Source organism: Paenirhizobium daejeonense (genome assembly GCF_014280875.1).
Classification (GTDB): Bacteria; Pseudomonadota; Alphaproteobacteria; order Rhizobiales; family Rhizobiaceae; genus Allorhizobium; species Allorhizobium daejeonense.
Map to the genome: position 1 here is coordinate 227,235 of NZ_JACLAL010000003.1, position 55,403 is coordinate 282,637.

A 55,403-nucleotide genomic window follows, 5' to 3' on the forward strand; every position below is an offset into this window, starting at 1 on the left:
TGCGCAGGATGAACTCGCCGCCCATCTTCTTTGCGAAGAGGTAGTTGAAGAGAGCGATGTAGACGGTGCCTACATGCGGCTCGCCGGTCGGGGAAGGTGCGATACGGACGCGAACGCCGGAAGTGCTCATGGTATCTTGCTCGTGGTGACGTGCGGGATAATCGAGCGCAATGCGCAGGATCAGCGAATAAGGGAAAATTTCGGGCGGAATCCGTTAAAAGGCGTCGCCGAGCGCACCAATTGCCGTATTTTCCGCAGGCAGGCTTAGGCCATATTCAGCCGCAGGCGTCAAGGGAAACTGCGTGCGCGGCGGATCATGGCAGCCCTGCCGGCAGGGCAGGGCGATGCCGCTTCACATTTTTTTCGGTTCTTTCGGAACCAGGGGTGTTTTGTCTCGTTTCATATCGCGAACGCGGGTTGTGCCAACCGGACGCGACGGTGATGGGGAACATGGAGATTTTTCCGGTTTCTCTCTGTGGCCAACGAATTGGCAGACGAGCCCCTTAATCGTCCGACCCGTGTTCTCCCCGATCCCCTACCTGCGAGGCCTGCACCCATGGTGCGGGCCTCTTTTTTGATCTGTTTTGCCAAGAGTATTGCCGGCGAAAACGGCGGCTCTTTCAATGCTCCATCTCTTGGTCTTCTCGCAATCCGCGACGCAAAACCGGTGCACGCCTTGGCTGGAGTTGCTCTAAGTCACAGGCCAAACGAGAAGCAGAACGGGGATGCTGACCACGACGATGAGAATGGAGAGCGGCAGGCCGAGACGAGCATAGTCGCCGAACCGGTAACCGCCGGGACCCATGACGAGTGTGTTGCATTGATGGCCGATGGGCGTGAGGAAATCGCAGCCGGCGCCGATGGCGACCGCCATCAAAAAGGCGTCCGGCCTATAGCCGAGGCCGGTCGCGAAGCTGGCGGCGATCGGTGCCATGACCAGAACGGTGGCTGCATTGTTGAGAAAAGGCGTCACGGCCATCGCCGTCACCAGAATGAGGGTCAGCGCGCCATAGGCGGGCATACCTTCCGCCGTGCGCTCGAGCCAGCCAGCGATCACGTCGCTCGCTCCCGTCGTCTTCAGCGTCTCCGAAACCGGGATCAGGGCGCCGAGCATGACGAGGATCGGTCCATCGATGGCACGGTAAATCTCGCTCAGAGGAATGACCTTCAGGATCACCATGGCAACTGCTGCGGCGAAGAAGGCGACTGCGACAGGAGCGATACCGAGTGCCGTCGCGGCCATGGCAACCGCAAGGATCGCAAGTGGCAGAATTGCGTTGCGCGGGGTGCCGAGCAGGATCTCGCGCTCGGCAAGCGGCAGGCAGCCGAGTTCGAGCAAAAGTCCCGGAAGCGCCTGTCTCTGGCCCTGGAGAAGGACGACGTCGCCGGAGCGCAACGTGAGCTGGCCCAGCCGCTCGCGGATGCGCTTGCCCTGCCGGCTGACCGCCAGCAGGTTGACGCCATAGGTATTGAACAGTGAGAGGTCGCGAGCAGAAAGGCCGATGAGCGCGGAGTCACGACTGATGACTGCCTCTATCGAAGTGATTTCGCCGCCTTTGTCGCCGCTGTCGATCGGTCCGCCAGAGAGGGAAAGGTTTGCCCGCGATACGATGCCGTCGAGCGCCTCGGACGGGCCTTCCAGCAGCAGCGCGTCGTTTTCCTTGAGCCTCACGTCGGGAAAGGGAGAGATGCGGGTGTGTCCGCGCAGGATCGCGGCGACGATCACCTCTCCCGCGCCGAGGGAAAGAAGTTCGTTCAGGGTTTTGCCGACGAAAGGCGACTGTTTGCCGAGCGTGGCCTCTGTCGAGAAAGTTGAACTTTCGAGTGCCTCCTGCAGCGAGGGTGTCTGGTTCTCCCGTCTGGGCACAAGCCAATAGAAGAAGATCAGGAAGACGATGCCGGCCAGGGCCAGAGTGGCGCCGACCGGGGTGAAGTCGAACATGGTAAAGGGAGCGCCAGAGATTTCGGCGCGCAGCCGCGAGACGACGATGTTCGGCGAGGTGCCGATCTGGGTCATCAGGCCGCCGAGCAATGCGCCGAACGCCATCGGCATCAGGAAGATCGAAGCCTGTATGCCGGAACGGCGGGCGAACTGGAAGGCGACCGGCATCATGATCGCCAGCGCGCCGATGTTCTTGATGAAGGCGGAAAGTACCGTCACGGTCACGAGCAGGAGCAGCATCTGCGCGCGGACCGAGGTCAGTGTTGGGAAGAAACGCTTGATGGCGGCGTCGACGATGCCGGAACGGGCCACCCCGGCGCTTACAACCAGAGCGCTGCCGACGATGACGACGATATCGTCGGAAAAACCGGAAAATGCATCCGCTGCCGGCACCAGCCCCAGGGCGACGGCGATCAGCAAGGTCGCGCAGGCAACAATGTCATATCGGAAGTGACCCCAGAGAAAAGTCGCCATCATGATGGCGATGACGGCGAATGCGAGGATCTGTTCGGTTGTCATCGGGCTCCGGAGAGGTTGCAGCGAGCAGCAGGTGGGCGTCGGGGAGGAAATGTCGCGCCCGGCCCGTTTGTTCCCAAGTCCGATCCCGGGCGGGTCGGAAAAGAAAATGGCCCGCGACGAGGCGGGCCATTCAACGAGGGACTTGCAAGGCTCAATGCAGCTTCTTTGCCGCTTTCGCCGCCTGTCGCTTGCGTCGGGCGAGCATGTTGAGCCCTTCGACCAATCCGGAGAAGGCCATGGCGGCGTAGATGTAGCCCTTGGGTACATGAAAGCCCATACCGTCGGCAATCAGGGTTGTGCCGATCATCAGCAGGAAGCCGAGCGCCAGCATGACGATGGTCGGGTTCTTCTCGATGAAGTTGGCAAGCGGCGTGGCGGCGACCAGCATGACGGTGACGGCGATGATGACGGCAGCCACCATGATCGGCAGATGCGGGGTCATGCCGACGGCGGTGATGATGCTGTCGACCGAGAAGACGAGGTCGAGAAGCAGGATCTGGCCGATGGCGGCGGCGAAAGTGCCGTTCCGGGACGATGCAATGAAGTCCTCCCCCTCTTCCTGGGGATCGACATTGTGATGGATTTCCTTGGTTGCCTTCCAGACAAGGAACAGGCCGCCACCGATCAGGATGATGTCCTTCCACGAAAAGCCGTGTCCGAACGCCTCGAAGACGGGCGCGGTCAGCTTGACAATCCAGGCGACCGTTCCAAGCAGGGCGAGACGCATGACGAGCGCCAGGCCGATACCGATACGGCGGGCCTTTTCACGTTGCTCCGGTGGAAGCTTGTTGGTCAGAATTGAAATGAAAACGAGGTTGTCGATACCAAGGACCACCTCCATGATGACGAGGGTGATCAGGGCGATCCAGGCGGCGGGATCCTGAAGCAGAGCAGTGATTTCCTGCATGAGCTCTTTCCGGTTAGCAGTTTCGGGCCGAGGTCAACAAATGGAGCACTGCCCCACAGAGAACAAGGGCGCCAAGGGCTTGTGCGGAAAAAACTTGCTGTGATGTGGCGTCAGGACTTCCGGTCGGGGCCGTAAGCCGACATGAAAACGTAAATCGCGCTGTCCACGACGCGTTCGATTTCCGCCTGATCGGGGACAGTTTGCAGCTCGTTGAACAGCTTTAGCTTGAAATAGGTTCCCGTCGACAGGTCGATGTACTGCCGTGCTGCAAGTTCCGTGTCGACGGACTGGATTGCACCCTCCGCCATCTTCCGGCGCAGGAACTCCTCGAGAACCGTGCGGGCGTTCGCAGGGGCTCCCGACAGGAAGCGATGGCATACGCCGGGCATCCGGTCCACCACGCCGAGAACGGTACGCATGGCCGGGATCATGTCGCCGGTCAGGATCTGGCGGGCAAAGGCGAGGCCGAAGCGGCGAAGGCCGTCCTCCGCGTCCCTGCTGTCGGCGAGCATGTCGCGCAGCGTTTCGGTAAAGCGGCCCTTCTCGCGCTCGATCAGTGCAGCGAACAGGTCTTCCTTGCTGTCGAAGTAGACGTAGATGGTGCCCTTGGAAACGCCGGCCTCGCGGGTGACGTCGTTCATGCTGGCGGCATCGAAGCCCAGCTTCATGAAGACCCGCTTGGCGCCGTCCAGGATCTGGCCGCGCTTTACCGGGTCTTCTCCCGCAGCAAAGCGGCTGGAAGAGGGGGCGACGGAAGCTGTGTCCGTTACGGCTAGATCTGAGACCTTTTTGGGTTGGCGAGCCATGGGTGTCCGAAAATTAACGAAATTGAACCAGAGGCGGCGCATCGGGCTCTGTTGCCACTTGATATGTGCTAAAAAAGCCTCTATGTCAATCGAACCGAACGGTTCAGTTCGATTAAGTTTATGCGAGCGAGCAATATCCATGACAGGGTCTCAGAGGGCTGGCGCGGTTCGCGCCGTCGAAAGCGTTGAAGAGCAGGCTACGGTTGCCGAAGCGCCGAGGGAGGTGACGGCGGCTGCGGCCGAAGCCCCGACTGTGGCGGCGCCGGTGAAGGAAAAGAAGCGTCGCAGTCCGGTCTTGCCGGTGGTTCTGCTCGCGCTTCTGGGCGGTGCCGGGTGGTACGGCTACCACTGGTGGACCGATGGCCGCTTTATGGTTTCGACCGAAGACGCCTATATCGAGGGCGACATCGCGATCATCGCGCCGAAGGTTTCCGGCTATATCGCTTCCGTTCCCGTCAAGGACAACCAGATCGTCAAGGCCGGCGATCCGCTCGTCGTGCTCGATGATGGTGACTATCGCATTGCTGTTAATCAGGCGGAGGCAGCGCTGAAAAGCCAGCATCTGACGCTTGACCGTATCGACGCCCAGATCAAGGGTGGAGAGGCCGCCCTTGAGCAGGCGAAGGCGCAGAAGCAATCATCGGTGGCAAGCCTCGATCTGGCGCAACTCTCTTTCAAGCGGGTCAGCGGACTGCAGGCTCAGAGCGTCGTTTCCGCTGCCGATCTCGATAGCGCCAAGACATCGCTGGAACAGGCGCAGGCCAATGTCACGGCCTCCGATGCGAACATTGCATCGGCGGATGCTCAGATCGCTGTGCTCAAGGCGCAACGTGCCGAAGCAGAAGCTGGCATCCGCTCGGCCGAGTTGACGCTGGAAAAGGCCCAACGCGACCTCGATTTCACGGTGCTCAAGGCGCCTTATGATGGTGTCGTCGGCAATCTGGCCGTTCAGGTCGGCGATCTCGTTTCGACCGGCAAGCGTCTGGCGGCTCTGGTGCCGGTTCAGGACCTTTATATCGAGGCGAATTTCAAGGAGACCCAGATCGCCCATCTGGTTCCGGGGTCGAAGGTGAGCATTCACGTCGATGCCTATGGCGATAAGCCGCTCGAAGGTACCGTCAGTTCCATCGCGCCGGCGTCCGGTTCGGTCTTCTCGATGCTTCCGGCGGAAAATGCCACGGGCAACTTCACCAAGGTCGTCCAGCGCGTCCCCGTCCGCATCGCGCTTCCGGAAGAGGCGTTGAAGGAAGGGCACCTGCGTGCCGGCCTGAGCGTGATCGTCGACGTCGATACGCGCACGGCCCCGGCCGGGGCGGCTGTAGCGTCAAACTGACGGCAGAGAAGGAAGCCCGGTCATGGCGACTGCAGGCACGGTGACGGCGGGCGGCGGAATTGCCGCGCCCGCCGCTGAGCGCATGGACCCGAAGCGTATCGTCGCGTTCTTCGCGATGGTGTTCGGCATGTTCATGTCGATCCTCGACATTCAGATCGTTTCGGCCTCGCTTGCCGAGATCCAGGCCGGCCTTGGCGCCGGCTCGGACGAGGTCGCCTGGGTGCAGACTTCCTATCTGATCGCGGAAGTCATCATGATTCCTCTGTCGGGTGCACTTGCGCGCATTCTCTCCACGCGTGTTCTGTTTGCCTTTTCCGCGGCCGGCTTCACCATGGCGAGCGCGCTGGCCGCGACCGCCACCAATATCGAGCAGATGATCGTCTATCGTGCGATCCAGGGTTTCATCGGCGGCGGTATGATCCCGTCGGTCTTTGCTGCTGCCTTCACGATCTTTCCGCCGTCGAAGCGGGCCATCGTGTCGCCGATCATCGGCCTCGTCGCGACGCTTGCGCCGACCATCGGACCGACCATCGGCGGCTATATCAGCCATGCCATGTCGTGGCACTGGTTGTTCCTCATCAACGTGGTGCCCGGCATCATCGTGACCGCTCTTACCTGGAGCCTTATCGATTTCGACAAGCCCGACCACAGTCTGCTGAAGAAATTCGACTGGTGGGGGCTGCTGACCATGGCCGTGTTCCTCGGCTCCATGGAATATGTTCTCGAAGAGGGCAACAACAAGGACTGGTTCGGCGACGAGCATATCGTCATGGGAACTGTTGCCATGGTGATCGGCGGATTGATCTTCTTCTACCGCGTCTTCAAGGTGGATTTTCCGGTCGTCGATCTCAGGGCGTTCAGCAATCGCAACTTCGCCTTCGGCTCGCTCTTTTCGTTCATCATGGGCGTCGGTCTTTACGGGCTCACCTATCTCTATCCGCTCTATCTCGGGCGCATTCGTGGCTACGATTCGTTGATGATCGGCGAGACGATGTTTGTTTCAGGCGCCGCGATGTTCTTCACCGCTCCCGTCGCTGGTGCGCTTTCGACGAAGCTCGACCCGCGTGTGATGATGATGATCGGTTTCGCGGGTTTCGCTACGGGCACCTATCTGATGACCGGCGTCACGGCTGACTGGGATTTTTATGAACTGCTGATACCGCAGATCCTGCGCGGTTGCTCGCTCATGCTGTGCATGGTCCCGATCAACAATATCGCGCTCGGAACGCTGCCGCCGGACCGCATGAAGAACGCTTCGGGCCTGTTCAACCTGACCCGTAACCTCGGCGGCGCCGTCGGTCTGGCGATCATCAACACAATGCTGACGCAGCGGTCCGACGAGCACTACGCCCGGCTTTCCGAGCACATTACTTGGAGCAATCCGGAAGCGCTCGACTGGCTGTCCAGCGTCGGCGCGAACTACGACAGCTACGGCCTCGACGGTTCGGTGACGGCGATCAAGAAGCTTTCCGGTCTGGTGACGCAGCAGTCGTGGCTCCTGTCCTTCATGGATGTGTTCATGGGACTGACGCTTCTGTTTTCGGCCCTGATCTTCCTGACGCTGCTCATCAAGAAGCCGAGTAGCGCAGGCCCCGCGGGTGGCGGTCACTAACAACATTCTCCACGTTTCCAGCAAATCCACCGCCGCCGGGACCGTCGCCTTCGGGCGGCGGTCCTCGTGTTTCTGGATGGAATCTGAGGTACGTACATCATATTTTGATTTACGTACCTCAGATGATCGGCTAGAAGACGCGTCCGGAGGACATGATGAAGCCGACAGTTTACGACATCGCGACTACTGCGGGCGTTAGCCTCGCCACCGTCGATCGGGTGTTGAACCGTCGGCCGGGGGTCAGTGCGCGCACCCGCGAGAAGGTCGATGCGGCGATTGCCTCGCTCGGTTTCGTGCGCGACATGGCTGCCGCCAATCTGGCGAAGGGGCGGATCTATCCGCTTGTCTTCATCTTGCCGTCCAACGACAATTCCTTCATGCGCCTGATCGAGACAGAGGTGCGTAGCGCCATGCAGCGCTCGGCGCTCGAACGTACCGATATCCGCATCCTGGATGTGCCTGCCTTCGACACTGCTGCCCTCGTAGAGGCACTCGACGGGGTGGTCTTGGAGAGGCCGGCAGGTGTTGCCCTCGTCGCCGTGGATGCGCCCGAGGTCGTTGCCGCCGTTGATCGGCTGACGGACGCGGGTACCCCGGTGGTGACACTGGTTTCCGATCTGCCGGCATCCCGGCGGGTTCACTATGCCGGCATCGACAACATTGCCGCGGGGCGAACGGCGGCGAGCTTGCTCGGGCGTTTTGCCGGTGAGAAGGATGGACCGATTGCGGTTCTCGCCGGTTCGATGCTGGTGCGCGACCACCGGGAGCGTCTGGAAGGGTTCCGACAGGTGATGACCGAGAGCTATCCGCATCTCAGGCTTCTCGATGTCATCGAAGGACGCGACGATCCGGCGACCGTCGAACGTCTGCTGTTGGAGCTGTTTCAAGAGCATGGAGATGTGCGCGGCATCTATAGCCTTGGCGCTGGCAATCGCGGTCTCATCAAGGCGTTGCGGCAGACGATGTTCGGCCGCCGGCCGTCCGTTATCGCCCATGAATTGACGGAGACGACGCGGCTAGGGCTGGCCGAGGGACTGGTCGATGCCGTTCTCAATCAGGACGCCGGCCATGAAGTGCGCAGCGCCATCCGAGTGCTGAAGGCGGAGGCCGACGGTTCCCATGTGCTGGCGGCGCAGGAGCGAATCCGCATCGACATTTTCTTGAAGGACAACCTGCCGTAACGGCAGGAGATAAGGGAGGATCGCAATGTATCTGGGACTGGATCTAGGCACGTCTGGCGTCAAGGCGTTGTTGATCGACGCGGATCAGAAGGTCATCGGCTCCGCCAACGGGGCGCTCGACGTTTCGCGGCCGCATTCCGGCTGGTCGGAGCAGGAGCCTGCCGACTGGATACGGGCGACGGAGGAGGCCATTGCCGGCCTCAAGGCCCAGCATCCGAAGGAATTGGCGGCGGTGAAGGGCCTCGGCCTTTCCGGCCAGATGCATGGCGCGACGCTGATCGACGCTTCCGACAAGGTGCTCCGTCCCTGCATTCTGTGGAACGACACCCGTTCCTTCGAGGAGGCCGCCGCGCTCGACGCCGATCCGCGCTTTCGCAAGATCACCGGCAACATCGTATTCCCCGGTTTTACCGCGCCAAAACTCGTCTGGGTGGCGAAGCATGAACCGGAAATCTTTTCCAAGGTGGCGAAGGTGTTGCTGCCCAAGGACTATCTGCGGCTCTGGCTGACGGGCGAATACATTTCGGAAATGTCGGATTCTGCCGGAACCTCGTGGCTCGATACGGGGGCTCGCAAATGGTCTTCGGAGTTGCTAGAGGCGACGGGCCTCAGCGAAAGCCAGATGCCGTCTCTGGTGGAAGGAACCGAGGCTGGCGGAACCTTGCGCGCCGGGCTTGCATCCGATTGGGGCATGGGGTCGGGCGTGGTGGTGGCCGGCGGGGCAGGGGACAACGCCGCCTCCGCCTGCGGCATGGGTACGGTTTCCGAGGGGCAGGCCTTCGTCTCGCTCGGCACGTCGGGAGTACTCTTTGCCGCCAATGGTTCCTACCTGCCGAAGCCGGAAAGCGCGGTGCATGCCTTCTGCCACGCGCTGCCGGGAACCTGGCACCAAATGGGCGTCATTCTCTCGGCCACCGATGCGCTGAACTGGCACGCCGGGGTGACGGGCAAGGGCGCGGGCGAGCTGACTGCCGAACTCGGCGACACGCTGAAGGCGCCGTCGGGCGTTACGTTCCTTCCCTACCTCTCCGGCGAGCGCACGCCGCATAACGATGCGAGAATTCGCGGCGCCTTCATCGGCCTGGGCCATGAGAGCGGTCGGGCTGTGCTGACTCAGGCGGTGCTCGAAGGTGTCTCCTTCGCCATCCGCGACAATCTGGAGGCTCTGAAGTCGGCAGGCACCCGGATCGGCCGGGTGACGGCGATCGGCGGCGGTTCTCGCTCGCGCTACTGGCTGGCCTCGATTGCGACTGCGCTTGGTGTTCCTGTCGATATTCCGGCGGACGGCGATTTCGGGGCTGCTTTCGGCGCCGCCCGTCTGGGCCTCATCGCTGCGACCGGAGCGAACCCGCTTTCCGTCTGCACCGCGCCGGAGACAGCCGAGACCATCGAGCCGGTTTCAGCGCTGGGCGGAGCTTACGAGGAGGCCTACGGGCGCTACCGGGCGCTTTATCCGGCGATCAGGCCATTGGCTCAATAATTGTCTCATCGGGAGGGAAGAAACCCCTCCCCAACACTTCCCCAGAAGGGGGAGGGACTCTGTTGCCTTCTACGCCGCCGTTGCGGATGACGATGACGGTTCCGCCCGTTTTCTCCCCCCTTGTGGGGGAGATGCCGGCAGAAGGAGGGGGACTTGGCTTTTACATTCAACAGGAGGAAATACTCATGAGCACAGGCTTTTTCGGCGATATCCAGAAAGTGAAATACGAGGGACCGGACAGCACCAATCCGCTGGCCTATCGCTATTACAATCCTGACGAGGTGGTTCTCGGCAAGCGGATGGAGGACCATTTGCGCTTCGCCATCGCCTATTGGCACACCTTCACATGGCCGGGCGGCGATCCGTTCGGCGGACAGACTTTTCAGCGTCCGTGGTTCTCCGACACCATGGAAGCGGCGAAGCTCAAGGCTGACGTCGCCTTCGAATTCTTCCAGCTGCTTGGCGCGCCGTTCTACTGCTTCCACGATGCCGACGTGCGTCCGGAAGGCCGGAATTTTGCCGAGAACACCAAGAACCTCAACGAAATCGTCGACTACTTCGCCAGGAAGCAGGCCGAAACCGGCGTGAGGCTGCTCTGGGGCACGGCGAACCTGTTCTCCAATCGTCGCTTCATGAGCGGTGCGGCGACCAATCCAGACCCGGATGTTTTCGCCTTCTCGGCGGCAACCGTGAAGACCTGCCTCGACGCCACCATGCGCCTCGACGGTGACAACTACGTTCTGTGGGGCGGCCGCGAGGGCTATGAAACGCTGCTCAATACCGACCTGAAGCGCGAACTGGACCAGCTTGGCCGCTTCCTCAACCTCGTAGTCGAGTACAAGCACAAGATCGGCTTCAAGGGTACGATCCTGATCGAGCCGAAGCCGCAGGAACCGACCAAGCACCAGTACGACTACGACGTCGCAACCGTCTATGCCTTCCTGCAGAAGAACGGGCTCGAAAAGGAAGTGAAGGTCAACATCGAGCAGGGCCATGCCATCCTCGCCGGCCATTCCTTCGAGCATGAACTTGCCATGGCGAACGCCTTTGGCATTTTCGGTTCGATCGACATGAACCGCAACGACTACCAGTCGGGCTGGGATACAGACCAGTTCCCCAATAATGTGCCGGAAATGGCGCTGGCCTATTACCACGTCCTCGCGGGCGGCGGTTTCACGACCGGCGGCACCAATTTCGACTCCAAGCTCCGTCGCCAGTCGCTCGATCCGGCCGACCTGCTCTATGGCCACATCGGCGGCATGGATTGCTGCGCCCGCGGCCTGAAGGCGGCGGCGAAGATGATCGAGGATCGTGCGCTGTCGAAGCCGCTCGAGGAGCGTTATGCCGGCTGGGAAAGCCCCGAGGCACAGAAGATGTTGCGCGGTGAATATTCGCTCGATGAGATTGCTGCGAATGTCGAAAAGGCGGACATCAATCCTGAACCGCGCTCCGGCCGTCAGGAATACCTGGAAAACGTGGTCAACCGCTACGTCTGATCGGCGTTTCTGATTTAATGCCAGGGTCGGGGTGCGAAAGTGTCCCGGCCCCTTCCGTCGATAGGGCTTGCTGCATCAGCCGGGGCGATGAGTCTTGATATAGTCCACGAATGCGCGCAGCGGTGTCGGCATCAGGCGGCGTTCCGGATAGTAAAGGAAGGGGCCGGAGAAGCTTAGCCACCACGGCTCGAGCACCGGCAACAATTCGCCGCTGTCGAAATGCGGTTTCAACCAGTCTTCGAACAGAGGAAAGATGCCCGCGCCAGATATGGCGGCGCGGATGCCGAGTTCGCTTGCGTCTCCTGCCTGCACGACCAGTTGCCCATTGGGCTCGACGACAAGCGTCTCGTCATCCTTCTCGAATTCCCAAGGCATGACGGGGCGTCCGGCGAAGCGGCTGCGGATGCAGTTGTGCGCGAGCAGGTCGTGGGGATGCTGTGGATGACCGTGGGCTTCCAGATAGGCAGGAGAGGCACTGAGGGCGTAGCGCTGCAGGCGTGGGCCGATCGGGACGGCGATCATATCCCGCGCCAGGCGTTCGTCATAACGAATGCCGGCATCGTAACCGGCTGCTATCACATCAATCAGGCTTTCCTCGGTATCGATTTCCAGCCGGATGTCGGGATAGGCTGCCAGGAAGCCGGGAACGATCGCTGGCAGCACCAATCTGGCGGCACTGGCAGGCACATTCAGCCTTAGCGTACCGGCGGCCCGGCCATCGAAACTCCTGACATGTTCCAATGCCGCTCCGATTTCACCGAAGGCAGGGGCGATGCGCTCCATCAGCCCGCGACCGGCATCGGTGGGCACGACCGCGCGTGTGGTGCGGTTGAGCAGGCGTATGCCGAGCTGGGCTTCCAAACGGCGCACCGCGTCGCTCAATGCCGAGGCGCTGGTGCTGCCCAGACGCGCGGCCTCGCGAAATCCGCCGGCGCGGGCGACCGCGAGAAAAGCGCTGACATCGCTCATTTCGGGTGCGTTGACCATCGTGTCTCCTGATCACTGTCCTGTTTTTCGGACGGCCCGTCCGGATTGCCTCCTATTATCCTTAAAGTGTGGGTGCCGTACATATGTGACCATCACACAACGGGAGAAATCGACATGGCCACTCTGACAAAAGCCGGCAGCTTCGAACTGGGCAACCTCACCGTCAAGCGTCTCGGTTACGGGGCCATGCAATTGGCTGGCCCCGGCGTCTTCGGTCCTCCTAAGGATCGGGCAGAGGCCATTGCCGTCCTGCGCGAGGCCGTCGAGGGCGGGGTCGACCACATCGACACCAGCGATTTCTACGGCCCGCATGTCACCAACCAGATCATTCGCGAGGCTTTGCACCCTTATGCTGACGATCTTGTCATCGTCACCAAGGTCGGTGCGGTGCGCGGTGACGATGGCTCATGGAAACCGGCTTTTTCGAAGGAGGCTCTCACCCGGGCCGTGCACGACAATTTGAAGAACCTGGGACTCGACGCACTCGACGTCGTGAACCTGCGGGCGATGTTCGACGTGCATGGCCCGGCCGAGGGTGATCTTGAAGAACCCTTGACCGCACTTGCCGAGTTGCAGCAGCAGGGGCTGGTCAAGCATATCGGCCTTTCCAATGTCACGGCCAAGCAGGTGGCGGACGGCCGCAAGATCACCGCGATCGTCTGCGTGCAGAACCAGTACAATCTCGCCAATCGCGGCGACGACGCCCTGATCGAGCAGCTGTCGGACGAGGGGACGGCCTATGTGCCGTTCTTCCCGCTGGGCGGCTTCTCGCCGTTGCAGTCCTCGACCTTGTCCGACGTGGCAGGAAGGCTGGAACTCACGCCGATGCAGGTGGCGCTCGCCTGGCTGCTGAAGCGGTCGCCGAACATCCTGTTGATCCCAGGCACCTCGTCCCGCATCCATCTGCGGCAGAATCTCGCCATCGCAGATGTCGATCTGCCTGCGGACGTGATGGCGGAACTGGACGGGATCGGTTCGGCGGGGTGAGGTCCGCTGAGGAGGGCGGCGACGGTCCTTTCTCGCACAGGTCGAGGTCAAACTACCGCCAGGACCGACATCTCGCGACCACCGACAGTTGGCCTGACCGTTGCCGTTTACCTGAACCGGACAGCCGTGGCCTTTCCCGAGGAGTCCGGAAGTGAGGGCATCCTCGGGACTGCGGCCGTCACCCGATCGCGGTGATCTCAAGCTCCTGGCCGTTCATGCTGACGACATCGCCGACGGCCTTGCCGATCAAGAGCTTGGCCACTGGGGAGACATAGGAGATGGAGCCGGCCTTGGGGTCGGCTTCGTCCTCTCCAACGATACGATAGGTCTGCACCCGGCCATCGTCGCGCTCGAAGGTGACCGTGCCGCCGAAGGCGACGATATCAGTGGAGGCAGGCGGCGGCACAAGCTGTGCGGAACGAACACGCTCCGCCAGATAGCGCAGGTCGCGCAAGGGGCCGGCGGTCTGCCGGCGCTTCTCGTTGACGTCCTCGATGCCGTTTGCCGCCTCAAAGGCTTCTCTGGCCTGCCGGAGTTGAAGTTCCAGAGCCTTCAAACCCGCTTCCGTCACGAGGTTCGGATGAGGCGAGATCGGCCGATCCGGCAAAAGGGTTTCTGCGGCCGTTTCGGCACTCTCTTCCTTGACGAAGGCTACACTCAATCTCGAACTCCGTTCCGCCGCGCGGTGTCTTTTCGTGTACAGGCTTTCAGCCCAATATCTGTGGGCGCACACTATATGGCAAACGTGGTCCGGCTGACAAATCGACCGCAGTCGGGTGGCTGTCGGCGATCAGGTTTTCGACAGCAGCAAACGGATACCGGCAAAGCCGAAGACCATGGCGAGCGTACTTTCCACCCATCGGCGGGATTTCCTGTAGGCGCGTCCCATGACCGCCGTCGAGAACATCAGGGCATAGCCGATGAAGACCGAAAATCCGATCACCGCGCAGCCGCCGACGATGGCGGCGAGGGTGTAGGCAGGAGCATCGGGACGCAGGCCGAGGGACATGATGGCGATCCATCCGAGAATGGATTTCGGGTTGGTGAGGTGCAGCAGGAGGCCCTTGCGATAAAGCGCTGACAATGTGACGGTGGCGTCAGTTCTCATCGGCGCCCCCCCGGGCAATAGGGCGGATTTTGCCGATTTGTAGGCAAGATAGAGAAGGTAGAGGCCGCCCGCGATCTTGATCACGAAGAGTGCTTCGGCATAGCGCGTCAAAATGGTGGAAATACCGGTGGCAGCCAGCGCCGCCCAGAACATGCTGCCGGTGAGGATACCAAGCGCCAGGGCGACGGCTGACGCCCGACCCCGATTCATGGCAACGCCCATGATGGCCATGTTGCTCGGGCCGGGACTGGCGACTGCGATCAGATATGTGATGTAGACGAGCAGGAGGTGATGAAGGTGCTCAAGATACAAGACGCTCGCTCCGATTCAGTCGCCGGCACCGTGCCTGGCGTTTTCGAAACTATAGCGGCTGGCATCGGTCCGTAAACAAGCCCGATCTGCACCTTTCAGATAAAAGCGCGGGTAAAACCCATGAACACGGGGCGTCGATCATCTCACCTCTTGCCCGGTGCGGTCACCGATCCGCGGACGATCAGGTCCGGCAGGATGAGGATCTCGCGTTTTTCGGTGAGCGGTTTGGCCAGTGTTTCGAGCAGCAGTTCCATCGCCTGCTTGCCGATCGCCGTGCGGGGCTGACGAATGGTGGTGAGAGGCGGATTGAGAAAGGTCGCCTGCGGCACGTCGTCGAAGCCGATCACCGAGAAATCGCGGGGCAGGTCGTAGCCGCGGGCGGAGAGCCCGTTGATGACGCCGACGGCGGTCGCGTCATTCACGCACATGAAGGCCGTGGGCAGGGTGTCGCGCATGAAAAGCTGCTCGACGGCGAGCCTGCCGCTTTCGATGGAGCCTTCGCCATCAAGCACCATGCGCTGGGCCTGCGGAATGCGGGCGGCATCAAGCGCGAGGTCGTAACCCTTTCGCCTGCGCACATGGCCGAGCCTGGTTTTGGAATCGCCAACGAAGGCGATGGAGCGGTGGCCCGAGGCCAGCAGATATTCGGCAGCCTTGCGGGCGCCGGCCGTATCATCGACGCCGACATAGGGAATAGAGCTGCCGAAGACAGGTTCGAAGACGGCGACGGAGGGCGGCAGACGGGTGGTCAGCACCTGATGGCCGAAGGGCTGGTGGCCGGTGAACAGCAGCAGGCCGGCCGCCTGTCCGGAATTCAGGAACTTCAGATATTCGAGCCCGCGTTCCGGGTCGTTCTGGGTGTGGCCGATCAGTACGCCATAGCCATGGGCGCGCGCCTCGTTCTCCAATCCGATCAGGATACTGGAAAAGTTCGGATCGCCGATATCGGGCGCCAGAACGAGGATCATGTTGGAGCGACCCATGCGCAGGCTGCGGGCCATGGCATTGGTCGTATAGCCGGTGATCGCAATCGCCTGGTTGACGCGCTGGCGGGTGGATTTCGCCACCTTTTCCGGCGTGTGGATGGCCCGGCTGACCGTCGCGATGGAGACTTCCGCCAGACGGGCGACATCCTCGATCGTTGCGGGCTGGGAATTCGACACGGCCATGGTCCCGTTTGCGTGGGTTTTGAATGGCTTGCGACCTTCGGGGACATCTTGCAACCGCGAAAGCGGAAGGCAATGAAACAATCCCCAATTGAGGTATGATGTAAACCTTTACATGATCGATGTAAAGGTTTACACAAATCATCATAAGCGGTTGAGGAGCCGCCGGGAGGATTGCATGACACTGGTTGGGGAGGAGCCGCGCACGCCTGTGCTTGCGGCCGAGCGTATCTCTAAGTCTTTCGGTGAAGTTCAGGTGCTTTTCAGCGTCGATTTCGACGTGCTGCCGGGCGAGGTTCATGCGCTGGTCGGCGAAAACGGCGCGGGCAAGTCGACGCTCATCAAGATCCTCTCCGGTTTCGAAAGCCCCACGTCGGGCCGTATCCTGCTCGACGGTCGGCCGGTGTCGCTGCCGGCCAACGGCGCGGCGGAAGCGCTGGGTATCGTGCTGATTCACCAGGAATTCAATTTGGCAGACCATCTGACCGTTATCGAGAGCCTGTTTCTCGGGAGGGAAGTGACCCGTTTCGGTGTGCTCGACCGCAAGTTCATGCGTCGGGAGACGCGCCGGGTGTTGGATCTGCTCGGCTCCCATGTCGATGAAAACGCGTTGATCAGCTCGCTTGCCGTCGCCGACAAGCAGATGGTGGAAATCGCCAAGGCAATCAGCCGCGAGGCGCGGGTGGTTTTCATGGATGAGCCGACCGCGGTGCTGTCGCGGGAGGAGACAGATATTCTGTTCAGTCAGGTGCGCAAGCTGCGCGACAAGGGTACCAGCTTCGTCTTCGTCTCACACAAGCTCGACGAGGTGATGGAACTCACGGATCGCGTGACGGTGCTGCGCGACGGGCAATGGATCAAGACCGCTCCGACGGCGCTGCTCGACGGCGAGTCTATCGCGCAGCTCATGGTGGGGCGTGAGCTGTCGAGCCTCTATCCCTCGAAGGAAGAGCCGGATGTGGACGAGGAGATCGTTCTATCCGTGCGAGGGCTGACAACGGGTTACGTCAAGGATGCCGGTTTCGAGTTGCGCAAAGGCGAGGTGCTTGGCTTTTCCGGTCTGATCGGTTCCGGCCGTTCGGAGCTGATGGAGGCGATTGCCGGTCTGCGCCCGCGGCTTTCCGGCGAGGTTGTGCTGAAGGGCGCGACATTGCCGCCGCATGATTTCGAGGAGGCGACCCGTCGGGGCCTCGCCTACATGACCAAGGACCGCAAGGGCAAGGGGTTGCTGCTCGGGGAGGGCATGACGCCGAACCTGACTCTGCAATCGATCGACCGGCATGTGACGCATGGCTATCTCGATCCAGCCAGCGAGGCGAAGGCGATGGCGCGGGCGAAGCGCCGCTTCGACATTCGCGTTCGCGACGACCGGGTGAAGGTCGGGCGGATGTCGGGCGGCAACCAGCAGAAGCTCTTGCTCGCCAAGATCATGGAAACGGAGCCCGACGTCATCATCATCGACGAGCCGACCCGCGGCATCGATGTCGGCACCAAGCAGCAGATCTATCATTTCATTGCAGCGCTTGCCCGGGAGGGGCGCTCGATCATCGTCGTCTCCTCCGAGATGCCGGAGGTGATCGGGCTTTGCACACGGGTTGCCGTGATGCGCGAGGGGCGGCTGGTCGGCATGCTGGAGGGCGAAGAAATCTCCGAGCAGATGATTATGCGCTACGCCGCGGGGTTGAGGAAACAGCAGGCCGTCGGCTGAGCCTGGGTTTGAGCCGGCGGGCGGGGAAGGAAACAGGGCAGGACCGTATCGGCCGGCCGGGAGGTTGAATTGGACATGAGCATGAATACCGAAACCGATCCGCGTGCGCCCCGAGGCCGGGGCTGGCGTGATGTCGACCTCCGGGCAATCGCGCCGTTTGCGGCGCTCGCCCTGCTGCTGGTGATCGGGGCGCTGGTCAATCCGAACTTCATCGGCCTCACTAATCTCGCCAATGTCGCCACCCGTAGCGCGTTCATCGCCATCATCGCGGTCGGCGCGACCTTCGTCATCTCGTCCGGCGACCTCGATCTCTCGGTCGGCTCCATGGTCGCATTCGTCGCGAGCCTGATGATCCTGTTCATGAATTCCGGGGCCATCGCCGATCCTGCGCTGATGCTGGCGGCAGCCGTTGCGCTCGCCGTCGTGATCGGTGGTCTCTGCGGCCTTGCCAATGGCCTCATCACCACTGTTGGGCGGATCGAGCCTTTCATCGCCACGCTCGGCACCATGGGCATCTATCGGGGGCTTACAACATGGCTGTCGCAGGGCGGGGCGATCACGCTGAGTTCGCCGCAGCAGCAGGCGCTTTACCGCCCCGTCTATTTCGGCTCGATCCTCGGCATCCCCGTGCCGATCCTGGTGATCCTGCTGGTGACCGCAATCGCCGCCTTCATCCTCTATCGCACGCGCTACGGCCGGCATGTGGTGGCCGTTGGCTCCAACCGCGACGTTGCCCGCTATTCCGGCATCGGCGTCGACCGGGTGCGCACCATCGCCTTCGTCATCCAGGGGCTCTGTGTCGCCATCGCCGTACTACTCTATGTGCCGCGCCTCGGCTCGACATCCGCGACGACGGGCATCCTCTGGGAACTGCAGGCGATCACCGCCGTCGTCGTTGGCGGTACTGCGCTCAAGGGCGGGGCGGGGCGTGTCTGGGGCACGATCTGCGGGGCCTTCATTCTCGAACTGGTCGGCAACATCATGCTGCTGTCCAACTTCATCAGCGAATATCTGATCGGCGCCATCCAGGGCTCGATCATCATCATCGCGATGCTCGTCCAGCGCTCGCTGACGCGCAAATCGTGAGGCCGCCGGGCTTTTAGGGGTCGCCCGGCGCACGTCTCAAGACCCTGAACTTCGGGAGGAGAAAACATGTACAAGAAACTGATGGGTGTCGCCCTTGCCATGACGGCGATGGTCAGCCTTGCCCAGGCGCAGGAAACCAAGACGATCGGCGTTTCCATTCCGGCCGCTGACCATGGCTGGACCGCGGGTGTCGTCTACCACGCCAACCGCGTCGCCGAACTCCTGATGAAGGAGCATCCGGGTCTCAAGGTGGTGGTCAAGACCTCGCCTGATCCGGCAACGCAGGCCAACGCCCTGCAGGATCTCGAGGTTCAGGGTATCGATGCGCTGGTCATCCTGCCGACCGATCCGGATCCGCTGGTCAACGCCATCAAGGAAGTGAAGAGCAAGGGTACCTTCGTTTCGATCGTCGACCGCGCGCCTTCGGTCAACGATAATTCCGTGCGCGACCTCTATGTCGCCGGCAACAACCCGGCACTCGGCGAAGTCGCCGGCCAGTACATCAAGGACAACACGCCGGATGCGGAAGTCGTGGTGATCCGCGGCCTGCCGATCCCGATCGACCAGCAGCGTCAGGACGGCTTCGACAAGGCTATTGCCGGTTCGAACGTCAAGGTTCTCGACCGCCAGTTCGGCAACTGGAACCGCGATGACGCTTTCAAGGTCATGCAGGACTACCTGACGAAGTACCCCAAGATCGACGTGGTCTGGTGCCAGGATGACGACATGGCCGTCGGCGTGCTGCAGGCGATCGAGCAGGCCAAGCGCACCGACATCAAGTATGTCGTCGGCGGGGCCGGTTCGAAGGACATGATCAAGAAGGTCATGGACGGCGACAAGATGATCCCGGTCGATGTTCTCTATCCGCCGTCAATGGTGGGCACCGCCATGGAACTGACGGCTGCAGCGATCTACGATCAGGTTCCGGTTCATGGCACCTATACGCTCGATGCGACGCTGGTAACGGCGGACAACGCGAAGAACTACTATTTCCCCGATTCTCCGTTCTGAGCCTTTCGGCGCCATCTGACACACTCTGCCCGAAGATTTTCGGGCAGAGTTCACCACCGCCGTTGACAGGCGCGTCAGGTCCGATACTCGTTACAGTAACGTTGCAGTAGGCATTTGAGGGAGGATAATGATGAAAACGATTAAGGGTCCGGGCATTTTTCTTGGTCAGTTTGCCGGCGATGCCGCGCCGTTCAATTCCTGGGATGCGATCACCAAATGGGCTGCCGACAAGGGCTATCTCGGCGTGCAGGTGCCGACATGGGCGAGCCAGCTGATCGATCTGAGGAAGGCAGCGGAATCGAAGGATTATTGCGACGAACTGGCCGGCATCGCCCGGCAGAACGGCGTCGAGATCACAGAGCTTTCAACCCATCTTCAGGGCCAGCTCGTTGCCGTGCATCCGGCCTATGACGAGGCCTTCGACGGATTTGCCGTGCCGGAGGTGCGTGGCAATCCCAAGGCGCGTCAGGCCTGGGCTGTGGAGCAGGTGAAATTTGCCCTCAAGGCATCGCACCATCTCGGGATCAAGGCGCATGCGACGTTTTCAGGCGCGTTAGCCTGGCCCTATTTCTATCCCTGGCCGCAGCGGCCGGCGGGTCTGGTGGAAACAGCCTTCGACGAACTGGCGAAGCGCTGGACGCCGATCCTCGATTATGCCGACGAGCAGGGGGTCGATGTCGCCTATGAAATCCATCCGGGTGAAGACCTGCATGACGGCGTGACCTTCGAGATGTTCCTCGATCGGGTGAAGAACCATCCCCGCGCCAACATGCTCTACGATCCGTCGCACTACGTGCTGCAATGCCTCGATTATCTCGACAACATCGACATCTACAAGGACCGGATCAAGATGTTCCACGTCAAGGACGCGGAATTCAACCCGACCGGCCGGCAGGGCGTCTATGGCGGCTATCAGGGCTGGGTGAACCGGGCCGGGCGCTTCCGCTCGCCGGGCGACGGTCAGGTCGATTTCGGTGCGATCTTCTCCAAGATGGCGGCGAATGATTTCGAGGGCTGGGCCGTGGTCGAATGGGAATGCGCGCTGAAGCATCCGGAAGACGGCGCCCGCGAAGGGGCCGAATTCGTCAAGCATCATATCATCCGGGTAACGGAAAAGGCGTTTGATGACTTTGCCGCCGGCGGCACGGACGATGCCGCGAACCGCCGGATGCTGGGCTTGTGATACGGTCAGGCGGCCGCCCGGAGGGCCGCGATATCGCAGCCTTCGAGGGCGGCGAGGTTGCGCTCGATCCGGTCCGCCGGCCAGTTCCACCAGGCGATGTCGAGAAGGTCGGCAATCGTCTCTTCATCGAAGCGCATTCGGATCACCGAGGCTGGATTGCCGCCGACGATAGCAAAGGGCGGGACGTCCCTCGTGATGACGGATGCCGCGGCGATGATGGCGCCGTGGCCGATGGTGACTCCGGGCATGATCGTGGCGTTGTGGCCGATCCAGACGTCATGGCCGACCACCGTGTCCTTGACCGGCAGGTCTTCGTATCCGTTGATCGTCTCCTGTCGGAAGATGCGGAACGGATATGTCGTGAAGCCGGCCATGGGGTGATTGGCCGAGGATGTGATGAAGAACGCGCCGCGGGCGATCTGGACGTACCTGCCAATGACGAGCTTCTCCTTGCTGACCGGATAAAGATAAGGGGCAAGCAGGCCGGCCGTTTCTTCCGCCGGGGCGGAGTGACTGAAATAGCTGAAGTCGCCGACGTCGATCCGCGGGTGATCGATGACGTTCTTAAGGTACATGGTCTGCCGGTAAGGCGTTCCGTCGGCAAGCGTGATGGGATAGGCGAGATCGGGATTGAGAAGGGGCATGGTGTGAAGACCTGTTCGAGCATTGTCACAAGCCGCAGGCCCCTGTCGAGGCAGGCGGCGATGATACTTTCGCCTCTGATGAGGCGGGTCTTCAAAAGGTCACTGTCAGGGCATCCTTCTCTTGCGCAACAATAATTTAGCGTCGGGAATACCGCAAAGCCAGCCCGTCGCCCGTAAGAATGGAAACAAAACCAAGGGAGAAACTTCATGACGATCGAAGCAGGCAAATCGGCCCCGGCGGGCGGGAAGCGCATCCGGCTCGGCATGGTGGGCGGCGGACAGGGCGCATTCATCGGCGGGGTACACCGCATGGCGGCGCGGCTGGACGATCACTTCGAACTCGTTGCGGGTGCGCTTTCCTCGACGGCGGAAAAGTCGATCGTTTCGGGGCGTGATCTCGGGCTCGATCCGGAGCGCTGCTACGGTTCGTTCGAGGAGATGGCGGAGAAGGAAGCGAAGCGGCCAGACGGGATCGAGGCCGTTTCCATCGTCACCCCGAACCACATGCATTATCCGGCGGCGAAGGCCTTTCTGGAACGCGGCATCCACGTCATCTGCGACAAGCCGCTGACATCGAACCTCGATGACGCAAAGAAACTGAAGGCGGCGGCCGAGGCATCGAAGGCGCTGTTCATCCTGACCCACAATTACACCGGTTATCCGATGGTGCGGCAGGCGCGCGAGATGATCGCTTCCGGCGCGCTGGGCGATCTTCGTGTCGTGCAGGTCGAATATGCGCAGGACTGGCTGACGGAAGCGGTGGAACAGACCGGCGCCAAGCAGGCGGTGTGGCGCACCGATCCCAAGCAGTCGGGCGTTGGCGGTGCGACCGGTGACATCGGCACGCATGCCTTCAATCTCGCCTCCTTCGTCACCGGCCTCACGCTGAAGAGCCTTGCCGCCGATCTCGACAGTTTCGTCGAGGGACGCCGGGTCGATGACAACGGCCATGTGCTCCTGCGTTTCGAAGGTGGCGCCAAGGGCATGCTGTGGTGCAGCCAGGTCGCTCCCGGCAACGAGAATGCGCTGAAACTTCGCGTCTACGGCACGAAGGGCGGGTTCGAATGGCAGCAGGAAAATCCGAACTATCTGTGGTTCACGCCATTCGGCGAACAGAAGCGCCTGGTGACCCGTAACGGTGCGGGAGCCGGTGCGGCGGCGACCCGCGTCAGCCGCATTCCGGGCGGTCATCCCGAGGGTTATCTCGAAGCCTTCGCCACCATCTATTCGGAAGCAGCTCTTGCGATTGCCGCCTTCAAGGCAGGCAAACCGGTCGATCCGGCCGTGGTCTATCCGACCATCGACGACGGCGTGAAGGGTGTCGCTTTCGTCGAGGCCTGCGTGGCTTCATCGAAGAAGGACGGCGCCTGGGTTTCTCTCTGACGAGCAAAGCGGCGGTGGATAGCGTCTGCCGCCGCTTTTTTGGGGTTTTTATCGATCGTAAATTCTGAAACGTTGCAGAAAACGAGCCTTGCGACTTGTACCCCGAGGCTACTTTGGTCTAAACCGCCCGCGGCCAAATTTAACGTTCCGGCGGAAATCCCGTCCATACCGTCCGGCGCATCAAAAAAACGAGTGACCAGATGATCGATCCGAAAAGCCTTGCCGATCGCTTTCCCGGCGATTTCGTATTCGGCGTCGCCACCGCTTCCTTCCAGATCGAAGGCGCCTCTAAGGAGGATGGCCGCAAGCCGTCCATCTGGGATGCCTTCTGCAACATGCCGGGCCGCGTTTACGGCCGTCACAACGGGGATGTCGCCTGCGACCACTATCACCTGTGGGAACAGGATCTCGACATGATGAAGGAGATGGGCGTTTCGGCCTATCGCTTCTCGATTGCATGGCCGCGGATCATTCCCGAGGGGACGGGCCGCATCAACGAGGCCGGTCTCGATTTCTACGACAAGCTGGTCGATGGCCTGAAGGCGCGCGGCATCAAGGCATTCGCGACGCTTTACCACTGGGACCTGCCGCTTGCCCTAATGGGCGAGGGCGGCTGGACGGCGCGCAGCACGGCTTATGCTTTCCAGCGCTACGCCAAGATCGTCATGGCGCGGCTCGGGGACCGGCTGGATTCGGTTGCGACCTTCAACGAGCCGTGGTGTTCGGTCTGGCTTTCGCATCTCTACGGCATTCATGCTCCCGGCGAGAAGAACATGGATGCGGCACTTCATGCGCTGCATTACACCAATCTCGCCCACGGCCTCGGCATCGACGCCATCCGGCAGGTGGCACCGCAGGTGCCGGCCGGTATCGTGCTCAACGCCCATGAGATTATTCCGGCCTCCGACAGCGCGGCGGACAAGGCTGCGGCGGAACGGGCCTTCCAGTTCAATAACGGCGTGTTCTTCGATCCGATCATCAACGGCCAGTATCCGGCAGAATTCATGTCGGCGCTCGGCGACCGCATGCCGCCGATCGAAGACGGGGACATGGCAATCATCAACCAGAAGCTCGACTGGTGGGGCCTGAACTACTACACGCCGATGCGGGTCGCTGACGATCCGACGCCGGGTGCCGAATTCCCGGCGACCACGGGCGCGCCGCCGGTTTCCAAGGTCAAAACGGATATCGGCTGGGAAGTCTATGCGCCGGCGTTGAAGTCGCTGGTTTCCGGCCTCTACAATCGCTACGAACTGCCGGTCTGCTACATCACCGAGAATGGCGCCTGCTACAACATGGAAGTCGAAAACGGCGAGGTCGATGACCAGCCGCGCCTCGACTACTATGTCGAACACATCGGCATTATCGCCGATCTCATCAAGGACGGCTTCCCGATGTCGGGTTATTTTGCCTGGAGCCTGATGGATAATTTCGAATGGGCGGAAGGCTATCGCATGCGCTTCGGCATCGTGCATGTCGACTACGACACGCAGGTGCGCACCATCAAGAAGAGCGGCAAGTGGTATAGCGAACTGGCCGCGCAGTTCCCCAAGGGCAATCATCAGGCAGGGTGAATCTGCTCTTCGTGAGAAACAGATGCGCTGTGGTCTGAAGCGCGAGGTTGTCGGCGCAGCCCCATGACCTCCTTGTCGGCATCGGGAGTGGCTGGCTGGCAGTCGAAACATTGTCGACAATCCGATATGCCATTCCTGCAGCCTTTGCTAAGGCTGCGCCATGGCAGCCGGATTGTGCGCGAGGAAAGATGAATATCAGTGACGCCGACGCCCAGAGAGATACAGCAGTCCTAAAGCTGCGGCCAATACCACACCGAGAAATCCGGAACCGGATATTTCGATTAGGCCGAATAGTTTAAGAGATAGAGTTGGATCTTGCATGACGGTCCTTTCAGCAAAAAAATGCTCAAAGGGGATGATTGATGAGACCGATCGGGAACGGGCTTGTCAACAGCGCCTAATCGCAACTCCGCTCTCGGCCGCGCTCAGCGGTAGAAATGCGGACTTATCCCTCTTGTCCACAGGCCTGGCTAATTCTGACTCGAAAACTGAAATTGTTTTATTGGGCAATTGAGACCGACACGCGAATCACTCGACGGCGAGCCCGTCGATGACAAACGGATCTCCAACAACTGTGCCCCAATCCAAAAAAGATCAGCCTATTCGCCTAGACCTTCCAAACAACCGCTCAGCCATATCTGTCCTCTTCCTGGGCCATGCCGAAAGTTTGATTTGCGTAAATCACTCTTGGCGATGACAGTCCAGTCTTCGGAAGACCTACCGCCTTCGAAGGTATCAACGCCACGCCGATGGAAGGTTGCTGTCCCGACAAGATCGACGAAATACTTGGTCTTCGCGAGTGCAGCCTCTGATCGGTGACGATCATTCGGATTGGTTATCGGCAAGAAAACAGCGACTGGCTGGTGAAACTCAAGAAGGTATGCCGCCCGATGACGGGTTTCTAGCATGGAAGAACAATCGTCAGCTTATTGGAGAAGGTTTTTTCCGGTTGGACAAATTTTCCGGAAATACGGGGTAGTTTGGGCAAAATATCTCTCGGCACGCCGGAGCTGCGGAGTCATAAGCAAATCCGCTTTCCACGGCGCATGGCAGATTTGCTGCCGATTTGCCGTGGGCGGGTTTGAAAAGGTGAAGTCAAAGATGCTAGATCGGCGCAATATCGTCCGAATGTGTATGTCGCGATAGAACTATCCGGCCTGCGATCATCTTTGCCGTTGAGTGACGGCGTTCACCGAAGAGACTTTCATGAAGAACCGAACCATTTCGCGCAATGCCTCAAGAGGAGGCGGCCGATGAGTGCGTCCGCCGAAGCCGTTGTAGCAATCGGACGTCCGATGGTGGCATTCGAGGGTGTGACCAAGCATTTTGGTGGCGCCAACGGACAGCCGGCTTTCACCGCGCTTGGCGGCATCGACTATGCGGTGCCGAAGGGTGCAATCACCGGTATCATTGGCCGTTCCGGCGCCGGCAAGTCGACGCTGATCCGGCTGGTCAACGGTCTGGAACTGCCTACCTCCGGCAAGGTTCTGGTCGATGGCGTCGATGTCGGTGCGCTCGATGAGGCAGGCCTCCGCACCCTTCGCCGTTCGGTGGGCATGATCTTCCAGCACTTCAATCTGCTGTCGTCGCGGACTGTCTACGACAATGTGGCCTTGCCGCTGGAGATTGCCGGTATAGACCGCAAGACGATCGATGCGCGGGTCAGGCCGCTGATCGATCTCGTCGGCCTTTCCGACAAGGCAGGACGTTATCCTGCCGAGCTTTCCGGCGGCCAGAAGCAGCGCGTCGGCATCGCCCGCGCGCTTGCCACCGAACCGAAGCTGCTGCTTTCGGACGAAGCGACCTCGGCGCTCGATCCCGAGACCACGCAGTCGATCCTCGAACTCCTGAAGACCATCAACCGCGATCTCGACCTGACGGTGCTGCTCATCACCCACGAGATGGAAGTGGTGAAGACCATCGCCTCTGAAGTGGCGGTGATCGACAAGGGGCTGATCGTCGAAAGCGGTCGTACCTTCGACGTCTTCACAAGACCGCGTCATGAGACTACCCAGGCGCTGCTTTCCGCTTCGATCGGGGCCAAGTTGCCTGAGTGGATCCGCTCGGACCTTAAGGCAGAACCCGCTGCGGGCGACCGCGCACTCGTGCGGCTGATCTTCTTCGGTGAGACGGCGTTCCAGCCATTGACCGCGCGTCTCGTCGCGGAGATCGGTCCCGACGTCAACATTCTTGCGGGCGCGATCGACGAGATCGCCGGTGAACCCTTCGGCTCGCTGGTTGTTTCCTATCCGGCCGATCCGGTGACGCTGGAGCGGGCCAACCGTTTCTACCAGCAGACCGGTCTTGCCACGGAGGTGCTCGGCTATGGCGCCTGAGATGCTCGTAAACCTGCTCCTGAAAGCCCTCTGGCAGACCCTGCAGATGGTGAGCGCCGCCGGCTTGATCGGTACCGTGATCGGCCTGCCGATGGGTGTCTTTCTCGCCACCAGCGGCAAGGGCGAACTGTTCGCTGCGCCGGCCGTCAACCGCATCATGGGACTGATCGTCAATGCGCTGCGTTCGACGCCGTTCATCATCCTTGTGGTAGCCATCATTCCGCTGACCCGGTTCATCACCGGCACGTCCATTGGCACGATTGCCGCAATCGTGCCGCTGACGATCTCGACCGTTCCGTTTATCGCCCGCCTGATCGAAGCGGCGATCCGGGAAGTGGACAAGGGGCTGATCGAGGCGGCGCGCGCCATGGGCGCCACACCATTCCAGATCGTTACCAAGGTGCTGCTGGCCGAGGCACTGCCCGGCATCACGCTGGCGCTGACCCTGACGCTCGTCAGCCTGATCGGCTACTCGGCCATGGTCGGCGCGGTCGGCGGCGGCGGGCTCGGCGATCTGGGCATCCGTTATGGCTACCAGCGCTTCATGCCGGAAGTGATGCTGGCCGTTGTCGTCGTGCTGATCGTGCTGGTACAGGCCGTGCAGAGCGCCGGCGACACACTGGCGCGTCGCTTCGATAAGCGCAGCCGAAAGAACTGAACCCTCCCTTCAGTAAACCCAAGGAGAAAACACAATGAGGAAACTGATCGTCGCCGCTGCCATCGCAGCACTCTTTTCCGCCGGCGCTGCTCTCGCGGAAGACATCAAGGTCGGCGTGACTGCTGGCGAGCATGCCCAGATCATGGAAAAGGTGAAGGAAATCGCCGCCAAGAAGGGCCTCAACATCGAGATCGTCGAGTTCTCCGACTACGTCGTTCCGAACCAGGCGCTGGCCGATGGCGACCTCAACGCCAACTCCTTCCAGCACCAGCCCTATCTCGACAACCAGATCGCTGACCGCGGCTTCGACATCGTCAGCGTAGGCACCACCATCACCACTCCCATGGGCGTCTATTCCAAGAAGGTGAAGAGCCTCGACGAACTGAAGGACGGCGCAACGGTTGGTATCCCGAACGATCCGACCAATGGCGGCCGCGCGCTGCTCGTTCTGGCTTCCAAGGGCCTGATCAAGGTTGACGAAACCAAGGGCCTGAAGGTTGGTCCGGCTGACGTCACCGAGAACCCGAAGAACATCCAGTTCGCCGAACTCGATGCTGCCCAGCTGCCGCGTTCGCTCGATGACGTCGATGCCGCCGTCATCAACACCAACTACGCCATGGAAGCCGGCCTGCATCCGAAGACCGACGCCATCGCCATCGAAGGTGAAAAGTCGCCCTACGCCAACGTCATCGCCGTCCGCACGGCCGACAAGGACGCACCCTGGGTGAAGACGCTGGTAGAATCCTACCACGACGACAGCATCAAGGCCTTCATCAACGAAGAGTTCAAGGGTGCCCTGATCCCGGCGTTCTGATCTTCTTTATTGATCGGCAACCTCTGAAGAGCCCTCTCCGCAAGGAGGGGGCTTTTCGTTTCCGCGGATGGCGATTGCATTTTGCGCTGCAACAACGGACACTGCCCCCATTGGTTGCAATGGAGGTGACGATGGCCCGGCTTCAGCTTCCCGTATTCAATGCGCCGTTCTCAGGCGATGTTTCGCAAACGATCAATCCCTGGACATGGATCTTCAGTCCGGGCGCCGGCAGTCAGGTGGGGTTGTTCAATCTCAGTATCGATCTCGGCCCCTCGACCAATCCCGAAGTGGAGAAGGATATCCTGAGCGGGGTCGCAAGCTATGGCAAGCAGCTCGGCCGAGTGGAGGACGCGCTGCGTCTGGTGATCGCGACGCTGGAGCCGATGGTCGCTGATCGCAAGCTGAGCGACGACAAGGCGATCATCGCCTTCAAGGCACTGATGTATGAAATCGATAACGTCAAGGAACATCACAGCCGGGGCGGGAAGGGCAAATAGCTCTTTCCCAAAACCCCAGCGTCAGCTTCCCATGTGCCGTTCGCCGCGCTTCTTGGCCAGGGCAATTTGCTGCTGGCGCTGGCGATAACGGTCGCGGTCGGCTTCTGTGCGGTCGTGATAGCAGTGCGGGCAGGTGACGCCTTCCTCGAACAGCGGCGACTTCACCTCTTCCGCCGTCAGCGGATAGCGGCAGGCGTGGCAGAGCGTGTGCTCGCCTTCCTGGAGGCCGTGAGTGATCGATACGCGCTCGTCGAAGACGAAGCAGGCTCCTTCCCAGAGGCTTTCCTCTGGAGGTACTTCCTCGAGATATTTCAGGATGCCACCCTTGAGGTGATAGACCTCGTCGAAGCCGATTTCCTTGGCGAAGGCGGTCGACTTTTCGCAGCGAATGCCGCCGGTGCAGTACATGGCGATCTTCGGCTTGTTGTGCAGGCCGGGATTGTTGCGCATCCAGTCCGGAAATTCGCGGAAGGTTTTGATATCAGGGTCGATCGCGCCCTTGAATATGCCGATCGCGGTCTCGTAATCGTTACGGGTGTCGATCACGATGGTCTCTGGATCCGAGATCAGGGCGTTCCAGTCCTTCGGGTCGACATAGGTGCCGACGATCTTGTTGGGGTCGATGCCCTCGACGCCCATGGTGACGATCTCTTTTTTCAGCCGCACCTTCATGCGCAGGAAGGGCATCTTGGATGCGCGGCTTTCCTTGTGCACCAGTTCGGCGAATTCCGGCTGGGCGCGCAGGAAGGCGAGCAGCTTTGCGATGCCCTCGTCGGTTCCGGCGACGGTGCCGTTGATACCCTCGGCGGCCAGAAGCAGCGTACCCTTGATGCCGTTTTCGCGACAAAGCGCGGTGAGCGGCTCGCGGAAACTTTCGTAACGCGGGAAGCGGGCGAAATGATAGAGCGCGGCGACGCAGAAGGCGCCGCCCTCTTCATGGCGAGGGGTCTGGAGATCGTCGGTCATGGCCCGGGAAATACTGCCTCAGCCGCTGCGAAGCAACGGTTTTCGCGCATTCGGCCGCACTTTGAATTTTGTCAAATTCCGAACAGTGGCAACTGGAGCGTTTCCTTTGGCTCGGAAGAGAGCGTCTTCGTCGTGCCCGCATTCATTGCCGTGGCGATGATGGACGCATCCTCTTCAGTTATGCGCAGGATGCCGAAGCGGAAAGCGTAGCCCCAGTTCCGATTTCCTCTTGTCAGTTCCAATCGGTCGAGCAGAGGCCGGATCGGGGCGGGCTGCGATGCATGCCATTCGACATCACGGCGGGAGGGATGAAAACCTTCCATCATCTCCACGCGATAAGGCGGCCTCTCAAGGAGCGTGCCGATGGCAGTGAAGGCCTTGAGCGGCACCGCCTGACCGAAGATCGCGGAGGACGAATAGGTGATGACCGTCTCGCCGGGTTGGATGCGCCTGAGCGGCGCATCCTTTCCATGGCAGGCCTGTACGAAGCCGCCGGCAACCCCGCCCGCGACATGGTCGGCGGAAGCTACGATGATCCAGGCCATGGCGATCAAACCGGAGGATTGTAGAAGCGGATGCGGTGTCCATCGGGATCGGCAAGCAGGAAGGTGCGGCCGAATTCCATGTCTACAGGCGATTGCAGGACGGTATGTCCGGCGTGGCCTATTTTTGCCCAGGCTTCATCGACTGCTGCGGGGCTTGCAAGCGGAACAGCGATTTCGACCGTGCCCGCTGCGCCCGTTGGCGCAGGCTCGACGGTGTGGCGCGACCACAGGCCGAGTTTGATGCCGTCGGGAAAGACGAAGATGGCGAAGGTTGGGGACTGTTCGACCGGCTTTACGCCGAAAATGCCGGCGTAAAAGGCCGCGCTCTTTTCCGGGCTGTCGACATAGAGGATGGTGAGGTTCGGTGTCATGGGTTTCTCCTTTTTCGAGAGCCCGAGACTAGACCGACATGCTGTCAGAAAATGGCAGTATGGTGTTTTCTCAGAAGAGGCGTTCGGCAACGCCGGTCTTCTGCCGCCACTCCTTCAGCAGTTGGGTGCGGCGGCGGGGATAGCGGCCTTCTCCCTGTTCGAGGATCTCTATCCTATCCGTGCGGAAGTGACGGAAGTCGTTACGCAGCGTGCACCATGCGAGAAGCACGCGAGCGCCATCGAAGAAGGCAAGTGCGAAGGGCCATATGACGCGGTCGCTGGCGTTACCCTTGTCGTCGCGATAGGCGATCCGCAATGTCCACTCGTTCTGCATCGCCTTGCGCAGAAGACCGAGATCCATCTGATCCTCAGGCGAACGAGGCTTTCCTCCTGCCAGCAACGGGCTTGCTGCCATCTTTGCCCTCAAGTCCGCGGGAAGAACGGCATCGATCTTGGACAGCGCGTCGCGGGCGGCAAGCGCGAGCTGCGGATCGGTTCGGTTGGCCACTAGCCGCATGCCGAGCACCAGTGCCTCGATCTCGTCGGCGGAAAACATCAGGGGCGGCAGCATGTAGCCCGGACGCAGAACGTAGCCAAAGCCGGGTTCGCCCTCGATTTCGGCACCCTCGGCCTGAAGTGCGGCGATGTCGCGGTAGAGCGTGCGCAGAGAAATGCCGAGTCCGTCTGCAAGCGTTCGACCGGCGACCGGCCGGCGGTGGCTGCGCAGGATCTGCAGAAGCGACAGGAGGCGTGTGGAACGGGTCATCGACCGATACTAGCAGGCCTGCTGACATTCTCTGTCAGTATTTTCAGCCGGTCGCGGCTTCGATCCACAGAGCTTCGATTGCGCTTGCTTCTCTCGCCGGTCGGTCGGCGAAGACCCTTTCGGCGAGCTCCAACGCATCGTGGCGCAATTCCTGCTGCTGACGGATGATGGCGCCGATCAGGTGAGAGACTTCCTCGCCGTCGCCGAGCGTTGCCGGCTCCCTGTCGAGCAGGTCGACCAGAAGAGCAAGGTCGTGTTCGTGGCCTAGCAGTTCGACAAGATTTCCCGCCTCGGCGCGCTTTGCCTTCATGGCCGATGGCCAGATGTTCCTGAGGAGCGCAAGATTCATCCAGTAGGCCTGCCCCGCCTTGCGCAATTCGTGGAAAAGTTCGGCATGGGCTCCGCAGTGGCAGGCCTCGAGCGCCTTCCTTCCGCGCGTCAGGCTTTTCTTCCAGCCCTTGGCAAGAAGGCGCGCGGTCTTCCTCGCGCTTTGCGGAAAATCGGCGTCCTCGACGGCCGCGATGGCAGCGCGACAGCTTTCTACCGCAGCGCTGGCCTTTTGCGGCAGGTCCGTTTCCGTCAACGCCAGTCCGTCGCGACGTTCGGTGAGCTTTTCACGGGCATGGACAAGGGCGCTACGCTCGTCGTCGTTCAGGGCGTGGGTTTCAAGATAGCTGACGGTTTCAATAAGAGCGGTGGCGTCGCGCACCAGCGACAATGTCCGTGCCGTTTCCTGCAGGCGGGCGTTTTCGGTGGCGCGGAAACCGGGTTTGTCGAGGGCGATCAGTCGGTAGAGCGACCGCACCCGCTTGAATTTCTTCCTGGCTTCGTGGATCGCTTCATGCAGGCCTTTCGGCTGTTCCTCGAAGGCGGCAATGGCCAGTTGAAGCTGTTCGACGGCGATGGAACGGACTTCCTCGCCGAAGGCACGTCCCGGCCTAATTCGATACGGCATGCACGAGCTCTGGCTTCAGGCGTTCGGTCGCCAGCGCCTGGTTGGAATAGCGGCGGTCGCCGGTCACCTCACGGCCGACCCAATCGGGGATCAGGGGACGGTCCGTTTCCGACTTGAGCTCGACCTCGGCAATTACCAGTCCGCGATAGGCGCCTTCGAACACGTCCACTTCCCAGGTGAAGCCGGCGACTTCGACGGTATAGCGCACCTTCTCGATGACGTTGCCGACCGCGAATTCGATCATCTCGGCGGCTTCCTCGAGCGGGATCGTGTATTCGAATTCATCACGCACGAGCGTGTTGGAGCCGAACTTGATCGTCAGCTTGGCCGTTTCCTCATTGCTGGTGCGAACGCGGATGGAACGGTCACTGTTGACCGAGAGATAAGCCTGCCGCATCGGCGTGGCGGAGGTGGTTTGCGATCTCCACCCATCATTAGCCACAAGGAACTTTCGCTCGATTTCCTTTGCCATGGACTTCTCCCAGGCTGACAACCGGCGTTAACCTAGCTTAACTTTGTCACGAGGCCAAACGGAATACCGCAGGCGTGCGCAATTGTCTCGACAATGACATGCTGGCGGGATAATCGTCAGTCGATTTCAATCGTTTTAAGAGGTTGCATTGCCATGGGCGCGAAAACCGAAAAGCTTCTTTCCACTTTGAAACTGCAGCCGGTCGTGCCGGTTCTGATCATCGAGGATGCGGAAAGCGCGGTGCCGCTTGCCAGGGCGCTGGTTGCCGGCGGTTTGAAGGCCATCGAGATCACCATGCGCACAGATGCGGCGCTCGAAGCCGTGCGCCGGGTGGCCGACGAGGTCGAGGGTGCGGTGGTCGGCGCGGGCACGATCCTGAACGCCGCCCATTTCGAGGCCGCCGTTGCCGCAGGTTCGCAGTTCATCGTCAGCCCCGGCACGACGCAGGAATTGCTGGATGCCGCCCGTAATTCCGATATTCCGCTGCTGCCGGGTGCCGCGACTGCGAGCGAGGTGATGGCTCTTCGCGAGGAAGGCTATCAGGTGCTGAAGTTCTTCCCAGCCGAGCAGGCCGGCGGTGCGGCTTACCTCAAGTCGCTGTCTTCGCCGCTTGCCGGCACGCTCTTCTGCCCGACCGGCGGCATTTCGCTCAAGAATGCCAAGGATTACCTGAGCCTTCCGAACGTCGTCTGCGTCGGCGGCTCGTGGGTGGCGCCGAAGGAACTGGTTGCCGCCGGTGACTGGGCAGGGATCACGAAGCTTGCTGCGGAAGCTGCTGCTCTCGCCGGCTGATCGGCTCACGCCGGGCAAGAAAGGTCGGGCGGCGTCTTTGTAATTTCATCATTGCCTCCCTATGTAGCTTTCGACAACGAAAGTCAGGGAGAGACCGATGTTCGATGCGAAGAAGCTGCTTGACCAATTCCTCGGTTCACAGGTGCCGGGTGCCAATGGCAGTGTGAAGCAGAAGGCTGGAGACATCGTCCAGCTCGCCAAGGATAATCCCCTTGCGACCGGCGCTATCGCTGCCGTCCTGCTCGGCACCAAGACCGGTCGTTCCCTGGGCGGCAATGCATTGAAGCTTGGCGGCCTCGCCGCCATCGCCGGCCTCGGCTATCAGGCCTACAAGAATTATCAGGCCGGCAAGGCTCCGCAGGAAGCGGCTTCCACAGAGCCGGAGCTCCTGCCGGCGCCGACGGATTCTCCATTCAGCCATGAAGCGCCTGCAGCCAGCGACGACTTCGCGCTCGCCCTTGTCCGCGCCATGATCGCCGCCGCCAAGGCGGACGGTCATATCGATACCGAAGAGCGCCGTCACATTATGGACAAGATCCATCTGTCCGGCCTCGGCGCGGAAGCCGAGACCTTCATCGAGGCCGAACTATCGGCGCCGACGGATCTGGATTCGCTCGTCGCTGCCGCCAAGACCGAGGAACAGAAGGTAGAGCTTTATACGGCATCGCGGTTGGCGATCGAGCCTGATAGCCGCGCCGAACGAGGCTACCTCGATCTGCTCGCGGGTCGTCTCGCTCTTGCCGATGCGCTGGTCGACCACATTGAGGCGACTGTTTCCGCCGCCAAGGTCTGATCACAGGCGGTCATGCCGCATCTGGGCCGGTTGCCTTTGACGGGCGGCTGGCCTACTGCTTTGCCCTACAATGCAAAGAGGCAAGCATGCGTGATCTTTCCACATTCAAGGGCTGCCCGGCGCCGACGCCGGTGACGCTGAAGGGCCGTTTCGTCACAGTCGAGCCCTATGACAGGGAAAAACACCTGCAGGCGCTGTGGCATGGGCTTGGCGACGAGGGCATTAATCCGCTGCTCACCTATTTCACCCAGCCGGATTTCGCCGGGGTCGGGGACTTCGACGCGTGGCTTACCGGCGTACAGTCCAAGGGTGGCTGGGTCACGCATGTCTTCCGCGACAACAAGACGGGCAATGTGGTCGGCATGGCGAGTTACATGCGCGCCGATCCGGCGAATGGTGTCGTAGAAGTGGGCGGCGTCGCCCACGGTCCGGCGATGAGCCGAACGCCGCTTGCGACGGAAGCGCATTACCTGATGGCGCGCAATATCTTCGACGATCTCGGCTACCGCCGCTACGAGTGGAAGTGCCATAACGAGAACGAGCCCAGCAAGACGACGGCGCAACGCTACGGCTTCTCCTTCGAGGGTATTTTCCGCCAGCACATGCTGTCCAAGGGAAAAAGCCGCGACACCGCATGGTTCTCGATCATCGATGGCGAATGGCCGGTGGTGAAGGCGGCTTTCGAGGCCTGGCTCTCCCCGGAAAACTTCGACGCCGAGGGCAAACAGGTCCGCAGGCTTGAGGACATTCGCGCCGGTTTGACGGCTGGCGGTGCGGCATGAGCGGCGAAGAGAAGGGTCGTTCACCGGCACTGGCTGCGGCAGCCGTCGTCATCGGTTTTGCGCTGGTTCTTCTGGCGCTGCCGTCGGTGGTGCTATGGATCGGTGATTACTCGCCGGTTCTCGCGGCAATTGTCGGGACGGTCGGCATCATGTCCTTCTTCATCGTGCTCTGGCTTCGCGCCCGCTACCAGCGCCGCCATGCCGGTGGCTCCGACAAACCTCAGCCGTGAAGCGCTGCGGCAAGCAGCACGGCTCCCAGCAGAATAACGAAAAGCGCGCCGGCGATCTCGATGACGGTTGCTACTTTTCTTGCGGCCGGTGTGCCGGGGCCGGAGATGCGCACGGCAAGCGACTTGGCCGATACGGCGATGATGGCCAGTACTGAAACGGTGATCGCCGTGCCGAGCGCCATGGCGAAAACGGAAAGAGCGCCACCGAGATAAAGCCCGTTCAGAAGCGCGAAGGTCATGACCAGTAACGCGCCGGAGCAGGGCCGAAGGCCCACAGCGACGATGGCGGACCAGGCCTCGCGCAGGTGGAAATCCTGCTGCGACAGCATCTTCGGATCTGGCAGATGGGTCATGCCGCAATCGGCGCAGACCGCGCCCGGCGAGAGCGTGGCGTGGTCGTGATCCAAGGCATCGACGCGGAAGCTCAAACCGGTGGTCGTGGCCGGACCTGTCGACATGGCAGCATCGAACAGTCCGGCGCTCACGGGAGACTGCCGGGTCACCCAGATGCTCCTCAGTTTCCGCAGCAGCAGCCAGACGCCGAAGGCGATGACCATGCCGAAGCTTGCGATCTCCATGGCGTTGGTCGCAGCCGTCATGGTGATGCCGGTGCCGCGCAGGACGAAATAGGCGGCGGCTACGATTGCGATTGCCACCACGCCCTGCAGGAAGGCGGAAACGAAGGAGATCGCAATGCCGCGCTTCAACTCTGTTTCGTTGGCGATCATGTAGGAGGAGATCACGGCCTTGCCATGACCCGGGCCGGCCGCATGGAAAATGCCATAGGCAAAGGATAGGCCGAGCAGGGGCGTCAGGGCGGAGGGATCTTCCCGCATCGCCTTCAGCGCGCCGGTGAGTGAGCGATAGAAGGCCTGCTGGTGCTGGTTTATCCAGCCGAGCCAGCCGCCGAAGAGGCCTGTCGTCTGAAAGGATGGTTCCGCCGTGCCAATCCCGAGGGGCGAGGCCGCATGGGCGACGGACGCTACTGCCCCGATCATGGCGGCGAGCGCCAGCGACTGCAGGACAAGGCGGCGCATCAGCATGTCACCTCGAGCCGGGTCGCGAAGAGCTTGCCCATGTCGGTGCCGGCGGGATCGTTGAAGAATGCTTCCGTCAGCGACGACTGGTTCTGGGCGATCACCTCGTCCGGGTCCGGGCGGATGACCTTGTGCTTGCACTTCTGGAAACCGGCGCCCTCGACCACGATGTCGTCATCCTTGGCGAAATCGATGGCGGTATAAAGCGTTGGGTCATGAACGCCGAAGGACAGATTGCCCTTGATCGGCACCTTCTTCTCGGGTTTCGCAACGAAGAAGACGAGGAGCTGGTGATCCTTGAAATCGACGTGAAAATTGTCGGGCTTGGCGACGGGAACAGGTGCGCCGTCGCTGGTGATGAAAGTGAAATAGCCATAGTCGGCGAGCGAGGTGCGGATGGTTTCCGCGATCTCGTGCAGTTCGCTATGGTCCAGCTTTAGGTCGGAATTCGTATCGAAGTCCATCAGGACGCTTGAAGAGAAGACGTCATCGAAGCGCCAGACGTTGCGCAGCTCCGCAACATTGCCGTCATCTCCTGCGACCACCTCCAGGCGAGCCTCGGCGAAAATGTGCGGATGGGCGAAGGCCGGAAGAGGTGCCAGCGACAGAAACGCAGCCCACATCGCCAGTCTTTTTCCCATGCCTTCTTCCTCTTTCATGCGGCTCGCGACTGATTCTCTCTTGCCCGCGGATTGGGACGGAAATTGGGACGCGCCTAAGCGTGTCCCGCTACCTCACGCATATTTGCGGAACCAGCCGTGGAGATAGTCGACGAAGACGCGAACCTTGGCGGGCAGGTAGCGGCGGTGGGGATAAACAGCATAGATGCCACGGTCCGTGGTCAGGTATTCATCAAAGAGCGATACGAGTTCACCCGACGCGATGTAGGGCCTGGCGATGAAATCCGGGATCATGGCAATACCGAGCCCAGCGCGTGCGGCGCGCAACGTTGCTTGCGGACTATTGACCTCGATCGGGCCGCTGACGGCAACCGAAATCGGCGAGCCATCGGGTTCGACGAATTTCACGCTGTTGTGGGAGCGGGAATTGGTGTCGATGAGAACCGGCACCCGGGATAGCTCCTGCGGGTGGGTGAGGGGGCCGTATTTCGCCACGAAATCGGGTGTCGCGCAGGCATAGACGCGGAAGTCCGAGAGCTTCTTGGCGATCAGGCCCGAATCATCGAGGCGGGTGATGCGGATAGCCAGGTCGAAGCCTTCCTCGATCATGTCGACGAAGCGGTCGTCGGCGACGATCTCAAGCGAAAGATCGGGATGTTCCTTGGCAAAATCGATGAGCGACTGACCAACATCCGCGTCGATGAATGTTCTGGGAACCGTGACCTTCAGTTTGCCCTTCAGGTCGGTATTGTTCTCGCGCACGAGATCGGCAAGGTTGTCGATCTCCTTCAGGATATCGGCGGCGGTGCGGTAATAAGTGTGCCCCGCCTCGGTCAGCGAAAATTGCCGGGTTGTGCGGTTGAGCAACAGGGCGCCGAGTTCGTCTTCCAGCTCCCGTACATATTTGGAGAGAAGGGCCTTGGAGCGACCGGTCTTGCGCGCGGCGGCCGAAAAACCCTCTGCTTCGACCACGTCGATGAAGGCGCGAATGCGGGTGAGCGTGTCCATGACGCGGTCTTTCTCCTGATTTGTTCCGAATAGTGAACAAAACGAAGGATTGTTCAATCAATTTTCTTATAACGGTTGCAAAAACCTCTTGATTATGACGACGAATATTCATATCTCACGGGCTGCCCAAAGTCGCACGTGCCTGTGGGTGTCCGCCGACCCTCGAACTGGGATTTATCCCTAAGGTGAGGTCATCGGTAAGGTACCTGGAACTAACCCCTCCAGTCGCTATTCCGGCCAACCGGGAAATGCGAGGACATCTTGAAGCAACGACGGTGCGGGCCTTTCTGGTTCTCTCCCGGCTTTCCATCAGCTGGGGTCACTGAAGAGGCACACCATCATTGCCGGAAGTGCGGTAGGGTTACCCCTCCAATCCATGGCAGACAAAGCGGATTCATGCTCTCGACCGAGGGGGCGTTTATCCATCGTTTCGCGCGTTGAGCGTTCGTACGGCACCAGTGTCTCCACCAACTGGATTCGTGCGATGTCTCTTCGTCCTTTGTCCTCTCGTGCCCTGCAACGGGTTCGGGATCCTTGGAACTTGTGAGGGATACACCCATGGCCACCGCTCGTATTCTCGACTTCATCAACACCCGACGTCCCGAAGGTCCCTGCCTTGTGGTTGATCTCGACGTCGTGCGCGACAACTACAGCGCCTTCCGTCACGCCCTGCCGGACAGCTCGATCTACTATGCCGTGAAGGCCAACCCGGCTCCGGAAATCCTGTCGCTGCTCGCCTCCATGGGTTCGAGCTTCGATTGCGCTTCGGTTGCCGAGATCCAGATGGCGCTCGACGCCGGTGCTTCCGCCGACCGCATTTCCTTCGGCAACACGATCAAGAAGGAACGCGACATCGCGCGTGCAAACGCTCTCGGTGTCGATCTCTTCGCGGTCGACAGCCATGAGGAAGTCGAAAAGATCTCGCGCGCCGCTCCCGGCGCCCGCGTCTTCTGCCGCGTGCTGACCGATGGCGAAGGCGCTGAATGGCCGCTTTCGCGCAAGTTCGGCTGCGTTCCGCAGATGGCGGTCGACGTGCTGGTCTACGCACACCAGCTCGGTCTCGAATCCTACGGCGTGTCCTTCCATGTCGGTTCGCAGATGACCAAGGTCGATGCCTGGGATGCCGCTCTCGGCGATGCCAAGCGCGTCTTCACCTCGCTGGCCAAGCAGGGCATTCACCTACAGATGGTCAACATGGGCGGCGGCTTCCCGACCAAGTACCTGCGCGACATCCCGTCGGCGGAGGCCTATGGCCGCGCCATCAACGGTGCGCTGAAGAAGCACTTCGGCAACCACATCCCGCGCACGATCATCGAGCCGGGCCGTGGCATGGTTGGCAATGCCGGCGTCATCAAGGCCGAGGTCGTCCTCGTCTCGAAGAAGTCGGACAACGACGCGCATCGCTGGGTCTTCCTCGACATCGGCAAGTTCGGCGGTCTCGCTGAAACCATGGACGAGGCGATCCGCTACCCGATCCGCACCGCTCGCGATGCCGACGATATGGAGCCCTGCGTGCTCGCCGGTCCGACCTGCGATTCCGCTGACGTGCTGTATGAAAAGAACATGTACCCGCTGCCGGTGTCGCTGACGATCGGTGACGAGGTTCTGATCGAAGGCACCGGCGCCTATACGACCACCTACTCGGCGGTCGCCTTCAACGGCTTCGAGCCGCTCAAGGCCTACGTTATCTGATGTCGACCGTGCCGGCATGATCGGCACGGCACAAAAACAACATCATCGGAAACTCTCTTGGTTCGGGAGGCCACCATGGCCGCTGTTCTTGATAGCGTGCGCGCATTCTTTGCGCCTGCACCTGCCTTTGTCATCGATGTCGAAACGCCGGCGGATGTCGTCGCGCGCGAAGCCCTGCTGGACCGCGCCATGGGCGCGGATCGCCGCAAGAAGTCGTCGGAGAAGATCCGTCGCGGTCGTCTGCCGGCGGAAGGGCTAGCCTTCGTTGCGCGTGATCGGGACGGCCATGTCGTCGGCACCGTTCGGCTGTGGAATGTCGAGGCTGGTGTCGGTCGTGGCGGTACCGTCATTGAGGCTCTGCTGCTCGGCCCGCTCGCCGTCGATGCGGCGCATGAGGGCAAAGGTATCGGTTCGGCATTGATGCGGGCGGCCATTCTGGAGGCGAAGAACCGTGGCCATGGCGCCATCCTGCTGGTTGGCGATGCGCCTTATTACGAACGGTTCGGCTTCTTCGCCAGCAAGGCACAGCATCTGGTCATGCCCGGCCCGTTTGCCCGCGATCGGTTCCTGGCGCTGGAACTCAAGGAAGACTGGCTCGATGGTGCCGCAGGCATGATCGTCGCCTCCGGTCGCAAACTGTCGGCCCCGGCCTATCGCCGTGCGGCCTGAAATCTGAGAGACAGGCTCGCGCCACCGACAGAGTTCGATGTGTTCGGAGGGGCTGCTTCGGCATCTGAGCCGTTGGTTGAGCGTGAGCCTTTCATCCCGTCGCGGCGGCGGGACCTGCGCCCTCTCCCTATCCACAGGGAGGGGGCGTTTTTCTTTGTGGCCAACTCTAGTGTGGCTGCCGGATCCCGGCCTTGTTAAGCCTTGCCTAAAAATCGCCCTGTATCGGGAACAAAATGATGCCTCGTGCTCGTTATAGCACCATGACATGTACGTCATGACCCAACGTATGATCCTGCCCGGCGCAGGACTGCGAAATAGGAGTGTACCTCTATGTTGAAGAAACTATTGCTTGGTTCGGTTGCCGCTGCGGCGATCTCCTCCACGGCCCTTGCAGCAGATGCCGTCGTTGAGGCTCCAGCACCGCCTCCGCAAGCCATTGAGGCTGCGCCGGTCTTTTCCTGGGCGGGTGGTTATGTTGGTGCCCATGGCGGTTATGGCTGGGGGAACGGTGACTTCTACGACGGCGTCGGCTCCGCTTCCGACGACTTCGATGGTGGCCGGTTCGGCGGCTTCGCCGGCTGGAATTTCGATGTTGGTAACAACATCATCCTGGGTGTCGAAGGCGACCTGAACTACGACTGGAACAAGAACAGCTATGGTGACGTCGACGTCAAGACTGGTCTGAACGGCTCCGTCCGCGGCCGCGTGGGCTACGCGATGGACCGTGCATTGCTTTACGCGGCAGGCGGCTGGACAGCGACCAACGTCTCCGTTGACGGCTCCGGCTTCGGCGAAGACAAAACGCTGAACGGTTGGACACTCGGTGCTGGTTTCGATTACGCCGTAACGGACCAGCTCTTCACGCGCGTCGAGTATCGTTACAACGACTATGCCGAGAAGAACATTCTCGGGGTGGATACCGATTTCAACCAGCATGTGGTGAATGTCGGTCTTGGCCTGAAGTTCTGACGGGAAAATCCGTTCCTGCAAATAAAGCGCCCGGCCTTCTCATAAGGAGGTCGGGCTTTTCGTTTGAGGCGGTCAGGCCTCCGCAGAGCACAGGCTTGAATCAGAACCGCTTCTCGTTTTCGTCTTCCAGGATCTTGATATCCTGCGAATCCGGTTCGTAGGTCTTCGTCGCGCCGTTCCAGTGATAAACCACGGAGACTGTCCGGGCTTCGGAAGGCTTTTCCTGCGTATCGCAGCTCTCCTCGACCTTTTCGTCGCGCAGCGTTACCTCGACGCGAATGGCGGCACGTCCGCCCGTCTTTTCCGGCTCCACCGAAATCACAGGTTCCTGCAGGCGGTTCAGGCCGCAGTAGCGCTCGGAGAGGGTCAGGATGTCATCGACACTCTGCAGATGGTTTGCGTCTGCCAGCAAGATGCTGGTCGTGCGGTAAGTCTGGTTCGAATTCCAGTGGCTGCTTTCGCTGATGATCGCCTGCGCGCCGTCACCGAGATCGAGCACACCCGGCTCGACCAGCCCTGTCTCGCGATCAAGCCCGACATCGACAGCGTCCAGCAATTGCGGCTCGCCGGCTGTGGTGTAAAGCGCAAGGATCGCGGGCGCCAGTGGTTCCTCGGAGAGCGGTCCGAAGTCGAAGAGCACGGCAAGGCGCTGATTCTCGCCGCTACCCAGCGCCATGGTTTCCACGCCGTCGATCGCAAGCCCCTCAGGCCAGTCCGTTTCCAGGTCCAGCCTCTTCGAAAGCTTGGCATCGAGTGTGTGTCCGATCCAGCCCATGCCATCGGGTTGAAGGTCGGTGACGAAGGCGCGCGCGAGATCGAAGAAGGTCGCCGATGATGCACCGGGAACGGGGTCGCCAAGTGCCGCGAGTTCGGGTTCGGCCGCTTTCGCGGATATGGAGCACATCGCCAGCAGAAGCATGAAGGTGGCGGAATAGAGTGAAGCGCGCATCGGGATCGATCGTCCGGTTCAGGAACTTGCGAGAATCTATCCCAGAATCACTCCGCCGAAAATGAGTCTTGTTGGCGGCGGACAGGGCGTATTCCTGGCGAAGAAATATGTCGCATGCTGCGCTTTTATCATTCGTCAATTCTAACTGTGGCCAAATTGCGACAGGTGCGACTATTGCCTTTGCGGCAGGGCCTCTTGTGCCCAGCGCATTGATTTAGCTCAACCCGCACGTCCTGAATGGGTCCATATTCGTCCCCGGCAAAAGCCTTTTATTCATAAGGAGAGATCTATGACCATGATGTGGACGAGGCGGATCGGCGCCCTTGCTGCAACCACTGCATTCCTGCTGATCGGCCAGGCGGCCTACGCGGCGGACGTATCGCCGGTTGCCGAGCCGACGCCGGAAGCGCCTGCCGTCTCCGCACTCAGCCCGTGGCAGATCCGCGTTCGTGGTCTCGGCGTCATCACCAACGACGAGGGCAAGGTCAATGGGGTGCCCGGCTCCGACCTTTCCTACAGCGACTCTGTCATTCCGGAACTGGACATCACCTACTACTTCACCGATAACATCGCTGCTGAACTCATCCTCGGCACGACCCGCGCCAATGTTTACGGCGAAGGCTCGATCGATGGTCTCGGCAAGATCGGCAGCACCTGGCTTCTGCCCCCGACGCTCACCCTGCAGTATCACTTCACCGACTTCGGTGCCTTCAAGCCCTATGTCGGTGCAGGTATCAACTACACGATGTTTTACAGTCAGGATGCCAAGTCCGCTGACGACCTCGACATCAAGAATACCTTCGGCGCAGCCGTTCAGGTTGGTTTCGACTACATGGTCAACGACCACTGGGGTTTGAACTTCGACGTGAAGAAGATCTTCCTCAAGCCCGATTTCGACGTCACCGTTGGCGGCACGGACCTCAAGGGCAGCGCCAAGCTCGATCCGTGGCTGATCGGCGCCGGTGTAACCTACCGTTTCTGATCACCGGATCAGGAATTGCTGAATGCAGAAAGGCCGGGGGCTTCGCCTCCGGCCTTTTCTATTACCATCTTGGTTTTGAACCCTCCGGCCCTCTCTCGAACGCGTGTCTTGACATGTGACCAATGAGTCACATAATTTTCAATCCATGGATGATGATGTTTTCTTTGCTCTCAGCCATCCGCTGCGGCGTGAGCTGCTGGATCTCCTGACGGAGAAAGGCGGACGGACACTCGGGGACCTTGAAAGCCACCTGCCGGTCAGCCGGTTCGGGGTGATGAAGCATTTGAAAGTGCTCGAGGCGGCGCATCTCGTGGTGTCGCGGAAGGCCGGGCGGGAGAAGCTTCACTTTCTTAATGCCGTACCTATTCAGGAGGTCAGCGACCGCTGGATTGCCCGCTATGCGGTGCCGTTTGTCCGGACGATGGCCGACATCAAGTCGATTGCCGAGACAATGGAAAAGGAAAAAGAGATGACGAGCGAAATTCAGCCGAAGCATGTCTACGAACTCTATATCCGTGCATCCGCGGAGACCGTTTGGGAAATCATAACCAGCGATGCGAAGACGCCGCTCTGGCAGCACTTCAATATGACATCACGGACCGACTGGCGTGTGGAGGGCGAATACGCCTGGATGATGGGCGAGCGGGTAGCGATTTGCGGAAAGATCGTCGAGATCGAACCACTGCGCCGGCTGGTTCTGACATTCAGCGCCCAGTGGGCGCCAGATGTTGCTGCCGACAAGCCGTCGAGGGTGGTTTTTGAAATCGAACCGCTGCCAGGCAAGGCATGCAAGCTGACGCTGGTGCATGACGATTTCGGCGGCGAAACTGCGACCAGCAAAGCGGTGGTTGGCGGTTGGCCGGAGTCCCTGTCGCGGCTCAAGACGCTTGCCGAGACCGGAGTGCCCTTCCTGCTCGAACGGGCTGTCTGAGATTGTTCCGACGGCGGTTGGTCATTCCGGCCGCCGCCGGTACGTCAGGCTGTGATGTCGATGACACCGCAATCACCGGCGTCGGATGCGAAAGCAACGAGCTTGCCGGTGGCGCTCCAGCCCAGCGAGGTAATCGCGCCCTTGCCCGGACGCCGCAGCAGCGCTTCCTTGCCGTCGGCGATGCGAACGGCGAGGATCATGCCGTCTACAAAGCCGATGGCGAGCACCTCCTCTGCAGGGTGGAATGCGACTTGGCTCACCATGATGTTGGCGCGGGTGCCGAGTTCCAATGGGGCTTTGCCCATCGGGCCGTCCTTGCTGGAGAAGGGCCAGACGATTGCCGCCGGGGCACCCGAAGAGGCTAGCCACTTGCCCTTTACCGACCACGACAGGGACTTCACCTTCGAGGGATAGCCGGTCATGCGCATGTGACGGGTGTCGTTCGCCTTGCTGTCAAGTTTCCAGCCATGCAGTGCATTTTCCTGCATGGTGGTTACGATGAAACGGCCATCCGGAGAGAAGGTTACGCCGGTATGAGCGCCCTTCCATTCCAGATCGACCGGCGCACCGCTTGCGCCGACCCAGTGAAGCGTCACGCCATTGTAGCGGGCGACGGCAATGCGCATGCCCTTAGGGGCGAAGTCGATGCCTTCGACGGTGCGCTCCTCGGAGAATTCCTTCGTGGTGCCATCGGCGAGACGGACATGGGCGACCTTGCCGTAAGAATAGCCAACGGCTCCCTGCGGGCCGGCCGCAACCACGGAAATCCACTTGCGCGGGACATGAGCAAGTTCGGTGACGGAACCGTCATGGGCAATGCGCAGTACCTTGCCGTCTTCCCCGCCAGTGACGAGGGTCTGGTTTGAGGTGTCCTTGACGCAGGCAAGCAGGCCCTGATGGGCCTCCGTCACCTTTTCGCCGCCGTCGAGACGATGGATCGTGCCGGCGGCGGTTGCGAAGACGGGAATGTCTCCGAGGAATGCGCAGGTGACGACGTGACCTTCAAGGTCGAGAGGGGCAACCGTCGGCATCAGGCAGTCTTTCCTTCAGGCATGGCTTCTATCACAAGAGGTCGGGCATGCTTCGGCGTCATGCCGTGGCCTCGCAGGCATGGAAACTCTTTTCGAGCTTCTCACGGTCGAGATTGCGGCCAATGAAGACGAGACGGGTCTCGCGCTTCTCTCCATCCTTCCACGGACGCTGGTGATCACCTTCGATGATCATGTGCACGCCCTGCACGACGTAACGTTCCTCGTCGCCCTTGAAGGCGATGATGCCCTTGAGACGCAGGATGTTCGGGCCGTCGGTCTGGGTGACCTTCTGGATCCAGGGGAAGAAGCGGTCCGGGTTCATTTCGCCGCCGCGCAGCGAGATGGAGACGACAGTCACGTCATGGATCGGCGAAGGGGCGTGGTCATGGTGATGGTGGCCATGGTCATGATCGTGATGATGATGGTCGTGGTCGTGGTCGTGATCATGGTGGTGATGGTGGTCGTGACCGCATTCGGGGCCGCAGACATGGTCCGGGTCGTCATGGTCGAGGAAATGCGGGTCGTTTTCCAGGGCGCGCTCGAGGTTGAAGGCACCCTGGTTCAGTACGCGGGCGAGGTCGACGCCGGAACGGGTGGTCGCATAGATGCGGGCCGACGGGTTGATGGCGCGGACGATGTCCTCGATGCGGTGAAGTTCGTCGTGGCTGACGAGGTCGGTCTTGTTGATGACGACGACATCGGCAAAGGCGATCTGGTCCTCCGCCTCGCGGCTATCCTTCAGACGCAGCGGCAGATGCTTGGCGTCGACGAGGGCGACGACGGCGTCAAGTTCGGTCTTGGAGCGAACGTCGTCATCCATGAAGAAGGTCTGGGCGACCGGGACGGGATCGGCAAGGCCGGTGGTTTCGACGATGATGCCGTCGAAGCGGCCCGGGCGGCGCATCAGGCCCTCGACCACGCGGATCAGGTCGCCACGCACGGTGCAGCAGACGCAGCCGTTGTTCATTTCGTAGATCTCCTCGTCGGACTCCACGATGAGGTCGTTGTCGATGCCGATTTCGCCGAACTCGTTGACGATGACCGCATATTTCTTGCCGTGGTTCTCGGAAAGGATGCGGTTGAGAAGCGTCGTCTTGCCGGCGCCAAGGTAGCCGGTCAGCACGGTGACGGGAATGGGTTTTGCGGCAGCTTCAGTCATTGGATCCTCGATGAGGTAAAGGAGCGCGGAGGTGCGCCGTAATGGTGTTACCCCATATAGGCGCTGGCTCGGACGAGTTCAAAGGCTTTGTTCAGGGGAACGGTTTTCGCCCGCGCAGACAAAAGTATCGATGTCGAAGCGGTGAACGTCCCGCAGCAGTTCGGTGAGGCCATTCACTGCGTTCGCGATCAGCTTTTCTCCGGTCTCGGCAGTGGCCGCTGCCGCATTGCCGGCCACGCCGTCCGCGTTGAGATCGGACATCTTCCAGCCGAAGGCATGCGGACCATAGGCGCGCAGATGGCTGAACGTTTCGACGAATCGGGTTTGCCGGGAGGGGAAGTCGCGGGCCTTCGCCATGTCGACCAGTTCGGGGTGCAGGGCGAGCATCACTGATGTTTCGATGAGGCCGCCATGGATGTCGATCGCCTTGGCCTCAGGCGTAATGACACCTTCCGGCACGCCGAAGCGGGTCCAGCTGGTGGCGACCGCCAGCATGTCGAAGCGCACCCGAGCTTCCGTGATGACGATGGTCATCAGCGGCGAATTGCCGCCATGAGCATTCAGGAGGACGAGCTTGCGGATGCCCTTGCAGTTGAGGTCTTCGGCTGTCGCAAGCCAGCGGTTGACGGCCTCATCGAAGGCGAGGCTTTTCGTGCCCTCCACGTCCATGTGTTCGGGCGAATAGCCGACAGGCTCGACGGGCAGGAATGTGACGGGCAAATCCTGCGGAAGTTCGGCAATCAGTCTTTCGGCGATGCCTTCGGCGATCAGGGCGTCGGTTTCAAAGGGCAGGTGAGGGCCGTGCTGCTCGTGGGCACCAAGCGGCAGGACGGCGATCCAGTCGCGGCGTTCTTCCACAGGCGCAGTCAAGTCGTTGTCATGGAAGTGAGGCCGGGGCTTCGCCATCTGGTTTCTGTCTTTTATTTTCGCTATGGATTTCAACGCCAGAGTTTCAGCCGGCGCGAAGAGGCAAGGCCGCCAACGGGCGGCGCGGGAGGCAGAATGTCCAAAAAAGACAAAAGCGACAAGGACAAAGGCGAGAAGAAGAACAAGGGCGGCAAGAAGAAGGACGCAGGTGCCGTCAGTGTGCCGCTGACCGTCCTCGTCACCCAGCTCGCCCGCACCCTGCGCACAAGGCTTTCCCACAATCTCGCCGATAGCGGCCTTTATGCCGGACAGGACGGGGTAATGCAGCTTCTCGGTGAAGAGGACGGCATTACGCCCGGCGCGCTTGCCCAGCGGCTCGGCGTCAAGGCGCCGACCATGACGCGCACCATTGGCCGCATGGAGGCGCAGGGCTTCGTGATGCGCCGTGCCGACGACAAGGATGCACGGCTGACCAAGGTCTATCTGACTGAAGAGGGACGCAACAGCATCGAGCGGATCGCGGGCGCCGCCGACGATTGCGAACGCGTGGCGACAAAGGGGCTGTCCGGCAAGGAGGTTAAGGTGCTGGCGCGTCTGCTGGTAACTGTCGAGGAAAACCTCAGGAACGATCCAGAACGACGCTGATCTTCGGCGAAAGAATGAATTGAAATATGCGCTTAAAATGTTTAATTAAAAAATTTAAGCGCTCCGCCGGATAGCCGGCGAGGAAATAGCCAGTCACGGGGGAGGAAAAGTGGCTCAGAAGGTCAAGCTTTCAACGATTGCCGAATCGCTCGGTTTGTCGACCGCAACCATATCGCTTGCCTTGCGTGACAGTCCGCTGGTTGCAGCCGATACGCGGGAAAAGATCAAGGAGCAGGCACGCACCCTCGGCTATATCTATAACCGTCGTGCAGCCAGCCTCCGGACGTCACGCTCGGGTATCATCGGGGTCGTGGTGCATGACATCATGAACCCGTTCTACGGCGAAATCCTGAAGGCGATCGAAAGCGAACTGGACCGTAGTCGCCATACCTTCATCCTTTCGAACCATTACGATTCAGTCGACAAGCAGCGGATGTTCATCGAAACGCTGCTGCAGCTCGGAGGCGACGGCGTCATCATGTCACCGGCGATCGGAACGCCGCCCGAAGATGTGCGTCTCGCCGAGGACAACGGCATGCCGGCGATCTTCGTTGCCCGTTCGATGGACGGCGTCGACGTGCCGATCTATCGCGGTGACGACAGCTACGGCATTTCGCTGGCCACCAACCACTTGATCGGCCTCGGCCATCGCACCATCGCGATGATCGGCGGCACCGACCAGACCTCAACGGGTCGCGACCGCTATCAGGGCTATGTCAGCGCGCTGCGCAAGGCGGGGATCGAGGTGGACCCGAACCTGCGCATTCCCGGCCCGCGCACCAAGCAGGGCGGCTTCGAGGCGGCGGTGAATTTCCTGTCCTTGCCACAGAAGCCGACGGCGGCCGTCTGCTGGAACGATCTCGTCGCCATCGGCCTCATGAACGGCATTGCCCGCGCCGGGCTGGTTCCGGGCAAGGATATCTCGGTCACCGGCTATGACGATCTCGAGGAGGCTTCCATTGCCACGCCGGCGCTGACCACCGTCTGGAATGGTCAGGCAGAAGTCGGACGGCTTGCAGCGCGGGCGCTACTGGATAAGCTGGCGGGCAGTCACGAGCCTGACGGCATTCATCTCATCAAGCCGGAAATGCGTATCCGCCAGTCGACAGGCCCCATCAACCGCTGAGACAGACAGGGATTATCCAGGCATGATGAAAGACCGCGTCGCAATCCTCGTGCCCGGTTATATCAACCCTCGCGTCATCGCCCGGTTGAGCGATTCGTTCGATATCGTCGCCGTGCCTCATGGCGCGACGCTGGATATTTCCGACGAGGAGGCTGCGTTGGTGAGGGGGATAGCCGTATCCGGCGCCCTTCCGGCATCTTGGATTGCACGCTTGCCCAATCTGGAAATCATTTCGAATTTTGGCGTCGGCTATGATGGTGTGGATGTCGGTGCCGCAGTCGCACGCGGTATCATGGTGACGAACTCGCCGGATGTCCTGAACGACGAGGTGGCCGATACGACCGTCGCTCTGCTCATCAATACCGTGCGGCAGTTGCCGCAGGCCGAGGCCTGGCTTCGTCAGGGACGGTGGACGTCAGAAGGTCATTTCCCCCTGACGCCGCTTTCGCTTAAGGGGCGGCATGTCGGCCTGCAGGGACTTGGCCGGATCGGGATCGAAATCGCACGACGGCTCGAGCCTTTCAAGGTGAAGATCAGCTACCATACACGCCGGCCACGCGCCGATGTGTCCTATGGCTATCACGCAAGCCTCCTGAGCCTTGCTGAAGAGGTCGATACGCTGATCTCGATTGTTCCTAAAACGCCGGAAACCACGGGTTCCATCAATGCCGAGGTTTTGAAGGCGCTCGGTCCGAGGGGAGTCCTCATCAATGTGGGGCGCGGCACGACGGTCGATGAGGCGGCACTCGTCTCAGCCTTGAAGGACGGCACCATCGCGGCGGCCGGGCTGGATGTCTTTGCCAACGAGCCGCAGGTTCCGCAAGAGTTGCTGGGTCTGCCGAATGTCTCGCTCCTGCCCCACGTCGCTTCGGCATCCATCCCGACGCGTGATGCGATGGCCGATCTCGTCGTTGACAATCTGATCTCCTGGTTCTCGACGGGTAAGGTGCTGACGCCCGTGTCCGAGATGTTGCAGGAATCGGCTTGATGCGTTGCCTCTTCCAGCTTTCCGCAAGCTTGCGTGGGCATGTTCGCTGATGAATATGCGATTTCCGGCTGGGGGCGGCGGGTGAAGGCCTACATAATCGTATTGACTGGCGGATTTTTGATCGCGGGTGTCGCTGTGGCCGGCGTCTATGGCTGGCGGCAGGCTGATGCGTCCGGTGCAGCTTTCGACCCTGTCGTCTCCGGCTCCATTCGCGTGAATGCGAACGGTTCTATCATCGCGCCGCCGGCCGAGTTTTCGATCTCCAATACCGTGACGAAGACGACCTGCATTGCGGAGCGGGGTGGTACCCTCCAGAGCCGCAATCGCAGCTTTTCCGCACCCCGCGAGTGTGATGATGTCTGGCCGAAGCTGTCTAGCATCCGCAGTTGGGCGCAAGAAGAAGACGGCAGCGTGACACTTGCCAATGGCGCGGGGCAGCCAGTCCTGACGCTCACGCGGAAAAAGGGTCTGGTCTATGAAACAGTGAGGCCCGCCGGAGCCGGTATCGCCCTGCAGATGCTGCCTGAATGACTTTTAAAAGCGTCTTGCGTCCCTTCGGACGTCAAAGCGCGCTCCCATTCTTTCAAAGCATAAAGCGTTAGCCGCGAGCCTTCACGTAATCGCGTACGGCATCGCCGAAGGCTTCGAAAAGGGCGCGGGACGGCTTGTCGCTTTCTGCCCAGTATTCCGGATGCCATTGTACGCCGATGGCAAAGCCCTTGGCGCCGATCACAGAAACGGCTTCGATCGTGCCGTCATCGGCAATGGCTTCGACCTGCAGGCTCGGAGCAGTCTTCGAAATTGCCTGGCGGTGCAGCGAATTGACCGGGATGCGGCCCGTTCCGAGATAACGGGCGATGCAGGAGCCTTCTGCGACGACGACATCCTGACGGATGCTGTACATCACGTCTCGGTCCGCATGCTGGGGCTTGCGGTGGTCCCACACGCCTTCCTGCTCCTGAATCTCGGTCGCCAGCGTTCCGCCGAGTGCGACGTTGAGTTCCTGAATGCCACGGCAGATCGCGAGCAGGGGAATGCCACGTTCTATGGCTCGGCGGATCATCGGCAGGGTGGTGGCGTCGCGGGCGGGATCGAAGGGGCCGTCGCTCTCCCTGACTTCGCCGCCGTAGAGCGAGGGGTGAACGTTGGTGGCCGAACCGGACACGAGCAAGCCGTCGACGCGGTCCAGAAGGGCATCCGTGTCATTGCCGGCCTCGAAGGCCGGAATGATGAAGGACATCACATCTGCAACCTTGAGCGCGGCGCGGACATACTGATTCTGGGCCGCATGCCAAGAGGTTCCGTCGAATTCGCGAATATCGGCGGGAATGGCAATGATCGGCTTGGGCATGATGGTCTCCGAAAGGGCAGTCGGGAATTGTTGAAAGGCAGGTTGATCGTGAAGTCAATGTCAGATTGCGGTAAAATTCCGGCTAAGTTCGCTCCCAAGCGTTACACGAAGTCTTTCCGGACGTAATACTTGTTATCGCCGTAATCCAACTGCTCTCGGAAATATGCGCCGAAAGACTATTGTGGCGCAGCTTGAAACGCTTTGGAAAAAATGGTCATCTCGCCTGTATTGCTGCCTGGAGGAGGCGCAAGAAACCCGCCGGTGGCGCAAACCATGATTGGGAGGTCATTTTATGGATCGTCGTTCATTTATAAGGAAAGCTGGCGTGGCCAGTGCGGGCGTTGCCGCGTCGTCCGTGCTCGCCGCGCCTGCCATTGCGCAGGAAAACCCCAAAATCACGTGGCGGCTGACGTCGTCGTTCCCGAAGTCGCTGGATACGATCTATGGCGGCGCGGTGGATATTGCCGAGCGGGTGGCGGCAGCCACTGACGGAAACTTCAACATTCAGGTTTTCGCCGCCGGTGAAATCGTGCCGGGTCTTCAGGCCGTGGATGCGGTTTCCGCCGGCACGGTCGAGGCTGCTCACACGACTTCCTATTATTTCTGGGGCAAGGAGCCGACCTTCGCCATCGGCACGGCCATTCCCTTTGGCCTGAATGCTCGCATGCAAAACGCATGGTATTATCAGGGCAACGGCAATACGCTGATGAACGAGTTCTTTGCCACTCAGGGACTCTACGGTCTGCCGGCAGGCAATACCGGCGTGCAGATGGGGGGGTGGTTCCGCAAGGAGATCAACACCGTCGATGACCTCAAGGGCCTGAAGATGCGCATCGCCGGTCTGGCCGGCAAGGTTCTGGAAAAAGTGGGTGTCGTGCCGCAGCAGCTTGCTGGCGGTGACATCTATCCGGCACTCGAAAAGGGCACGATCGATGCGGCCGAATTCGTCGGTCCCTATGACGACGCCAAGCTCGGCTTCCACAAGGTGGCCAAGTATTATTATTATCCGGGTTTCTGGGAAGGCGGCCCCGTCGTCCACGGCTTCTTCAATCTGGAGAAGTACAACGGCCTGCCGAAGCACTATCAGGCGATCCTTGCGGATGCCTGCGCCTATGCCAACACAAACATGACGGCAAAGTACGACACTAAGAACCCGCATGCTCTCAAGCAGCTCGTCGCCGAAGGTACCGTACTTCGCCCCTTCAGCCAGGAGATCATGGAGGCCTGCTATCAGGCGGCTCTCGGTATCTATGCGGAACTCTCGGCACAGAGCCCGTCCTTCAAGAAGGTCTATGACGATCAGCTGTTGTTCAAGAAGGATGCCTATCTGTGGGCACAGCTTGGTGAGTACACTTTCGATACCTTCATGATGATCCAGCAGCGCGCGGGCAAGCTCTAAGGGTTGCCGCCGTCACGAAAAAGGAAGGCCCCGGACGTGGCGTCCGGGGCCTTTTTGTTTGCCTGCCGAAAAGAAGAACAGCGCCCCGAGAGGCGCTGTTTCATTTGATCGTTCAGCTTATTTGATGACTGGCGGCTGGCTGAGGTCCATGGATGGCGTGCCGGTTGCCGGCGCTTGTCCGGGCAGACCGCCGTTGGAGCCAAGCGGTGGCAGGCCGAAACCGCCGGGTGCTCCATTGCCGCCGTCCGACCCCAGTGGGGGCAGGGACATGCCGCCGCCCGCACCGAAGCCCGGCACCTCGATCTTGACGTTTTCCGGATCAACCGTCGAGTGGCCACTCTTGTAACGCATGACGAGGCTTGGAAAGGCAATCACGACGATGATCATGATGAACTGGATGATGATATACGGCAGCACGCCCTTGTAGATGTCGAGCGTCTTCATGCCCGTCATCATCTTTCCGGTTGCCTGATCCTTCCAGTCGCCCGCGGGTGCCACGGAACGCAGGTAGAAGAGCGAGAAACCGAATGGCGGCGTCAGGAAGGAGGTCTGAAGGTTGATGCCCAAAATGACGCCGAACCAGACGAGGTCTATGCCGAGTTTCTCCGCCACCGGCGCGAGCAGCGGCACCATGATAAACGCGATCTCGAAGAAGTCGATAAAGCACCCCAAGATGAAAACAATGATCGTGACCACGATCAGGAAGCCGTATTCACCACCCGGCAGGGCCGTCAGCAGGTCCTCGATCCAGATATTGCCATTGATGCCGTAAAAGGTGAGGCCGAAGACGCGCGCACCGATCAGAATCATCATGACGAAAGCGGACAGCTTCGTCGTCGCTTCCAGCGCATGTTTCAGCGTGGCGAACGAAAGGCGGCCCTTGAGTGCCGCGAGAACGAGTGCGCCCGTCGCTCCCATTGCTCCGCCCTCTGTGGGCGTGGCGATACCGAGGAAGATGGTCCCCAGCACAAGGAAGATAAGCGCCAGCGGCGGGATCAGCACGATGATGACCTGCTGGGTCAATCGCGAAATGATGTTCAGTCCGAATTTACTGTTGGCGATCGCAATCACGTAAGCAGCGAGCACACCAAAGGCCAACGCAGCGACCAGTCGCCATTCGGGGCTTGCGATGCCGATGAAGAGCACTTCATGACCAAGAAAATAAAGCCCGACCGTGACTGCGATCATGACGAACAGCGAGGTGACGCCACCGCCCAGTGTGCGCGCTTCCAGAGGCAGGGCAGGCGCCCAGTCCGGTTTCAGCATCGACGCCACGAAGATGTAGGCGCAGTATGCCGCGACAATCAGGATGGCGGGATAAAGCGCGCCGACATACATGTCACCAACCGAGCGACCGAGCTGGTCTGCCATGACGATGAGAACAAGGGACGGAGGCACGATCTGGGCAAGGGTGCCCGACGCGGCGATCGTGCCTGCGACCAGGGGGCGATTGTATTGGTAACGCAGCATGATCGGCAGCGAAATGAGACCCATTGCCATGACCGAAGCCGCGACCACACCAGTCGTTGCTCCGAGGAGAGCCCCAACGAGAATGACCGCATAGGCAAGGCCTCCACGGATCGGGCCGAAGAGCTGGCCGATGGTATCCAGAAGATCCTCCGCCATGCGCGATCGCTCGAGGATCAGTCCCATTAAGGTAAAGAACGGGATCGACAGCAGCGTATCGTTGTACATGATGCCATAGATACGATCCGGATGGGATTGTAGCAGTGGCCAGAAAAGCTTGATTTCCGGGGAGATGGAGGACAGTTCCACCCCAATGGCGAAATAGATCAGGCCTCCCGCAGCGAGAGTGAAGGCTACCGGATAACCGAGCAAAAGCATCAGCATCACGGTGGAAAACATGATCGGGGCGAGGTTGTGGGCGATGAAATCGATCATGTCAGTGCCCCGTCGCTTCTGTTGAGTTCTCGGTCTCTGCCGCTTCCGTCACGTAACCGAAGACGATGGCGGCACGCTTTACGATCTCTGACAACGTCTGGGCGCTGAGCAGCAGGAAACCAACGAGCACGGCCGCCTTGGCCGGCCAGACGATCAGTCCGCCTGCGCTTGAGGAGATTTCACCGATTTTGTATGAGGCCCAAAACCAGGGCCAGGCGAGCCACGTCATCAGGAAGGTGAAGGGCAGAAGGAAAATGATGTGCAGGATCAGATCGATCCGGTCCCTCGTCTTTTTGCTCCAGGAGCTCGACACGATATCGATGCGCACATGATCATTTTTCAGGAGCGCATATGCGGCCGCAAGCATGAACACTGTGCCGTAGAGATACCATTGAAGCTCGAGCCAGGCGTTGGACGAGATGTCGAATACCTTGCGGACGACTGCATTGCCGGCGCTGATCAGGACTGCGGCAAGTAGTAGCCAGGACACCCAACGCCCTATGGCTCCGTTGATCGTGTCGATCAGCCGGGCAATGGCCAATAACATTTTCATTGTTGTTCTCTCCCCTGGATCTCAGAGTCGTCATTAGATCAAGGCCGGTTTGCGCGCAACCGGTGAACTCCAACGTTCTCAGGGCCTTTCGTCTTATGTCTATGTGGAAAGCGGCCGTCTCAT

General features: G+C 60.7%; 55 protein-coding genes and 1 pseudogene (1 of these 56 only partly in view). 31 read left to right on the forward strand and 25 right to left on the reverse strand.

The features are described 5' to 3' along the window. The 4 genes from gltX to H4I99_RS07965 all read right to left on the reverse strand — a co-directional run. Positions 1-130, reverse strand: the 5' end (the start) of a protein-coding gene (gltX, locus tag H4I99_RS07950; RefSeq protein WP_163900992.1) for a glutamate--tRNA ligase. The gene continues 1,325 nt to the left of window position 1, outside the view; only the first 130 of its 1,455 coding nucleotides appear in the window; the start codon lies at positions 128-130; the stop codon falls past the left edge of the window. 561 nt (positions 131-691) lie between these two features. Then, a complete protein-coding gene (locus tag H4I99_RS07955; protein WP_163900990.1) occupies positions 692-2,461 on the reverse strand; it encodes an SLC13 family permease in 1,770 nt (589 codons plus the stop codon). Between the two features lie 151 nt (positions 2,462-2,612). Next, a complete protein-coding gene (locus H4I99_RS07960; RefSeq protein WP_163900988.1) occupies positions 2,613-3,368 on the reverse strand; it encodes a TerC family protein in 756 nt (251 codons plus the stop codon). 110 nt (positions 3,369-3,478) lie between these two features. Further along, positions 3,479-4,174, reverse strand: a complete 696-nt coding sequence (locus H4I99_RS07965) for a TetR/AcrR family transcriptional regulator (RefSeq protein ID WP_163900986.1) — start codon at positions 4,172-4,174, stop codon at positions 3,479-3,481. 139 nt (positions 4,175-4,313) lie between these two features. Here H4I99_RS07965 and H4I99_RS07970 point away from each other — a divergent pair, with 139 nt between their 5' ends. The 5 genes from H4I99_RS07970 to xylA all read left to right on the forward strand — a co-directional run bounded on the left by H4I99_RS07970 (position 4,314) and on the right by xylA (position 11,276). Then, on the forward strand, positions 4,314-5,507 hold the full coding sequence (locus tag H4I99_RS07970; RefSeq protein ID WP_186663259.1) for an HlyD family secretion protein: 1,194 nt from the start codon (positions 4,314-4,316) through the stop codon (positions 5,505-5,507). Positions 5,508-5,529: 22 nt separating this feature from the next. Next, positions 5,530-7,119, forward strand: coding sequence for a DHA2 family efflux MFS transporter permease subunit (locus tag H4I99_RS07975; RefSeq protein WP_163900982.1), 1,590 nt, complete (start codon positions 5,530-5,532; stop codon positions 7,117-7,119). A 155-nt stretch (positions 7,120-7,274) separates the two neighbouring features. Further along, on the forward strand, positions 7,275-8,300 hold the full coding sequence (locus tag H4I99_RS07980) for a LacI family DNA-binding transcriptional regulator (protein ID WP_163905833.1): 1,026 nt from the start codon (positions 7,275-7,277) through the stop codon (positions 8,298-8,300). Positions 8,301-8,325: 25 nt separating this feature from the next. Continuing rightward, entirely contained in the window at positions 8,326-9,780 is a 1,455-nt protein-coding gene (xylB, locus tag H4I99_RS07985; protein ID WP_163900980.1) for a xylulokinase, read from the forward strand. A gap of 185 nt (positions 9,781-9,965) precedes the next feature. Then, on the forward strand, positions 9,966-11,276 hold the full coding sequence (xylA, locus tag H4I99_RS07990) for a xylose isomerase (RefSeq protein WP_163900978.1): 1,311 nt from the start codon (positions 9,966-9,968) through the stop codon (positions 11,274-11,276). Between the two features lie 75 nt (positions 11,277-11,351). On the opposite strand, the gene H4I99_RS07995 is transcribed toward xylA, so the two are convergent. Beyond that, positions 11,352-12,263: a LysR family transcriptional regulator gene (locus H4I99_RS07995; RefSeq protein WP_244624979.1), complete on the reverse strand. Its 912-nt coding sequence runs from the start codon at positions 12,261-12,263 to the stop codon at positions 11,352-11,354. Between the two features lie 114 nt (positions 12,264-12,377). On the opposite strand from H4I99_RS07995, the gene H4I99_RS08000 reads away from it, so the two are divergent. Continuing rightward, complete coding sequence (locus tag H4I99_RS08000; RefSeq protein WP_163900976.1) at positions 12,378-13,250, forward strand: aldo/keto reductase family oxidoreductase; 873 nt, start codon at positions 12,378-12,380, stop codon at positions 13,248-13,250. Between the two features lie 178 nt (positions 13,251-13,428). On the opposite strand, the gene greA is transcribed toward H4I99_RS08000, so the two are convergent. From greA to H4I99_RS08015, 3 genes are all read right to left on the reverse strand, one after another. Next, positions 13,429-13,911: a transcription elongation factor GreA gene (gene greA, locus H4I99_RS08005; RefSeq protein WP_163900975.1), complete on the reverse strand. Its 483-nt coding sequence runs from the start codon at positions 13,909-13,911 to the stop codon at positions 13,429-13,431. 129 nt (positions 13,912-14,040) lie between these two features. Beyond that, complete coding sequence (locus H4I99_RS08010; RefSeq protein ID WP_244624980.1) at positions 14,041-14,670, reverse strand: LysE family translocator; 630 nt, start codon at positions 14,668-14,670, stop codon at positions 14,041-14,043. 143 nt (positions 14,671-14,813) lie between these two features. Next, positions 14,814-15,833: a LacI family DNA-binding transcriptional regulator gene (locus H4I99_RS08015; protein WP_163900973.1), complete on the reverse strand. Its 1,020-nt coding sequence runs from the start codon at positions 15,831-15,833 to the stop codon at positions 14,814-14,816. A 181-nt stretch (positions 15,834-16,014) separates the two neighbouring features. On the opposite strand from H4I99_RS08015, the gene H4I99_RS08020 reads away from it, so the two are divergent. The 4 genes from H4I99_RS08020 to H4I99_RS08035 all read left to right on the forward strand — a co-directional run bounded on the left by H4I99_RS08020 (position 16,015) and on the right by H4I99_RS08035 (position 20,824). Continuing rightward, positions 16,015-17,544: a sugar ABC transporter ATP-binding protein gene (locus tag H4I99_RS08020; RefSeq protein WP_163900971.1), complete on the forward strand. Its 1,530-nt coding sequence runs from the start codon at positions 16,015-16,017 to the stop codon at positions 17,542-17,544. Positions 17,545-17,619: 75 nt separating this feature from the next. After that, positions 17,620-18,630 (forward strand): ABC transporter permease, encoded by a 1,011-nt coding sequence (locus tag H4I99_RS08025; protein ID WP_163900969.1) that lies wholly within the window; start codon positions 17,620-17,622, stop codon positions 18,628-18,630. A gap of 66 nt (positions 18,631-18,696) precedes the next feature. Further along, positions 18,697-19,641 (forward strand): substrate-binding domain-containing protein, encoded by a 945-nt coding sequence (locus H4I99_RS08030; protein WP_163900967.1) that lies wholly within the window; start codon positions 18,697-18,699, stop codon positions 19,639-19,641. Between the two features lie 130 nt (positions 19,642-19,771). Beyond that, positions 19,772-20,824, forward strand: coding sequence for a sugar phosphate isomerase/epimerase family protein (locus H4I99_RS08035; protein ID WP_163905828.1), 1,053 nt, complete (start codon positions 19,772-19,774; stop codon positions 20,822-20,824). Between the two features lie 5 nt (positions 20,825-20,829). Here H4I99_RS08035 and H4I99_RS08040 read toward each other — a convergent pair whose 3' ends face one another. Further along, entirely contained in the window at positions 20,830-21,468 is a 639-nt protein-coding gene (locus H4I99_RS08040; RefSeq protein ID WP_163900965.1) for a CatB-related O-acetyltransferase, read from the reverse strand. Between the two features lie 207 nt (positions 21,469-21,675). On the opposite strand from H4I99_RS08040, the gene H4I99_RS08045 reads away from it, so the two are divergent. The 7 genes and pseudogenes from H4I99_RS08045 (at position 21,676) to H4I99_RS08070 (ending at position 28,730) form a co-directional block, all read left to right on the forward strand. Beyond that, positions 21,676-22,851 (forward strand): Gfo/Idh/MocA family protein, encoded by a 1,176-nt coding sequence (locus tag H4I99_RS08045; RefSeq protein ID WP_163900963.1) that lies wholly within the window; start codon positions 21,676-21,678, stop codon positions 22,849-22,851. Positions 22,852-23,051: 200 nt separating this feature from the next. Continuing rightward, entirely contained in the window at positions 23,052-24,425 is a 1,374-nt protein-coding gene (locus tag H4I99_RS08050) for a GH1 family beta-glucosidase (protein ID WP_163900961.1), read from the forward strand. A 722-nt stretch (positions 24,426-25,147) separates the two neighbouring features. Then, positions 25,148-25,330: pseudogene (locus tag H4I99_RS24460) on the forward strand (NAD(P)H-dependent oxidoreductase); the annotation flags it as partial. Between the two features lie 390 nt (positions 25,331-25,720). Continuing rightward, positions 25,721-26,761: a methionine ABC transporter ATP-binding protein gene (locus tag H4I99_RS08055; RefSeq protein ID WP_163905826.1), complete on the forward strand. Its 1,041-nt coding sequence runs from the start codon at positions 25,721-25,723 to the stop codon at positions 26,759-26,761. After that, positions 26,751-27,419, forward strand: a complete 669-nt coding sequence (locus H4I99_RS08060) for a methionine ABC transporter permease (protein WP_163900959.1) — start codon at positions 26,751-26,753, stop codon at positions 27,417-27,419. Before H4I99_RS08055 ends, H4I99_RS08060 begins: the two co-directional genes overlap by 11 nt. A 34-nt stretch (positions 27,420-27,453) precedes the next feature. Further along, positions 27,454-28,233, forward strand: a complete 780-nt coding sequence (locus tag H4I99_RS08065) for a MetQ/NlpA family ABC transporter substrate-binding protein (RefSeq protein ID WP_099058879.1) — start codon at positions 27,454-27,456, stop codon at positions 28,231-28,233. A gap of 131 nt (positions 28,234-28,364) precedes the next feature. Continuing rightward, a complete protein-coding gene (locus tag H4I99_RS08070; RefSeq protein ID WP_163900957.1) occupies positions 28,365-28,730 on the forward strand; it encodes a hypothetical protein in 366 nt (121 codons plus the stop codon). Positions 28,731-28,751: 21 nt separating this feature from the next. Here H4I99_RS08070 and trhO read toward each other — a convergent pair whose 3' ends face one another. The 6 genes from trhO to H4I99_RS08100 form a co-directional block, all read right to left on the reverse strand. Next, positions 28,752-29,696, reverse strand: a complete 945-nt coding sequence (gene trhO / locus H4I99_RS08075) for an oxygen-dependent tRNA uridine(34) hydroxylase TrhO (RefSeq protein WP_163900955.1) — start codon at positions 29,694-29,696, stop codon at positions 28,752-28,754. Between the two features lie 71 nt (positions 29,697-29,767). Further along, positions 29,768-30,241, reverse strand: a complete 474-nt coding sequence (locus tag H4I99_RS08080) for an EVE domain-containing protein (protein ID WP_194362065.1) — start codon at positions 30,239-30,241, stop codon at positions 29,768-29,770. A 5-nt stretch (positions 30,242-30,246) separates the two neighbouring features. Then, entirely contained in the window at positions 30,247-30,612 is a 366-nt protein-coding gene (locus H4I99_RS08085; RefSeq protein ID WP_163900953.1) for a VOC family protein, read from the reverse strand. Between the two features lie 70 nt (positions 30,613-30,682). After that, a complete protein-coding gene (locus H4I99_RS08090) occupies positions 30,683-31,378 on the reverse strand; it encodes a helix-turn-helix transcriptional regulator (protein WP_163900951.1) in 696 nt (231 codons plus the stop codon). A gap of 43 nt (positions 31,379-31,421) precedes the next feature. Further along, complete coding sequence (locus H4I99_RS08095) at positions 31,422-32,333, reverse strand: CHAD domain-containing protein (RefSeq protein WP_163900949.1); 912 nt, start codon at positions 32,331-32,333, stop codon at positions 31,422-31,424. Further along, positions 32,317-32,805, reverse strand: a complete 489-nt coding sequence (locus tag H4I99_RS08100) for a CYTH domain-containing protein (RefSeq protein ID WP_163900947.1) — start codon at positions 32,803-32,805, stop codon at positions 32,317-32,319. Before H4I99_RS08100 ends, H4I99_RS08095 begins: the two co-directional genes overlap by 17 nt. 153 nt (positions 32,806-32,958) lie before the next feature. Between H4I99_RS08100 and H4I99_RS08105 the strand changes: the two genes are divergently transcribed. The 4 genes from H4I99_RS08105 to H4I99_RS08120 all read left to right on the forward strand — a co-directional run bounded on the left by H4I99_RS08105 (position 32,959) and on the right by H4I99_RS08120 (position 35,402). Continuing rightward, the gene (locus H4I99_RS08105) at positions 32,959-33,597 is read left to right on the forward strand and encodes a 2-dehydro-3-deoxy-phosphogluconate aldolase (protein WP_163900945.1); all 639 of its coding nucleotides are present in this window, start codon (positions 32,959-32,961) and stop codon (positions 33,595-33,597) included. A gap of 97 nt (positions 33,598-33,694) precedes the next feature. After that, positions 33,695-34,390: a tellurite resistance TerB family protein gene (locus H4I99_RS08110; protein ID WP_163900943.1), complete on the forward strand. Its 696-nt coding sequence runs from the start codon at positions 33,695-33,697 to the stop codon at positions 34,388-34,390. Positions 34,391-34,476: 86 nt separating this feature from the next. Then, on the forward strand, positions 34,477-35,172 hold the full coding sequence (locus H4I99_RS08115) for a GNAT family N-acetyltransferase (protein WP_163900941.1): 696 nt from the start codon (positions 34,477-34,479) through the stop codon (positions 35,170-35,172). Next, complete coding sequence (locus H4I99_RS08120; RefSeq protein WP_163900939.1) at positions 35,169-35,402, forward strand: hypothetical protein; 234 nt, start codon at positions 35,169-35,171, stop codon at positions 35,400-35,402. Before H4I99_RS08115 ends, H4I99_RS08120 begins: the two co-directional genes overlap by 4 nt. On the opposite strand, the gene H4I99_RS08125 is transcribed toward H4I99_RS08120, so the two are convergent. From H4I99_RS08125 to H4I99_RS08135, 3 genes are all read right to left on the reverse strand, one after another. Beyond that, on the reverse strand, positions 35,393-36,445 hold the full coding sequence (locus tag H4I99_RS08125) for a nickel/cobalt transporter (RefSeq protein ID WP_163900937.1): 1,053 nt from the start codon (positions 36,443-36,445) through the stop codon (positions 35,393-35,395). The two genes, H4I99_RS08120 and H4I99_RS08125, sit on opposite strands and share 10 nt — an antisense overlap. Next, positions 36,439-37,080, reverse strand: coding sequence for a DUF1007 family protein (locus tag H4I99_RS08130; RefSeq protein ID WP_163900936.1), 642 nt, complete (start codon positions 37,078-37,080; stop codon positions 36,439-36,441). The genes H4I99_RS08125 and H4I99_RS08130 overlap by 7 nt, the downstream gene beginning before the upstream one ends. Before the next feature lie 93 nt (positions 37,081-37,173). Continuing rightward, positions 37,174-38,067, reverse strand: a complete 894-nt coding sequence (locus tag H4I99_RS08135) for a LysR family transcriptional regulator (RefSeq protein WP_163900934.1) — start codon at positions 38,065-38,067, stop codon at positions 37,174-37,176. A gap of 558 nt (positions 38,068-38,625) precedes the next feature. Here H4I99_RS08135 and odc2 point away from each other — a divergent pair. The 3 genes from odc2 to H4I99_RS08150 all read left to right on the forward strand — a co-directional run bounded on the left by odc2 (position 38,626) and on the right by H4I99_RS08150 (position 41,397). Next, positions 38,626-39,759 (forward strand): ornithine/lysine decarboxylase, encoded by a 1,134-nt coding sequence (gene odc2 / locus H4I99_RS08140; protein ID WP_163900932.1) that lies wholly within the window; start codon positions 38,626-38,628, stop codon positions 39,757-39,759. Positions 39,760-39,834: 75 nt separating this feature from the next. Next, positions 39,835-40,428 (forward strand): GNAT family N-acetyltransferase, encoded by a 594-nt coding sequence (locus H4I99_RS08145; protein ID WP_163900931.1) that lies wholly within the window; start codon positions 39,835-39,837, stop codon positions 40,426-40,428. Between the two features lie 330 nt (positions 40,429-40,758). Next, the gene (locus tag H4I99_RS08150) at positions 40,759-41,397 is read left to right on the forward strand and encodes an outer membrane protein (protein ID WP_186663261.1); all 639 of its coding nucleotides are present in this window, start codon (positions 40,759-40,761) and stop codon (positions 41,395-41,397) included. A gap of 100 nt (positions 41,398-41,497) precedes the next feature. Here H4I99_RS08150 and H4I99_RS08155 read toward each other — a convergent pair whose 3' ends face one another. Beyond that, positions 41,498-42,346 (reverse strand): hypothetical protein, encoded by an 849-nt coding sequence (locus H4I99_RS08155; protein WP_163900929.1) that lies wholly within the window; start codon positions 42,344-42,346, stop codon positions 41,498-41,500. Positions 42,347-42,644: 298 nt separating this feature from the next. On the opposite strand from H4I99_RS08155, the gene H4I99_RS08160 reads away from it, so the two are divergent. Both H4I99_RS08160 and H4I99_RS08165 read left to right on the forward strand, forming a co-directional pair. Then, complete coding sequence (locus tag H4I99_RS08160; RefSeq protein WP_163905819.1) at positions 42,645-43,328, forward strand: OmpW/AlkL family protein; 684 nt, start codon at positions 42,645-42,647, stop codon at positions 43,326-43,328. 145 nt (positions 43,329-43,473) lie between these two features. Next, a complete protein-coding gene (locus H4I99_RS08165; protein WP_163900927.1) occupies positions 43,474-44,259 on the forward strand; it encodes an ArsR/SmtB family transcription factor in 786 nt (261 codons plus the stop codon). A 44-nt stretch (positions 44,260-44,303) separates the two neighbouring features. Here H4I99_RS08165 and H4I99_RS08170 read toward each other — a convergent pair whose 3' ends face one another. The 3 genes from H4I99_RS08170 to H4I99_RS08180 all read right to left on the reverse strand — a co-directional run bounded on the left by H4I99_RS08170 (position 44,304) and on the right by H4I99_RS08180 (position 47,355). Next, positions 44,304-45,290, reverse strand: coding sequence for a WD40 repeat domain-containing protein (locus H4I99_RS08170; protein ID WP_163900925.1), 987 nt, complete (start codon positions 45,288-45,290; stop codon positions 44,304-44,306). A 58-nt stretch (positions 45,291-45,348) separates the two neighbouring features. Beyond that, a complete protein-coding gene (locus tag H4I99_RS08175) occupies positions 45,349-46,449 on the reverse strand; it encodes a CobW family GTP-binding protein (protein WP_163900912.1) in 1,101 nt (366 codons plus the stop codon). Positions 46,450-46,527: 78 nt separating this feature from the next. After that, on the reverse strand, positions 46,528-47,355 hold the full coding sequence (locus tag H4I99_RS08180) for a creatininase family protein (protein ID WP_163900910.1): 828 nt from the start codon (positions 47,353-47,355) through the stop codon (positions 46,528-46,530). A 96-nt stretch (positions 47,356-47,451) separates the two neighbouring features. Between H4I99_RS08180 and H4I99_RS08185 the strand changes: the two genes are divergently transcribed. The 4 genes from H4I99_RS08185 to H4I99_RS08200 all read left to right on the forward strand — a co-directional run bounded on the left by H4I99_RS08185 (position 47,452) and on the right by H4I99_RS08200 (position 50,606). Next, positions 47,452-47,961 (forward strand): MarR family winged helix-turn-helix transcriptional regulator, encoded by a 510-nt coding sequence (locus H4I99_RS08185; RefSeq protein WP_163900908.1) that lies wholly within the window; start codon positions 47,452-47,454, stop codon positions 47,959-47,961. A 109-nt stretch (positions 47,962-48,070) separates the two neighbouring features. Next, entirely contained in the window at positions 48,071-49,087 is a 1,017-nt protein-coding gene (locus H4I99_RS08190; RefSeq protein WP_163900906.1) for a LacI family DNA-binding transcriptional regulator, read from the forward strand. A 22-nt stretch (positions 49,088-49,109) separates the two neighbouring features. Beyond that, complete coding sequence (locus H4I99_RS08195) at positions 49,110-50,075, forward strand: 2-hydroxyacid dehydrogenase (RefSeq protein ID WP_163900904.1); 966 nt, start codon at positions 49,110-49,112, stop codon at positions 50,073-50,075. Between the two features lie 39 nt (positions 50,076-50,114). Beyond that, positions 50,115-50,606 (forward strand): hypothetical protein, encoded by a 492-nt coding sequence (locus H4I99_RS08200; RefSeq protein WP_163900902.1) that lies wholly within the window; start codon positions 50,115-50,117, stop codon positions 50,604-50,606. A 67-nt stretch (positions 50,607-50,673) separates the two neighbouring features. Here the strand turns inward: H4I99_RS08200 and H4I99_RS08205 are convergent, their stop codons facing one another. Further along, a complete protein-coding gene (locus tag H4I99_RS08205; protein ID WP_163900900.1) occupies positions 50,674-51,426 on the reverse strand; it encodes a gamma-glutamyl-gamma-aminobutyrate hydrolase family protein in 753 nt (250 codons plus the stop codon). Positions 51,427-51,718: 292 nt separating this feature from the next. On the opposite strand from H4I99_RS08205, the gene H4I99_RS08210 reads away from it, so the two are divergent. Beyond that, the gene (locus tag H4I99_RS08210; protein WP_163900898.1) at positions 51,719-52,825 is read left to right on the forward strand and encodes a TRAP transporter substrate-binding protein; all 1,107 of its coding nucleotides are present in this window, start codon (positions 51,719-51,721) and stop codon (positions 52,823-52,825) included. Positions 52,826-52,942: 117 nt separating this feature from the next. Here H4I99_RS08210 and H4I99_RS08215 read toward each other — a convergent pair whose 3' ends face one another. Continuing rightward, the gene (locus tag H4I99_RS08215; RefSeq protein ID WP_163900896.1) at positions 52,943-54,727 is read right to left on the reverse strand and encodes a TRAP transporter large permease; all 1,785 of its coding nucleotides are present in this window, start codon (positions 54,725-54,727) and stop codon (positions 52,943-52,945) included. A 1-nt stretch (position 54,728) separates the two neighbouring features. After that, a complete protein-coding gene (locus H4I99_RS08220) occupies positions 54,729-55,280 on the reverse strand; it encodes a TRAP transporter small permease subunit (protein ID WP_163900895.1) in 552 nt (183 codons plus the stop codon). Positions 55,281-55,403 lie beyond the last annotated feature (123 nt).

What these genes read in the sequence shown, in the direction of transcription:
- H4I99_RS07955 (WP_163900990.1), bottom strand. Translation starts at nt 2,461, where the DNA reads ATGACAACCGAACAGATCCTCGCATTCGCCGTCATCGCCATCATGATG.
- H4I99_RS07960 (WP_163900988.1), bottom strand. Translation starts at nt 3,368, where the DNA reads ATGCAGGAAATCACTGCTCTGCTTCAGGATCCCGCCGCCTGGATCGCC.
- H4I99_RS07965 (WP_163900986.1), bottom strand. Translation starts at nt 4,174, where the DNA reads ATGGCTCGCCAACCCAAAAAGGTCTCAGATCTAGCCGTAACGGACACA.
- H4I99_RS07970 (WP_186663259.1), top strand. Translation starts at nt 4,314, where the DNA reads ATGACAGGGTCTCAGAGGGCTGGCGCGGTTCGCGCCGTCGAAAGCGTT.
- H4I99_RS07975 (WP_163900982.1), top strand. Translation starts at nt 5,530, where the DNA reads ATGGCGACTGCAGGCACGGTGACGGCGGGCGGCGGAATTGCCGCGCCC.
- H4I99_RS07980 (WP_163905833.1), top strand. Translation starts at nt 7,275, where the DNA reads ATGAAGCCGACAGTTTACGACATCGCGACTACTGCGGGCGTTAGCCTC.
- xylB (WP_163900980.1), top strand. Translation starts at nt 8,326, where the DNA reads ATGTATCTGGGACTGGATCTAGGCACGTCTGGCGTCAAGGCGTTGTTG.
- xylA (WP_163900978.1), top strand. Translation starts at nt 9,966, where the DNA reads ATGAGCACAGGCTTTTTCGGCGATATCCAGAAAGTGAAATACGAGGGA.
- H4I99_RS07995 (WP_244624979.1), bottom strand. Translation starts at nt 12,263, where the DNA reads ATGGTCAACGCACCCGAAATGAGCGATGTCAGCGCTTTTCTCGCGGTC.
- H4I99_RS08000 (WP_163900976.1), top strand. Translation starts at nt 12,378, where the DNA reads ATGGCCACTCTGACAAAAGCCGGCAGCTTCGAACTGGGCAACCTCACC.
- H4I99_RS08020 (WP_163900971.1), top strand. Translation starts at nt 16,015, where the DNA reads ATGACACTGGTTGGGGAGGAGCCGCGCACGCCTGTGCTTGCGGCCGAG.
- H4I99_RS08025 (WP_163900969.1), top strand. Translation starts at nt 17,620, where the DNA reads ATGAGCATGAATACCGAAACCGATCCGCGTGCGCCCCGAGGCCGGGGC.
- H4I99_RS08030 (WP_163900967.1), top strand. Translation starts at nt 18,697, where the DNA reads ATGTACAAGAAACTGATGGGTGTCGCCCTTGCCATGACGGCGATGGTC.
- H4I99_RS08035 (WP_163905828.1), top strand. Translation starts at nt 19,772, where the DNA reads ATGAAAACGATTAAGGGTCCGGGCATTTTTCTTGGTCAGTTTGCCGGC.
- H4I99_RS08040 (WP_163900965.1), bottom strand. Translation starts at nt 21,468, where the DNA reads ATGCCCCTTCTCAATCCCGATCTCGCCTATCCCATCACGCTTGCCGAC.
- H4I99_RS08045 (WP_163900963.1), top strand. Translation starts at nt 21,676, where the DNA reads ATGACGATCGAAGCAGGCAAATCGGCCCCGGCGGGCGGGAAGCGCATC.
- H4I99_RS08050 (WP_163900961.1), top strand. Translation starts at nt 23,052, where the DNA reads ATGATCGATCCGAAAAGCCTTGCCGATCGCTTTCCCGGCGATTTCGTA.
- H4I99_RS08055 (WP_163905826.1), top strand. Translation starts at nt 25,721, where the DNA reads ATGGTGGCATTCGAGGGTGTGACCAAGCATTTTGGTGGCGCCAACGGA.
- H4I99_RS08060 (WP_163900959.1), top strand. Translation starts at nt 26,751, where the DNA reads ATGGCGCCTGAGATGCTCGTAAACCTGCTCCTGAAAGCCCTCTGGCAG.
- H4I99_RS08065 (WP_099058879.1), top strand. Translation starts at nt 27,454, where the DNA reads ATGAGGAAACTGATCGTCGCCGCTGCCATCGCAGCACTCTTTTCCGCC.
- H4I99_RS08070 (WP_163900957.1), top strand. Translation starts at nt 28,365, where the DNA reads ATGGCCCGGCTTCAGCTTCCCGTATTCAATGCGCCGTTCTCAGGCGAT.
- trhO (WP_163900955.1), bottom strand. Translation starts at nt 29,696, where the DNA reads ATGACCGACGATCTCCAGACCCCTCGCCATGAAGAGGGCGGCGCCTTC.
- H4I99_RS08080 (WP_194362065.1), bottom strand. Translation starts at nt 30,241, where the DNA reads ATGGCCTGGATCATCGTAGCTTCCGCCGACCATGTCGCGGGCGGGGTT.
- H4I99_RS08085 (WP_163900953.1), bottom strand. Translation starts at nt 30,612, where the DNA reads ATGACACCGAACCTCACCATCCTCTATGTCGACAGCCCGGAAAAGAGC.
- H4I99_RS08090 (WP_163900951.1), bottom strand. Translation starts at nt 31,378, where the DNA reads ATGACCCGTTCCACACGCCTCCTGTCGCTTCTGCAGATCCTGCGCAGC.
- H4I99_RS08095 (WP_163900949.1), bottom strand. Translation starts at nt 32,333, where the DNA reads ATGCCGTATCGAATTAGGCCGGGACGTGCCTTCGGCGAGGAAGTCCGT.
- H4I99_RS08100 (WP_163900947.1), bottom strand. Translation starts at nt 32,805, where the DNA reads ATGGCAAAGGAAATCGAGCGAAAGTTCCTTGTGGCTAATGATGGGTGG.
- H4I99_RS08105 (WP_163900945.1), top strand. Translation starts at nt 32,959, where the DNA reads ATGGGCGCGAAAACCGAAAAGCTTCTTTCCACTTTGAAACTGCAGCCG.
- H4I99_RS08110 (WP_163900943.1), top strand. Translation starts at nt 33,695, where the DNA reads ATGTTCGATGCGAAGAAGCTGCTTGACCAATTCCTCGGTTCACAGGTG.
- H4I99_RS08115 (WP_163900941.1), top strand. Translation starts at nt 34,477, where the DNA reads ATGCGTGATCTTTCCACATTCAAGGGCTGCCCGGCGCCGACGCCGGTG.
- H4I99_RS08120 (WP_163900939.1), top strand. Translation starts at nt 35,169, where the DNA reads ATGAGCGGCGAAGAGAAGGGTCGTTCACCGGCACTGGCTGCGGCAGCC.
- H4I99_RS08125 (WP_163900937.1), bottom strand. Translation starts at nt 36,445, where the DNA reads ATGCTGATGCGCCGCCTTGTCCTGCAGTCGCTGGCGCTCGCCGCCATG.
- H4I99_RS08130 (WP_163900936.1), bottom strand. Translation starts at nt 37,080, where the DNA reads ATGGGAAAAAGACTGGCGATGTGGGCTGCGTTTCTGTCGCTGGCACCT.
- H4I99_RS08135 (WP_163900934.1), bottom strand. Translation starts at nt 38,067, where the DNA reads ATGGACACGCTCACCCGCATTCGCGCCTTCATCGACGTGGTCGAAGCA.
- odc2 (WP_163900932.1), top strand. Translation starts at nt 38,626, where the DNA reads ATGGCCACCGCTCGTATTCTCGACTTCATCAACACCCGACGTCCCGAA.
- H4I99_RS08145 (WP_163900931.1), top strand. Translation starts at nt 39,835, where the DNA reads ATGGCCGCTGTTCTTGATAGCGTGCGCGCATTCTTTGCGCCTGCACCT.
- H4I99_RS08150 (WP_186663261.1), top strand. Translation starts at nt 40,759, where the DNA reads ATGTTGAAGAAACTATTGCTTGGTTCGGTTGCCGCTGCGGCGATCTCC.
- H4I99_RS08155 (WP_163900929.1), bottom strand. Translation starts at nt 42,346, where the DNA reads ATGCGCGCTTCACTCTATTCCGCCACCTTCATGCTTCTGCTGGCGATG.
- H4I99_RS08160 (WP_163905819.1), top strand. Translation starts at nt 42,645, where the DNA reads ATGTGGACGAGGCGGATCGGCGCCCTTGCTGCAACCACTGCATTCCTG.
- H4I99_RS08165 (WP_163900927.1), top strand. Translation starts at nt 43,474, where the DNA reads ATGGATGATGATGTTTTCTTTGCTCTCAGCCATCCGCTGCGGCGTGAG.
- H4I99_RS08170 (WP_163900925.1), bottom strand. Translation starts at nt 45,290, where the DNA reads ATGCCGACGGTTGCCCCTCTCGACCTTGAAGGTCACGTCGTCACCTGC.
- H4I99_RS08175 (WP_163900912.1), bottom strand. Translation starts at nt 46,449, where the DNA reads ATGACTGAAGCTGCCGCAAAACCCATTCCCGTCACCGTGCTGACCGGC.
- H4I99_RS08180 (WP_163900910.1), bottom strand. Translation starts at nt 47,355, where the DNA reads ATGGCGAAGCCCCGGCCTCACTTCCATGACAACGACTTGACTGCGCCT.
- H4I99_RS08185 (WP_163900908.1), top strand. Translation starts at nt 47,452, where the DNA reads ATGTCCAAAAAAGACAAAAGCGACAAGGACAAAGGCGAGAAGAAGAAC.
- H4I99_RS08195 (WP_163900904.1), top strand. Translation starts at nt 49,110, where the DNA reads ATGATGAAAGACCGCGTCGCAATCCTCGTGCCCGGTTATATCAACCCT.
- H4I99_RS08200 (WP_163900902.1), top strand. Translation starts at nt 50,115, where the DNA reads ATGTTCGCTGATGAATATGCGATTTCCGGCTGGGGGCGGCGGGTGAAG.
- H4I99_RS08205 (WP_163900900.1), bottom strand. Translation starts at nt 51,426, where the DNA reads ATGCCCAAGCCGATCATTGCCATTCCCGCCGATATTCGCGAATTCGAC.
- H4I99_RS08210 (WP_163900898.1), top strand. Translation starts at nt 51,719, where the DNA reads ATGGATCGTCGTTCATTTATAAGGAAAGCTGGCGTGGCCAGTGCGGGC.
- H4I99_RS08215 (WP_163900896.1), bottom strand. Translation starts at nt 54,727, where the DNA reads ATGATCGATTTCATCGCCCACAACCTCGCCCCGATCATGTTTTCCACC.
- H4I99_RS08220 (WP_163900895.1), bottom strand. Translation starts at nt 55,280, where the DNA reads ATGAAAATGTTATTGGCCATTGCCCGGCTGATCGACACGATCAACGGA.